The organism is Acidobacteriota bacterium, assembly GCA_034211275.1.
Taxonomy (GTDB): domain Bacteria; phylum Acidobacteriota; class Thermoanaerobaculia; order Multivoradales; family JAHZIX01; genus JAGQSE01.
The window spans coordinates 1-57,671 of the sequence record JAXHTF010000010.1; the positions used below are offsets into that span (position 1 = coordinate 1).

At 67.3% G+C, this 57,671-nt stretch carries 41 protein-coding genes (1 of these 41 running past the window's edge); 20 read left to right on the forward strand and 21 right to left on the reverse strand.

Translation table 11 applies throughout. The features are described from left to right. Positions 1-233: hypothetical protein (locus SX243_03460; GenBank protein ID MDY7092007.1), on the reverse strand; the 233-nt coding region annotated here is incomplete at its 3' end. A gap of 370 nt (positions 234-603) precedes the next feature. Between SX243_03460 and SX243_03465 the strand changes: the two genes are divergently transcribed. After that, positions 604-1,671 (forward strand): Calx-beta domain-containing protein, encoded by a 1,068-nt coding sequence (locus SX243_03465; GenBank protein MDY7092008.1) that lies wholly within the window; start codon positions 604-606, stop codon positions 1,669-1,671. Between the two features lie 132 nt (positions 1,672-1,803). On the opposite strand, the gene SX243_03470 is transcribed toward SX243_03465, so the two are convergent. The 3 genes from SX243_03470 to SX243_03480 are packed head-to-tail and all read right to left on the reverse strand — an operon-like array spanning position 1,804 to position 5,347. After that, entirely contained in the window at positions 1,804-2,055 is a 252-nt protein-coding gene (locus tag SX243_03470; protein ID MDY7092009.1) for a ferredoxin, read from the reverse strand. 21 nt (positions 2,056-2,076) lie between these two features. Further along, positions 2,077-4,158: a TRAP transporter fused permease subunit gene (locus SX243_03475; GenBank protein ID MDY7092010.1), complete on the reverse strand. Its 2,082-nt coding sequence runs from the start codon at positions 4,156-4,158 to the stop codon at positions 2,077-2,079. Between the two features lie 37 nt (positions 4,159-4,195). Continuing rightward, on the reverse strand, positions 4,196-5,347 hold the full coding sequence (locus SX243_03480) for a TAXI family TRAP transporter solute-binding subunit (protein MDY7092011.1): 1,152 nt from the start codon (positions 5,345-5,347) through the stop codon (positions 4,196-4,198). Between the two features lie 233 nt (positions 5,348-5,580). On the opposite strand from SX243_03480, the gene SX243_03485 reads away from it, so the two are divergent. The 6 genes from SX243_03485 (at position 5,581) to SX243_03510 (ending at position 11,840) form a co-directional block, all read left to right on the forward strand. Beyond that, positions 5,581-6,726: a Re/Si-specific NAD(P)(+) transhydrogenase subunit alpha gene (locus SX243_03485; GenBank protein ID MDY7092012.1), complete on the forward strand. Its 1,146-nt coding sequence runs from the start codon at positions 5,581-5,583 to the stop codon at positions 6,724-6,726. Next, positions 6,723-7,016, forward strand: coding sequence for an NAD(P) transhydrogenase subunit alpha (locus tag SX243_03490; protein MDY7092013.1), 294 nt, complete (start codon positions 6,723-6,725; stop codon positions 7,014-7,016). The genes SX243_03485 and SX243_03490 overlap by 4 nt, the downstream gene beginning before the upstream one ends. Then, positions 7,013-8,464 carry an NAD(P)(+) transhydrogenase (Re/Si-specific) subunit beta gene (locus SX243_03495; protein ID MDY7092014.1) on the forward strand — a complete coding sequence of 484 codons (1,452 nt, stop codon included), beginning with the start codon at positions 7,013-7,015 and terminating at the stop codon, positions 8,462-8,464. The genes SX243_03490 and SX243_03495 overlap by 4 nt, the downstream gene beginning before the upstream one ends. Positions 8,465-8,601: 137 nt before the next feature. Next, positions 8,602-10,512 carry a glutamate-cysteine ligase family protein gene (locus SX243_03500; GenBank protein ID MDY7092015.1) on the forward strand — a complete coding sequence of 637 codons (1,911 nt, stop codon included), beginning with the start codon at positions 8,602-8,604 and terminating at the stop codon, positions 10,510-10,512. Continuing rightward, entirely contained in the window at positions 10,509-11,303 is a 795-nt protein-coding gene (locus SX243_03505; protein MDY7092016.1) for a hypothetical protein, read from the forward strand. The genes SX243_03500 and SX243_03505 overlap by 4 nt, the downstream gene beginning before the upstream one ends. Before the next feature lie 18 nt (positions 11,304-11,321). Then, the gene (locus SX243_03510; GenBank protein ID MDY7092017.1) at positions 11,322-11,840 is read left to right on the forward strand and encodes an FxsA family protein; all 519 of its coding nucleotides are present in this window, start codon (positions 11,322-11,324) and stop codon (positions 11,838-11,840) included. Here the strand turns inward: SX243_03510 and SX243_03515 are convergent. The 5 genes from SX243_03515 to SX243_03535 form a co-directional block, all read right to left on the reverse strand. Next, on the reverse strand, positions 11,735-14,242 hold the full coding sequence (locus SX243_03515; protein MDY7092018.1) for a hypothetical protein: 2,508 nt from the start codon (positions 14,240-14,242) through the stop codon (positions 11,735-11,737). The two genes, SX243_03510 and SX243_03515, sit on opposite strands and share 106 nt — an antisense overlap. Before the next feature lie 194 nt (positions 14,243-14,436). Continuing rightward, positions 14,437-16,017 carry a S8/S53 family peptidase gene (locus SX243_03520; GenBank protein MDY7092019.1) on the reverse strand — a complete coding sequence of 527 codons (1,581 nt, stop codon included), beginning with the start codon at positions 16,015-16,017 and terminating at the stop codon, positions 14,437-14,439. A 52-nt stretch (positions 16,018-16,069) separates the two neighbouring features. Further along, on the reverse strand, positions 16,070-16,894 hold the full coding sequence (locus tag SX243_03525; GenBank protein MDY7092020.1) for a hypothetical protein: 825 nt from the start codon (positions 16,892-16,894) through the stop codon (positions 16,070-16,072). 61 nt (positions 16,895-16,955) lie between these two features. Next, positions 16,956-19,877 carry a CHAT domain-containing protein gene (locus SX243_03530; protein MDY7092021.1) on the reverse strand — a complete coding sequence of 974 codons (2,922 nt, stop codon included), beginning with the start codon at positions 19,875-19,877 and terminating at the stop codon, positions 16,956-16,958. Then, positions 19,874-20,479 (reverse strand): hypothetical protein, encoded by a 606-nt coding sequence (locus SX243_03535; GenBank protein MDY7092022.1) that lies wholly within the window; start codon positions 20,477-20,479, stop codon positions 19,874-19,876. The genes SX243_03530 and SX243_03535 overlap by 4 nt, the downstream gene beginning before the upstream one ends. Before the next feature lie 442 nt (positions 20,480-20,921). Between SX243_03535 and SX243_03540 the strand changes: the two genes are divergently transcribed. The 4 genes from SX243_03540 to ggt all read left to right on the forward strand — a co-directional run bounded on the left by SX243_03540 (position 20,922) and on the right by ggt (position 26,008). Beyond that, positions 20,922-21,092, forward strand: coding sequence for a hypothetical protein (locus SX243_03540; protein ID MDY7092023.1), 171 nt, complete (start codon positions 20,922-20,924; stop codon positions 21,090-21,092). A gap of 348 nt (positions 21,093-21,440) precedes the next feature. Next, complete coding sequence (locus SX243_03545; protein MDY7092024.1) at positions 21,441-22,793, forward strand: tetratricopeptide repeat protein; 1,353 nt, start codon at positions 21,441-21,443, stop codon at positions 22,791-22,793. A 70-nt stretch (positions 22,794-22,863) separates the two neighbouring features. Beyond that, a complete protein-coding gene (locus tag SX243_03550) occupies positions 22,864-24,180 on the forward strand; it encodes a hypothetical protein (GenBank protein ID MDY7092025.1) in 1,317 nt (438 codons plus the stop codon). A 10-nt stretch (positions 24,181-24,190) separates the two neighbouring features. Continuing rightward, positions 24,191-26,008 (forward strand): gamma-glutamyltransferase, encoded by a 1,818-nt coding sequence (gene ggt, locus SX243_03555; GenBank protein MDY7092026.1) that lies wholly within the window; start codon positions 24,191-24,193, stop codon positions 26,006-26,008. Here the strand turns inward: ggt and SX243_03560 are convergent. From SX243_03560 to pilB, 5 genes are read right to left on the reverse strand one after another with little or no spacing between them, the layout of a single operon-like run. Continuing rightward, positions 26,005-27,756 (reverse strand): glycosyltransferase family 39 protein, encoded by a 1,752-nt coding sequence (locus SX243_03560; protein ID MDY7092027.1) that lies wholly within the window; start codon positions 27,754-27,756, stop codon positions 26,005-26,007. The genes ggt and SX243_03560 overlap by 4 nt on opposite strands. After that, positions 27,753-29,126, reverse strand: a complete 1,374-nt coding sequence (locus SX243_03565; protein ID MDY7092028.1) for an arylsulfotransferase family protein — start codon at positions 29,124-29,126, stop codon at positions 27,753-27,755. The genes SX243_03560 and SX243_03565 overlap by 4 nt, the downstream gene beginning before the upstream one ends. Then, entirely contained in the window at positions 29,123-31,006 is a 1,884-nt protein-coding gene (locus SX243_03570) for a CehA/McbA family metallohydrolase (GenBank protein ID MDY7092029.1), read from the reverse strand. The genes SX243_03565 and SX243_03570 overlap by 4 nt, the downstream gene beginning before the upstream one ends. Then, on the reverse strand, positions 31,003-32,424 hold the full coding sequence (locus tag SX243_03575) for a glycosyltransferase family 39 protein (protein ID MDY7092030.1): 1,422 nt from the start codon (positions 32,422-32,424) through the stop codon (positions 31,003-31,005). Before SX243_03575 ends, SX243_03570 begins: the two co-directional genes overlap by 4 nt. A 31-nt stretch (positions 32,425-32,455) precedes the next feature. Next, positions 32,456-34,177 (reverse strand): type IV-A pilus assembly ATPase PilB, encoded by a 1,722-nt coding sequence (gene pilB / locus SX243_03580; GenBank protein ID MDY7092031.1) that lies wholly within the window; start codon positions 34,175-34,177, stop codon positions 32,456-32,458. 384 nt (positions 34,178-34,561) lie between these two features. Here pilB and SX243_03585 point away from each other — a divergent pair, with 384 nt between their 5' ends. After that, positions 34,562-37,318, forward strand: coding sequence for an Ig-like domain-containing protein (locus SX243_03585; GenBank protein MDY7092032.1), 2,757 nt, complete (start codon positions 34,562-34,564; stop codon positions 37,316-37,318). A gap of 55 nt (positions 37,319-37,373) precedes the next feature. Further along, entirely contained in the window at positions 37,374-42,536 is a 5,163-nt protein-coding gene (locus SX243_03590; protein MDY7092033.1) for an RHS repeat-associated core domain-containing protein, read from the forward strand. Positions 42,537-42,644: 108 nt separating this feature from the next. On the opposite strand, the gene SX243_03595 is transcribed toward SX243_03590, so the two are convergent. From SX243_03595 to SX243_03605, 3 genes are read right to left on the reverse strand one after another with little or no spacing between them, the layout of a single operon-like run. Further along, the gene (locus SX243_03595) at positions 42,645-43,712 is read right to left on the reverse strand and encodes a glycosyltransferase family 9 protein (protein ID MDY7092034.1); all 1,068 of its coding nucleotides are present in this window, start codon (positions 43,710-43,712) and stop codon (positions 42,645-42,647) included. A 27-nt stretch (positions 43,713-43,739) separates the two neighbouring features. Continuing rightward, positions 43,740-44,219, reverse strand: coding sequence for an adenylyltransferase/cytidyltransferase family protein (locus SX243_03600; GenBank protein MDY7092035.1), 480 nt, complete (start codon positions 44,217-44,219; stop codon positions 43,740-43,742). Between the two features lie 54 nt (positions 44,220-44,273). Further along, entirely contained in the window at positions 44,274-45,356 is a 1,083-nt protein-coding gene (locus SX243_03605; GenBank protein ID MDY7092036.1) for a PfkB family carbohydrate kinase, read from the reverse strand. Positions 45,357-45,628: 272 nt separating this feature from the next. On the opposite strand from SX243_03605, the gene SX243_03610 reads away from it, so the two are divergent. The 4 genes from SX243_03610 to SX243_03625 all read left to right on the forward strand — a co-directional run bounded on the left by SX243_03610 (position 45,629) and on the right by SX243_03625 (position 50,170). Beyond that, complete coding sequence (locus SX243_03610) at positions 45,629-46,264, forward strand: sigma-70 family RNA polymerase sigma factor (GenBank protein ID MDY7092037.1); 636 nt, start codon at positions 45,629-45,631, stop codon at positions 46,262-46,264. Between the two features lie 715 nt (positions 46,265-46,979). After that, complete coding sequence (locus SX243_03615; GenBank protein ID MDY7092038.1) at positions 46,980-47,480, forward strand: TlpA disulfide reductase family protein; 501 nt, start codon at positions 46,980-46,982, stop codon at positions 47,478-47,480. 256 nt (positions 47,481-47,736) lie between these two features. Further along, complete coding sequence (locus SX243_03620) at positions 47,737-49,137, forward strand: peptidoglycan DD-metalloendopeptidase family protein (GenBank protein MDY7092039.1); 1,401 nt, start codon at positions 47,737-47,739, stop codon at positions 49,135-49,137. A gap of 16 nt (positions 49,138-49,153) precedes the next feature. Further along, positions 49,154-50,170: a hypothetical protein gene (locus SX243_03625; protein MDY7092040.1), complete on the forward strand. Its 1,017-nt coding sequence runs from the start codon at positions 49,154-49,156 to the stop codon at positions 50,168-50,170. A 137-nt stretch (positions 50,171-50,307) separates the two neighbouring features. On the opposite strand, the gene SX243_03630 is transcribed toward SX243_03625, so the two are convergent. The 3 genes from SX243_03630 to SX243_03640 are packed head-to-tail and all read right to left on the reverse strand — an operon-like array spanning position 50,308 to position 53,112. After that, positions 50,308-51,705 (reverse strand): hypothetical protein, encoded by a 1,398-nt coding sequence (locus SX243_03630; GenBank protein MDY7092041.1) that lies wholly within the window; start codon positions 51,703-51,705, stop codon positions 50,308-50,310. Between the two features lie 4 nt (positions 51,706-51,709). Further along, complete coding sequence (locus SX243_03635; GenBank protein MDY7092042.1) at positions 51,710-52,720, reverse strand: hypothetical protein; 1,011 nt, start codon at positions 52,718-52,720, stop codon at positions 51,710-51,712. After that, positions 52,717-53,112 (reverse strand): helix-turn-helix transcriptional regulator, encoded by a 396-nt coding sequence (locus SX243_03640; GenBank protein ID MDY7092043.1) that lies wholly within the window; start codon positions 53,110-53,112, stop codon positions 52,717-52,719. The genes SX243_03635 and SX243_03640 overlap by 4 nt, the downstream gene beginning before the upstream one ends. 531 nt (positions 53,113-53,643) lie before the next feature. Here SX243_03640 and SX243_03645 point away from each other — a divergent pair. The 3 genes from SX243_03645 to SX243_03655 all read left to right on the forward strand — a co-directional run bounded on the left by SX243_03645 (position 53,644) and on the right by SX243_03655 (position 57,006). Further along, positions 53,644-54,624 (forward strand): hypothetical protein, encoded by a 981-nt coding sequence (locus SX243_03645; protein ID MDY7092044.1) that lies wholly within the window; start codon positions 53,644-53,646, stop codon positions 54,622-54,624. Next, positions 54,621-56,033 carry a hypothetical protein gene (locus tag SX243_03650; GenBank protein ID MDY7092045.1) on the forward strand — a complete coding sequence of 471 codons (1,413 nt, stop codon included), beginning with the start codon at positions 54,621-54,623 and terminating at the stop codon, positions 56,031-56,033. Before SX243_03645 ends, SX243_03650 begins: the two co-directional genes overlap by 4 nt. A 202-nt stretch (positions 56,034-56,235) precedes the next feature. Next, complete coding sequence (locus tag SX243_03655; GenBank protein ID MDY7092046.1) at positions 56,236-57,006, forward strand: ABC transporter permease; 771 nt, start codon at positions 56,236-56,238, stop codon at positions 57,004-57,006. A gap of 84 nt (positions 57,007-57,090) precedes the next feature. On the opposite strand, the gene SX243_03660 is transcribed toward SX243_03655, so the two are convergent. Beyond that, positions 57,091-57,671, reverse strand: the end of a protein-coding gene (locus SX243_03660) for a hypothetical protein (GenBank protein MDY7092047.1). Its footprint extends 2,185 nt past the window's final position; the window shows 581 of its 2,766 coding nt (coding positions 2,186-2,766); the start codon falls outside the window, past its right edge; it ends in the stop codon at positions 57,091-57,093.

Consider the following 57,671-nt stretch of genomic DNA (forward strand, 5'->3'; position numbering starts at 1 on the left):
AGCTCCTCCGGGATCTCCTTGACCCCCAAAATGATGCGGCAATCGCTGAGGTCTTCCTGCACCAGCGCTCCGGCACGGCGATATTCCTCGTCGCTGTAGATGCGCCGCGGCGCCGGCTGTACCGCTACCGTCAGTCCGCGCTCGCGCACCAGCTCTTCGACGTGTAGGGGGCCGAGGGGCGTGCGCCGTTCCCACTCGTTCTTGTCCTCGCGGCGAATTCCTAGATCGATCACTGCATTCTTCTCCGTGCTGATTCAGGCCGCTGGCTCCGGGCATTGGATCCGGGCATTGGCTCGGCCGCTGTCCGTAAGCCGTCGGGGTCTGGCGAATGGTAGCGCGATGCGGGGAGGAAGGCTCCGGGCGGGCGAGGCGAGAGTGTACCATCGGCGGCTTGCAGTTTTGCCCCGGGAGAATTGTAAAAGCTGCCTCTCCGCGGCCCCATGGGGAATCTGTCGATCGGCTGGAGGTGCTGAAACAAGGGACTTGGCCATGTGGAACAGGGCTTGCTCCTAGTTCGGCAGGCTGCGCCCGAGAGTCTCGGGACGCCCCCGGCTCCGGCATCGTAAGACGGCGTCGGCAGACCGTAACGACTAGGAGAATCCCATGCGTTTTGACCCGAGATCGATTGGTTCCAGACTATTGTGCAGCTTTGCGCTGCTGTTCAGCTCGCTTCTCGTCGCCGCCGACGCCCAGGCCGCGGATGTAGAGATCAACGTTTCCAGCAATCTGTTCAATCCGCCCATGGTGGTGATCAATCCCGGCGACACCGTCACCTGGACCAACGTCCAGGGGACTCACAATGTCAACGCCGACGACGGTAGCTTCCGCAGCGGTGATCCCTCACCGGCGCCCTGGACTTTTTCCTTCACCTTCAACACGCCCGGTTCCTTTCCCTACCATTGCGAGGTCCACGGTGGCCCCGGCGGGGAAGGGATGAGCGGCTTGGTGGTGGTCGAGGACGAGGACGCCATGGGCAGTATCGCCTTCACCTCGACGTCCTACAACGTGGTGGAGAGCTCCCAGCAGGCGATGATCACCCTCACCCGTAGCGGTGGCTCGGACGGTGACGTCTCCATCGACTACGCCACCGCCGACGGTACCGCTCTGGAGGGGGCCGACTACGACCAGACCAGCGGTACCCTCACCTGGCTCGACGGGGAGGACGGTCCCAAGAGCTTTGGCGTGCCGATGATCGACGACGTGCTGGGCGAGGGCAACGAATCGTTCACCGTCTCCTTGAGCAATCCCATCGGCGGTGCCACCGTCGGCGAACCGTCGACCGCCACCGTCCAGATTCTCGACGACGACTCCGACGGTCAGCCTTGCGACGCCAATGCCACCGACCTGTGTCTCAACGAGGGCCGCTTCCGGGTGCGCACCACCTGGCGCACTCCCGACGGTGAGAGCGGTGCCGGGCGCGCCATTCCGCTGACCGACGACACCGGCTATTTCTGGTTCTTCGTCGCGTCCAACGTCGAGGTCGTGGTGAAGGTCCTGGACGGCTGCCCGGTCAATGACTTCTACTGGGTCTTCGCCGGTGGCCTGACCAACGTCGAGGTCACTCTGACGGTGGAAGACACCGTCACCGGCCAGGTGATGGTCTACCAGAATCCGGTGCGCACGGCGTTCCAGCCGATCCAGGACACCCGCGCCTTCGCCACCTGCCCATAAAAGTCTCGAAGCTCGGCGGCCAGCGCTCCCGCGCCGGTCGCTGAGCCCAACAGTTGATCAGCACCTCCCGCCCTGGAGAACCTTTTCTCGACGGGGAATCCGGAGCGGGGGTGCTGATCGTTTTTTATTGGATCAGGGGACCAACTGATCGCCGGATTCGTCGAGCACGGTGAGGGCGTCCACCGGGCAGACTTGGCAGGCCTCGACGATCTGGTCGCGCTCGACTTCCTGATCCTCCAAGTCCTCGGTGAAGGCGACGACATCCTCGTCGTCCAGCTCCAGCACCTCCGGAGCGACCCGCACACAGGCTCCGGATCCGATGCAGCTCTCCCGGTCGATGACGACGGTGAGTCCGGCGACTTCCTCTTCTACGGTATTGGCCATTTCCTCGATCCTCTTGCAGTTCTATCCACGATCATAGCTTCCGTCACTCTGAGTTTGGCGCCAATTCCAGGTTGTCACAACGATCAGCAGAACGAGCCCCAGGATCGCCAGCGTCGGCACCGCGATGCCCGCCAGGACGAACTCCGGGCCGGGGATCAGCAGCAGAGCGCTGGCGACGAGCAAAAGCCCGCGCTGGACGGCGCTCAGGCGATGCAGGAAGTAGCCGGCGATGCCCGCGGCGAAGGGCAGAATACCGAGCACGGCGAGGAGCACCGCCGGAGCGATGGTCCACACCGAGGCGGGCTCGCCGCTGGATTCGAGCATCAGCAGCTGGGGGCGCAACACGAACATATAGGGCAGGGTGAAGCCCACCAGGGCGAAGCGGAAAGCGGCGAAGGAGGTGCGCAAGATGCCCGAGCCGGCGATGGATGCGGCGGTGTAGCCGGCGAGGGCCACCGGCGGCGTCACCATGGACATCATGCCGAAATAGAAAATGAATAGATGCGCCGCCAGGGGCACCACCCCCAACCGCCCCAGCACCGGCCCGATGAGAGTGGCCAGCAGCAGATAGCACACCGCCGACGGCAGCCCCATGCCGAGGACGATGGAGGAGATCATGATCGCCCCCAGGGCCAGTAGCAGGCTCTCTTGAGCCAGGGGCAGGATGGCGGCGGGCAGGCGGGTGCCGACGCCGGTGAGGGTGACCACCCCGAGGATGATGCCGACGCAGGCGGCGGCGGCGATGAGGGGCAACATGTCCTTGGCCGTCTTGCCCAGGGCCGCCACCAGATCCCCGGGCCGCAGGCGGGTGCTGGCGTGGCAGAGGGCCAGGACGACGATGGCCACCAGCGCCAGGGTGACGGCGCGGAAGGGCGTGTAGCCCAGCAGCAGAAAGGCGATGAGGGCCAGGAAGGCGCCGCCGAAGACCACGCCGCCGAAAGCCGGAGCGGACGGCAGGCTGACCTCCGAATCCGCCCTCTCCCCGACTCGCCGGGAGCGGAAGTGAACGATGAGGAAGAGGCTCAGATAGTAGAGCACCGCCGGAATCAGCGCCGCTCGGATGATCTCCAGGTAGGTCACCGGCGGGGTGACGATCTCCAGCATCATGTAGGCGCCGGCACCCATCACCGGAGGCACCAGAGCACCGCCGGAGCTCGCCGCCGCCTCGACGCCGCCGGCAACGTGGGGCTTGAGGCCCGAGCTGCGCATCATGGGGATGGTGAAAGTGCCGGTGGTGGCGGTATTGGCCACGGCGCTGCCGGAGAGGGACCCCATCAGCCCGCTGGAGAGCACCGCCACCTTGGCGGCGCCGCCGGGGCTGCGGCGGAAGACTCGCCGGGCGAAGCGCAGAATGAAGGCGGTAGCGCCGGTGACCTCGAGCAGAGCTCCGAAGAGCACGAAGAGAAAGACGTAGGTGAACATCACCCGCAGGGCGGTGCCGAAGACCCCCTGGCTGTGGAGGAAGGTCTGGGCGACGATGCGCCCCGGCTCGTAGCCGCGGTGGGGGAAGAGCCACGAGGGCAGATCCGGACCGAGAACGGCGTAGGCGAGGAAGAGCAGCGCCAGGATGGGCAGCGCCATGCCGATGGTGCGGCGGGTGGCCTCGAGCACCAGCACCAGGCCCGCGGCACCCACGGCGTAGTCGAGACCGGTCTCCAGTCCGGCCCGGTTGCCCAGGTCGATGCCGCCGGACCACAGGCTGCGGAACAGGGGCTCGCTTTGCACCACCACGTAGCCGCACACCACCGCCGAGGCCGCTGCCAGGAAGCGGTCGAGCCAGCGCAGCAGCCGGGCGGCGGAGCTGCCTTCTTGGGCCAGCTTCTTCGATGCGGGCACCCGCAGGAAGCAGAGCACCAGCCCGATGCCGGTGAAGATGGCCAGCTGGCCGTGGGGAGTCAGGTGCGGGTAGTTGACCTCGGCGACGGTGAAGACGCAGAGCACCACCGAGAGCGCCAGGATCAGCCGCTGGCCGAAGGCCGCCCATGAGCCGCCACCGCCGGCTTTTGGAGTCCGAGCCTCTGGAGTCTGGGGCTTGGAAGGCTCGGGATGAGGATCGTGGGGCTGAGAAGCCCCCTCGTCCGCCGCTGGGCTCGATGTGGTCATGGCTTGGCGTGGAGCTCGACGGCGGTCCGGGGAGCGATCAGGAGGAGCCTTCCTGCGAGCCGCTTTCTCGCGGATTCCCAGTCTGAGAGCTATCAGCTTCGGGGCTTTCAGCTTCGCCCATCCCCTCCTCGGCTCCCTCGTCGGTCGGCCACAGCCCCGCTTCGCGATAGTAGCGCTCGGCGCCGGGGTGGAAGGGGGTGCCGGTGTCCCGCACCGCGTTGTTGGGGTTGATGGCGCGGCCGGCGGGATGGCGCTCCGCCACCTCTGCCCGCTGGTCGTAGAGGGTGCGGGTGACCTGGTAGACCCATTCTTCGGGAGCGGATTCAGCGACGATGACGTGCATGGAGCCCACGTCCAGCCCCTGGTAATCCTCGTCCAAGCCGGCGTAGGTACCCGCCGGGATCACCGCCGGCCGGAAGAAGGGATAGTCGGCGATGAGCTGCTCCCGTACCGCCGGATCTAAGGGCACGAAGGTGATGTCCTGGGTGGTGGTGGCCTGCTCGATGGACGGTGTCGGCACCGCGCCGCCGAGGAAGGCCGCCGCCGCGGAGCCGTCGGCGAGCATGTCCACCGCCGCCGACTGCGGCGCGTTCAAGGGGGTGAAGTCGTCGTAGGTGACGCCGTGGGCCTCCAGCAGCGGCCGGATGAAATACTCAAAGCCGGCGCCGGCGGGGCCCACCACCACGCGCTTGCCCCGCAGATCCTGAATGCTCCGGACGCCGGAGCCCTCCGGAGCGATGAAGAGGGCGACGTTGGGTGCCAGGGTGACCACCGAGCGCATGGGATAGGCGCGATCCCAGCCGCCCTCGCCGCGGACGGCGAAGTAGGTGATGGCGGCGTTGGAGAGGGCCAGGTCGAGCTGCCCCTGGGCCAGGCGGCGAATATTCTCCTGGGAGCCCTTGGTGGCCTCCGCCGTCACCCGCCAGCCGTCCTCCCGGTGGTGGCGATCGAGAACCTCCGCCAGGGCGCTACCGACGACGAAGAAGGCGCCTCCCGGAGGCGCCGTGCCGAGGCTCAGGAAGCGGGTTTCCGGCGCCGCCTCCGCGCCGTCCTCTCCACCCTCCGGCGTCCCGCCACAGGCCGCCGCGAGCAAGAGCAACAGAGCCAGAGCCAGGATCGGCAGCGCTGCCCAAATCTTGGCGGCGGAGCGGATGGAATCGGAACGCTGGGTCATGGAGCGTGGGGTCATGAGGCCTCCTCGGCAATCGTCACCGGCAGTCGTCACTGGCGGGTGGGGAAAATCTGCGAGCTCAGTCTAACCTACCCCTTCGCATTGTCGCCGGGCTGCATTCTGAACGGATCACAGCGTCCAGGGTTGCAGTCGCCTTGCATCCCATTCCGAGGCTGGATAGGATGCCTGCGACTTCCAAAGCTCTGAATCGTCTGCTTCTTTCCATCACCGAACGGACGGATCCAAATCCCATGGTCAAAGTCTTCGTACCAAAGGAGAGGCGCGCCGGGGAGACCCGCGTGGCCGCCACCCCCGAAACGGTGAAGCATCTCGTCGGCGACGGGCTGGAGATTACCGTCGAAGCCGGAGCCGGCACGGCGGCCAGCTTTTCCGATGAGGCTTACGGCACCGCCGGTGCCCTTATCGCCACCGACCCGGCAGCGGCCTGGGCGGAGGCGGATCTGGTGCTCAAAGTGCAATGCCCCGACGCCGAGGAAATCGGCCGGCTGCGCGAAGGAGCGCTGCTCATCGGGCTGCTTTCACCCTTCGACAATCTCGACGCCGTCCGCCAGCTGGCCGCGGGCAAGGTCACTTCCTTGTCCATGGAGCTGGTGCCGCGCATCAGCCGGGCCCAGAGCATGGACGCGCTGTCCTCCCAGGCGAGCATCGCCGGTTATAAAGCGGTGCTGCTGGCGGCCTATCGGCTGCCCCAATACTTCCCGCTGCTGATGACCGCCGCCGGCACCATTCCGCCGGCCCGGGTGGTGGTGATGGGCGCCGGCGTCGCCGGCCTCCAGGCCATCGCCACCGCCAAGCGCCTGGGCGCGACGGTGGAGGTCTCGGACATTCGGCCGGCGGTGAAGGAGCAGGTGGAATCCCTGGGGGCCAAGTTCATCGAGCTGCCCATGGAAGAGACCGGCGAAGGCGAGGGCGGGTACGCCAAGCAAATGACCGAGGATTTTCTGACCAAGCAGCGGGAGATCGTCAAGCGTCGCCTGGCGGAAGCGGACGTGGCGGTGACCACCGCCCTGGTGCCGGGCAAGAAGGCCCCCATGCTGATCAGCGAGGACATGGTGCGGGGGATGAAGGCGGGAGCGGTAATCGTCGATCTGGCGGTGGCCCAGGGCGGCAACTGCGCGCTGTCCAAGCAGGATGAGGAGGTGATGGAGAACGGGGTGCTGATCCTCGGTCCCTCGAACCTCCCGGCCCAGACCATGCCCCAGGACGCCAGCACCCTCTACGCGCGCAACCTGCAGGCGCTGATCCGCCTGATGATCGAGGAGGGCAAGCTCAACCTCGACCTGGAGGACGAGGTCCTCGCCGGCTCGTTGCTCACCCACGAGGGCAAGGTCACCAACGGGCCGGTGGCGGCCCAGCTGGAGGGAGAATCATCATGATGGGAGCACTGCTCGTCGGTGTTTATGTCTTCGTGCTGGCCATGTTCGTCGGCTTCGAGATCATCACTAAGATCCCGCCCACTCTGCACACTCCGCTGATGTCCGGCGCCAACGCCGTGTCCGGTGTCACGGTCGTGGGCGCGCTGATCGCGGCTCGGGAGGGCAACTCGGACATCAGCAGCCTGCTGGGCCTGGCGGCGATCATCTTTGCCACCATGAACGTGGTGGGTGGCTTCCTGGTCACCGACCGTATGTTGAAAATGTTCAGCCAGAAGAAGAAAGCCAAATGAGCGGCCATCTGACCTCCTCCGTGGTGCCGATCCTGTACCTGGTATCGGCGGTTCTTTTCATCCTCGGCCTCAAGGGGCTGACGCGGGTGCGCACCGCCCGCCGGGGCAACCTCTTGTCGTCGACGGCGATGCTCATCGCCATCCTGGCGACCCTCATCGACATCGACATCATCCACCCGCTGTGGCTCATCGTCGGCTTGGTGATCGGTGGAGTCCTGGGCGCCATCGCGGCGTTGCGGGTGGCCATGACCTCCATGCCCGAGATGGTGGCCCTGCTCAACGGCAGCGGCGGCGGCGCCTCGGCGCTGGTGGCCCTGTCGGTGGTCTGGTTGATGGTCTTCGAGCGCGAGGGCGGCACCGGCGGCCAGACCGTTTCCGGCTTGATGCAGGCACCTACCGCCTACACCACGGTGCTCTCGGTGCTCATCGGCTCCCTCACCTTCAGTGGCAGTCTGGTGGCCTATCTCAAGCTCAAGGGGCGCATCTCCGGCCAGCCCATCCTGCTGCCCGGGCGCCACGTGGTCAACGGTCTCCTGGTGCTGGGCTCCTTGGGCGCCGGCGTGTACTTCGCCTCCGTGGTCACCGATCCGGCCCTGATGGCGACGATCATCCTCGGCATCACCGCCGCTTGCCTGGTACTCGGCGTCCTGCTGGTGATTCCCATTGGCGGTGCGGACATGCCGGTGGTCATCTCTCTGCTCAACTCCTACTCCGGTTTGGCGGCCTGCGCTACCGGCTTCGTGCTGCAGAACAACGTGCTGATCATCAGTGGCGCGTTGGTGGGCGCTTCGGGCCTGATCCTCACCCAGATCATGTGCGCCGCCATGAACCGCTCGCTGGCCAACGTCCTCTTCGGTGGCTTCGGCGCCGAGGACAGCACCGGCGGCAGCGCCGGCGCTTCGGAGTACACCAACGTCAAGTCGTGCTCCGCCGAAGAGGCGGCAATGGTGCTGGAGGCGGCGTCCTCGGTGATCATCGTTCCCGGCTACGGCCTGGCGGTGGCGCAGGCGCAGCACACCGTGCGCGAGATGGCGGATCTGCTGGCGGCCCAGGGCTGTGACGTCAAATACGCCATCCACCCGGTGGCGGGCCGCATGCCCGGGCACATGAATGTGCTGCTGGCGGAGGCCGACGTGCCCTACGAGCAGCTCTATGAGATGGAGCGCATCAACTCCGAATTCCGCAACACCGACGTGGTGATGGTGGTGGGGGCCAACGACGTGGTCAACCCCGCTGCCACCGAGGACAGCGCGAGCCCGATCTACGGCATGCCGATCCTCGAGGTGCACCACGCCGGCACGGTGATGGTGATCAAACGCTCGCTGAGCCCCGGCTTCGCCGGCATCAAGAACGAGCTCTTCGAATACGACAACAACCTGATGCTCTTCGGCGACGCCAAGCAGATGCTTCAGGATCTGGTGTCGGAGCTCAAGGAAGCCGCCCGCTGACCCGTTCCCGGTCTCCCCGCGGCGGCCTTCAGCCCTGCCGCGGAGGACCCGCTTCGGATATCCTCACGGCGGACGAGAAGAAGAGTCCGCCGTGGCGGTGAGCCCGGCGTTCAGGGTGTCGAGGTCAGGAGAGGGCCATGGGTGAGCAAGAGGTTCGCAAGGACACCGACAACGAGCAGCAGCGGCGATTCATGCGTCGTCTTCTGGACGACGTGCGGGCTCTGGAGCAGATGCTCGACCAGGGCGTCATCGAGTCCGGCAAGAGCCGCATCGGGGCGGAGCAGGAGCTCTTCCTCGTCGATCACACCAGCCGACCGGTGCCCAAGGCCCTGGAAGTGCTGGAGACCATCGACGACCCCCACTTCACCACCGAGCTGGCGTTGTTCAATCTCGAATTCAACGCCGATCCCATCGACCTCCAGGGGCGTTGCCTGAGCCAGCTGGAGGAGCAGCTCAACACGCTGCTGGCGAAGGCCCGGGAGGGCGCCGCGGCCCACGGTGCCGAGGTCTTGCTCACCGGCATCCTGCCGACCCTGGTGAAGCCGGACATGGCGATGGAGAACATGACGCCGGTGCCCCGCTACCACGCTTTGGCGCGGGCGATCCAAAGCCTGCGGGGGAGTGAGTTCGAGTTCAACATCGAGGGCGTGGACGAGCTCACGCTGACCCACGACAGCGTCATGCTGGAATCCTGCAACACCAGCTTCCAGGTGCACTTTCAGGTCGATCCGGATCACTTCGCTCACCTCTACAACATCTCCCAGGCGGTGGCCGCGCCGGTGCTGGCGACGGCCACCAACTCGCCCATGCTCTTCGGCAAGCGATTGTGGCGGGAGACCCGCATCGCTCTTTTCCAGCAGTCGGTGGACACTCGCAGCGCCAAATCCCATTTGCGCCAGGTGCAGCCGCGGGTGAGCTTCGGGGACCGCTGGCTGGACAACTCGGTGCTGGAAATCTTCCGCGCCGACATCGCCCGCTTCCGGGTGCTGCTGAGCACCGAGGTGCAGGAGGATCCGTTCGCCGAGCTGGCCGCCGGCCGGCCGCCCAAGCTTCCCGCCCTGCGGCTGCACAACGGTACGGTTTACCGCTGGAACCGCCCGTGCTACGGCATCAGCAACGGTCACCCCCACTTGCGCATCGAGAACCGGATTTTGCCCTCGGGTCCGACGGTGCTCGACGAGGTGGCCAACGCCGCCTATTGGTTCGGCCTCATCCGTGGTCTCTCCGACGAGATGAAGGACATTTCCCGTCATATGGACTTCGACGTCGCCAAGGAGAACTTCATCGCCGCCGCCCGCCAGGGCTTGGACGCCCACCTGGAGTGGCCCGGGCGCCGGCCGACGCCGGTGCCGGTGCTCGCCCGGGAGGTGCTGCTGCCCCTGGCCCACGACGGCCTGCGGGCGCTGGGCATCGACAGCGACGAAGCGGACCGCTTCCTCGGCGTGGTGGAGGAGCGGGTCGACAAGGCCCAGACCGGAGCCCGCTGGGCCCTCACCTCGCTGGCGGCGATGAAGCAGCAGGGCACCCCCGGAGAGCGTATGGCCTCTCTCACCCAGGCCACCCTGTCGCGGCAGAAGGAAGGCCTGCCGGTGGCGCGGTGGCAGCCGGCGCGGCTGGAAGAGGCCAACGTCTGGAAGGAGCACTACACCCAGGTCCACCACCTGATGAGCACCGATCTGTTCACCGTCAACGCCGACGAGGTCATCGATTTGGTGGCGTCGATGATGGACTGGCAGCACATCCGCTACGTGCCGGTGGAGGACGATCAGCACCGGCTGGTGGGCCTGATGACCCACCGCATCCTGCTGCGGCTGCTGGCCCAGGGCCATGACCCGCGGACGACGCCGACGGCGGTGCGGGACGTGATGCAGAAGGAGGTCATCACCGTCGGCCCCGAGGCCAGCAGCCTCGACGCCATCGAGCTGATGAAACAACACAAGATCGGCTGCCTGCCGGTGGTGGATCACGGCCGGCTGGTGGGCATCATCACCGAGCGCGACTTCCTCAAGATCGCTGGCAAGCTGCTGGAGGAGTTCCTCACCCGGTGAAGCGTCTCAAGGCCTTCTTCGTCCGTCCCTTCCTCGACGCCTTCCACGGTCTCGACCACTGCCTCGGCGGCGGTATGCCGGCGCTGCTGAAGGTGGCTGTGGGGCTGGCGGCGGGGTGGTGGATCTATGTGCCCCTCCATGAGCTACTCCACGCCCTGGCTTGCCTGGCCGCCGGCGGCACGGTGCAGGAGCTGGAGGTCTCGCCGCTCTACGGCGGCGGGCTGCTGGCGGCCTGGATTCCCTGGGTCACCGCCGGTGGTGAGTATGCTGGGCGGCTCTCGGGCTTCGACACCGGCGGTAGCGACCTGGTCTATCTGGCGACGGATTTCGGCCCCTTCCTGCTCACCCTGCTCCCCGGGGTGTGGTGGCTGCGCCGAGCCGCCCGAGCCGCGTCGCCGCTGGCTTTCGGAGCCTCCGTGCCCTTTGCTCTGGCGCCCTTCACCTCCATCACCGGCGACGCCTACGAGATCGGTTCGATCCTCACCACCAGCATGCCGCCCTGGTCCGAGGCTTCCCGCAGCGCTCTGCTGCGCGGCGACGACGTGCTGCTCAAGCTTGAGGAGCTGAGCGCCGCCGGGGCCGGCGGGGCGCTGTGGAGCGGCCTGGTGCTGGCGGTGCTGGTGGGGCTGCTGTGGGCCTTCGCCACCTATGCCCTCGGCGGTGGGATCGCCCGACTCTTGGGGCAAGAGCCGCTGGAGCCTGTGGTGGTCGCATCCGCGGCACCCTCATCCGAGGCAGCCCCATCCGAGGGAACACCGTCTGCTCCGGCGGCGGAAGCTTCCAGGGACTAGAAGGGAGCGAGCCGCGCCGTGTTCCTGCGTCTGCTGGGGCTGTTCATCGTCGTACCCGCCGTCGAGCTGGTGCTGCTGATCGAGATCGGCCGCCGCATTGGTCCGTTGCCTACCGTCGCGCTGATCATTTTCACCGGTTTCTTGGGCGCCGCCCTGGCGCGCCACCAGGGTTTGGGAGTGCTGCGCACCATCCAGAAGGAGATGGCCGCCGGGCAGTTGCCGGCGGGGTCGCTGGTGGATGGCGTGGTGTTGCTGCTGGCGGCGGCGGTGTTGATGACCCCCGGGGTGCTCACCGACGCCCTGGGCTTCCTATGCCTGGTTCCGGCGACCCGGCGGGTGATCAAGGCCTGGCTGTGGCGGCGGCTGGAGCGAGCGGTGCGGCGGGGCTCGGTACGGGTGACCATGGACGGTGGGGGATTCCGCCCGCGGTCTCAGGACCGGTCGTCCCCCGAGGTTTGGGATGTCACCGCCACCCCGGTGGAGGAGGATTCGGAGGAGGACTCCGGCGATCCGCCCCCGGCGTTGCCGCCGGGCTGAGGGGGCTCCACCCCTGCCCCAGATTCCCCAGAAGACAACCCAGCGAAGCCGATGTCGTCCAACAGCACCACGCCGCTAGGGCTGCGGTCGAAAACCCATCGCAGTGCCGCCAGGTTCTGTGCTGAGAGATCCGCTCCGAGAAGCTGCTGGAGGGGCACCTCGTAGGTCTGCAGCATGGTGTGGTGGTCGGCGCCGTAGGCGTGCATCTCGTCGGGGAGCTTGGTCACCTTGACCGGCAGCACCGGCGACAGCGGCCGGATCTCGCTGAGGGCCAGGCGCCGAAGCGCGCCGCTCGCATCCTCCCACTCCAGCGTCAGGTCGAGAGGCTCTTGTTGCTCCTCGTCGGCCGTGTCGGGAGATGCCTCTGGCGAGTCCTTCGGCGGTTCTTCGTCGAGGGCCGCGATGGAGAAAACCCACCGGGAGTCCGTTGCCAGCTGGCCGGTCAGGGGGTGACCGGGCCCGAGGCGGAGCTCGAAGGCGGCGGGGGAGCCTTCCTCCGAGCGCCGCCAGCCCAGCACCACGCCGTGATCCCGGCGGTTGCCGCGGCGGCGGAATCCCTGGTCCTCCTCCCGCCACACCGCCAGACCAGAGCCCGCCAGGCGCACGCCGTTGACGCTGCCGGTGGTCACATCCAGATCTTCTTCGAAAGTCGCCAGGGGGCGGAAGGAGGCGTCCTGGTAGCGGGTGAGGAAGTGATCCCGGGGCAGCCACTCGCCGGCCCAGCGATGATCGCGGAAGAGCTGCCGGTAACGCCGGTCGCCGTGCAGGGTGTCTTCGAGGAAAGCGGAGATGTAGAGGCGGGCGATCTGCCGTTGCTCTTCCGGCGCCAGCAACGAGCGCCGGTCGAGGAGCAGGTTGCTGGGCCAGCCGACGTCGTCGGCACCCCAGACGCTGTTGAACTGGCCATGGTTGGCACGGTAGGCGAGGGCGGCGGCCTTGAAGCGGTCCTCGCCGCCGGTGCCGAGCTCCAGCCGGTGGAAGAATCGCAGGCCGGCGAAGCTCGAAACGTCGGCGTCGTGACCGCCGTGGAGGACCAGCAGGCTCAGGTCCCGGAGCGGCACCGGGTGGCCGGCGGGCCGGTATTGCCCATCCACCGGGGCGATGGCCACCAGGCTGCGGATGGAGAAACCGTAGTCGAAGGCGACGGTGGCGTCGTCGGGATAGAAGGGAAGCCGGTTGAACGCCGCCGCCACCGCCACCGCCTCGCCGCCCCGGGAGTGGCCCACCAACGCGACGTTCTCCAGATCCACTCGACCGTGGAACGGATTGCCGGGCTCCCGATGGAAGCGCCGCCATTGGCGCAGGTGCTCCAGCAGCAGCCAGCCGCGGGCGTCGTTCTCTTCGTCCAGATTGCCGAGCCAGGACCCGTTGAGGAAGTTCTGATCGATGGACACGGCGATGAAGCCGCGGCTGGCCAGCAGCTCTCCCAGGTAGGCGTAGCCGGGGTCCGAGAGATCGAGCATGAAGTGGTTGCCGTGGACCATCAGCACCAGCGGTGCCTTTGTGTCTCCGGTGGGATACCAGACCCGGCCCGCCAGCGGCACGTGGGCCAGGTCGAAGCCCCAGATGGCTTCCCGTACCCGCCCACGCCAGCCCTTCGGGAGACGGGCGAAGGGGGTGGCGTCGACGGTGGGGGTGAGCAGCGTTGCTTCCGGGCCGAGCTCCGGGCGCCGGGTGTCGAGGCCACTGCCATAGGTCAGCGTACGGACCTCCCGGTCGCCGGGGCGGGAAGGGTCGGGGACCTGCGGTGCCGGTCCCTGGTGCGCCGTTCCCTGGGCCGGCGGTGCTGCCGCAAGATGATCACCACTTCCGGGCCAGCGCAGCCAGGCCACCAGCGCCAGGTTCGCCGCCAGGGTGAGGACCACCACCACGGCGGCGGAGATGCGCCGGCGGTCGAAGGGGCGGCCACGGGTGTGCAGCAAATAGCCCAGCGCTGCGGCGAGGGAGCCTTCCACCAGCGCTACCGCCACCAGCAGGAGGATCCGCTGCTGCAGGGTCAGCGGCAACAAGCTGACGATCACCGCCAGCGGCGTCACGGCGCCCAGCCCCAGCAGCGAGAACCAGCGGGGCAGCGCCAGGACGAGGTAGAGGGTCAGCTGTCCCAGGCGGGCCAGCAGCCAGCCCGCCAGCGCTCCCACCAGCAGGCCGGCGAGGTGGTCGCCGAAGGAGCCCCCGGTGCCGAGGTCGATGCCGATGAGCGCACCGCAGACCGTCGCCGTGACGGCGAGACCCCATCCCGCCCAGCGGGCCAGCTCCGGTGTCGGCACCAGCCTGCGGCCGAGACGCTCCAGAGGGCCTTGCCACCGGACCTCGGGATCCGCCGGCCGCGAGCTGGTGGTCTCGGTTCCGGCCTGGGTGTCGGGTTCGGTCTCAGGCTCGGAGCTGTGTGCAGGATGGTCCATCGGCCTCTTCCACGGGCTGGCCTACTGATGGGTCGCTACCGTGTAGCAGGCCGCGGTCTCCGAGCGCAGAGAATCAGGGATCGGAATGGAGTTAGAGAGAGTTTACCAGTCCGAGCCCCGTCTGCGCTGTCCCGGGGTTGCCTTGCCGAGATGGAGCGCCCCGCGCTGGGTGAGCCATCGCTGCGATGGATCGGCTAGTTGTGCATATGAACCGGGGTGGAATCCCAGAAAGAGCCGTAGGAGGTCAGACTCAGCTCGTAGACCAGCTCGACGCTGGTGCCGGTGGAGATTGAGCCGACACCGGTGAGCAGCAGCTCGTCGATGAGGCCGTCCTCGAAGTCCGAGATCACCGAAGTATCCGTGATCTCGTAATAGCTGCTGCCGACCCGCAGGAGCAGAGCTGCGAGGGTTTGGCCCGAGGGGAAGCCCTCGGACTCGGGCAGCTTGATGCGCAGCCCCGGGGTGTCCTGGTAGCCGTGACACGGCACGCAGGGCCGGGTGTTGGGGAGGGGCAGGTTGTTGCTGCCGGCGAGATCCGCGGAGGAGCTGGTGGGCAGGCTCGGAGTGACGCTGGACACCGAGGTGGTCACCGTCGTCAAGGTGGAGGCGTTGCACACCGAAGAGACGTGCTCCAGCACCGGAGCCGCCACTTCGGCAGCACCGGGTAGATCGGAGCCCGACAGAGTCTGACTGTCGAGGACCAGCAGATAGTCGGTGGAAACCTTCACCGGCTCGAGGGTCGAGCTCGGGGTCAGCGAGATATTGGACGGCCGCAGGCTTTGATCCGCCATGAAGCCGCCGAGCCAGCCGCTGGCGAAGGCGCTGGCATAGGACGACCCGGGAGGCACGGGCCAGTAGGTACTGGCAGTGCCTTCCTTGAGGTAGAGACCGTAGGCGGGGAGCAACGCCTGGGCTGCGGTGGGGGCCTGCAGGGCCTTGCTCACCGTGCCGGCGTCGACATATTCCTCGATATCCATTCCGCCCACCGCCATCACATAGGAATCGGAAGCCGGGAAGAGCAGGCGCCCGTGGTTGCCGGCGGCGGCGACCAGGTGGATCCCCAGCTGGCTTTGAAGGTGCCCGAGCACCGTGTGGATCTCGTCCTGCAGCGCGACCTGACCTCGGGACTGGAAGAGCGAACTGATCCCGGAGTCGTAAAGACGGCCGAAGCTCATATTGACTACTAGCGGTGGGTCGCTGGGGTTCTGATGGACATACTCGGCCACCGCGCAGAGCTGGACCAGGACGTCGAGGTCGCTGGCTCCCTTCGTGTCGAAGGTAGAGCCTCCGGCGTCCAAGGGGTAGAGCATCAGGTCCAGACCGCTGCCGGCGACGGCGCTGAGGGTTCCGGCGACGCTCCAGCCGTGTCCTTGATTCCAATCGATGACCGCTGCCCAGGGTTGGCTGCGGCGGCCGAAGCAATTGCCTTGACGGCACGGAAACCATTCGCCGGCGCTGGGCATGAAGCGCGGGTTGTGTTGCGCCAGATAGAGCGCCGGAGCTTCCTCACCATGGACCTGATGCAGGCAGGCGCTGGTGTAGGAGAGGCCTTGGTCTCCGACATAGTAGACCCCCAGAGATCCGCAGGCGAAGGTCTCCGGCGTCTGCTGCTGGCTGGAGAAGGCGCTGGTTGAAGGGTCACAGCCGTCGAATCGGTACCAGCGCACGACATCCGTGGCCATGGCCGGGCCGGCGAGGGCCAGGAGACCGAGGAGTACCGCGAAAACGATGGCGAGACGCGAGGACTGACGGGGAACACGAACAACAGAAATCATGAAGAACATAATCCTCCCTCCAAAGGTGAACGGAGGAAGAGCAGGGCAATGGCTATCGAGGATGAGAGACCAAGTGAATGCGCTGGGCGTAGGCCAGGTGTAGCCCGTTGTCGGAGAGCACCTCCAGGGGCTGCTGGCCCTCTTCCAGCCGTTGGGGCTCCGGCAACTCACCGGGGCGGGCGACCGCTATGAAGATGCGATGCTCTCCCGGTTCGATACCCACCAGATCGCCGGCCCGGCCTTCGAACACCGCGCTTCCGCGCCGCACCTCGAGCCGGAGCTGTGCGCCGGTGGTCAAGCGGAGGAGCCGATCCTCATCGAGCCGATACAGGCCGAACTCCACATCTTGCTCCGCCAGCTCCCGAGGGGTGACGACCAAGCGGATGGTGGTCTCGGGCAGGGCCTCGATCACCGACTCTGCCTCCGGTCGAGAGCGTTCTTGAGCCAGTCCATAAGCCTCTACCTGGTAATCCAGGCTGGGAGGCAGTGGCTCGGGGCCGTTGACCACCAGGAAAACCGCCAGCAGCAGGCTGGCGGCGAGGGCCACGGAAGCGGCCCAGCGATGCCGGAACCACGGTGCCGGGGAAACCCTGCGCACCACCGGCGGTTGCCGGCCCACGCCTTCGTCGAAGGCTGATAGTACCCGCTCACGAACCTTCGGTGAAGGTCCCCGTTCGAGTACGCCGGCCAGCTGCGCTAGTTTTTGGCGCCCTTCACGATCCTGGCTCAGCCGGGCTTCCAGGGCGCGCATCTCATCCTCTCCGAGACGCCCTAAACGGTAGGCGCTCAGCATCTCGTCGGGCAGCAACTGACCGGTACCTCGCTCTTCCAGCTGTCCCAACTCATGAAGTAGCCAATCCAAATCCTTCTCACTCATCGTTCTACCGTCCACTCCCTTGCTGCCGTTATGCTCCCGTCTCCCTCCACTGTTATAGGAGTCATGACGAGGGCCGGTTTGCCCCCGAGCTATTGGCGTCGCCGAGCAGCAGCAGGCCGGCCCAGCTCACCGCCGGGAACCTGGATTGCACGGAGGCCAAAGCCCGACGGTGGGCCAGAGGGATCGCATCCCCTGCCGCCAGACGCTGATAGAAGCTGCGATTGAAGCCCTCCGCCACCGCATCCTCCAGGTCCCAACGGCTGCCGATGACCCAGGTCACCCCGAGCCGGCTGAGCAAGCCGGCGACGCCGTATCGGCCGCTGTCGGCGGTGGTGGGCCAGCGTCCGGTTTGGCAGCCGCTGAGATTGGCGAAGCGGAATCCCGTGGGTAGCTCCGCCAGCTCCACCAGCGGCAGCGGCCGGTCCGCCAGCTGGATTGCCGAGAGCTCCGGAAATGCCGAGTCATAGAGCCCGTGGGCGTCCACGTGCAGCCAGGCCGCCGCCGGCAGGGCGGCTCGGAAGGCCTCGGCGGTGGCCTCGCGCCCGGCCAGCACCCGGGCCTCCGGGAAGAGTTGACGATAGGTGGCCAGCAGGCCGCCGGCGCCCGCCAGGTCGCCGCGGGGATCGACCACGAAGACCGGCCGCGGAGCGCCCTCGGGCAGCGGCCGATCATCCTGGGCTGGACGCGCCGGGCTCGATGGTCGGGTGCCCGCCGGTCGCAGCACCACGGTGGTCGTGCTCGCGAACCAGCGAGGCCCGTCTTCGGTCCCGCCGTCGTCGGCGCTCGTGCCGGCATCGAGCACCGGCAACGCCCCCAGGGGCACGGTCTGGAGCAGCCCATGGAGGGCGAAGGTGAGGGGCTCGCCGGAGCTTTCCCGGTCGGCTGCTCCCCGGGGTAGAAGGGCTCTTGCCAAGGGGGTCACCAGCTGCCGCCACGCACCATCGTCCAGGTCCCGGCGGGAGAGTGCTTGCTCGATGCGTCCGGTGATCTGTACCAGGTGCTCGCGGGGTAAATCCGTTCGTTTTTCCACCTTTACCGAGCCGTCGTGGAGGCGGTGGAGCAAGAGGATCTCATCCTCGAGGGCCACTGCGCGGAAATCGAGGCCGTTCTCCTGACGGTCCGGGGCTCGCCGGCACCCGGGCCACTGGCGCCACAGTTGACTCAAACGCTCCTGGAGCTGGCGCCGAATGGACTCCGCCTGCTCCCGCCGCTGTCCTGCCGCCGGCGTGGCCAGCTCCACCAGCTGCTGCATCAACAGGCGGGATTCGGTCTCGATCTCGTCCCAGCGCCGGAGGATCTCCGGGTCCTCTGCCTGCTCTCGACAGCGGCGTCGTTCGCTCTCGTCGGCGCTCAGCAGGTCGAGGCGGGCCAGCAGCTCCCAGGCGGCCTCGGGAGAGCCGCGTTCGACTTCCAGTCGCGCTGCCCGGGCAAAGTCGTCGGCGCGCTGGCCGGGGGCCAGGGAGAGCTGCTGATCGATGTCCTCGGGCTGACCGAACTCATGGCGCAGCAGGGCTTGATCGAACGCCCAGGCGGCGCGCTCCAGGTCGCCGGCTCGGCGATGAGCGCGGCCCAAGCAGCTCAGCGCCCAGGCCGAGAGCTGCGGATCGTTGCCGCCGGCGAGCTCGCCGCACAGGGCCACGGCGCGCTCCAGAACGCCGTTGTCCAGGGCGGCGACCCCCCGCACCAGCCCGGCCCAGTCGAGCAGCCGGCCCACGCCTTCGCCCCGCAGGTCTTCTCCGTCGAGATCCCCGTCGTCGTGCTGCTCGCCATCTGGATGCTGTTGCCCCAGCAGACCTTCGGCCCGCTGCAGCTCCGCTGCCGGAGAGTGCCCCTGACGCACCCGCAGATAGGCGAGGTTGATCCATTGGTTGGCTACCTCCAGCGGGTAGCGGGATTCGTCCAGAACGTCGAGGCCGGCGAGGAGATTGGTCTCCGCCTTCTGCAGCTCCCTTTCCAAGGCGTAGGGATCGAGGAGGATCAGCCAGGCCAGCTCACCCCGGGCGTGAGCCAGCAGATCCTCGTCGCAGGGCATGGTGGCGCAATCGGAGATGGCCATGGACAGACGTTGGACCGCTTCCCCCCGGGAGCCGACCTGGGTCAGGATCGCCGCCTGCTGCACGGTGACCAGGAAGCGATTCGGGTCGGCGATGCGCCGGTACCGCTGCTCCGCCTGCAAGAGGAAAGTCCAGGCATCCCCCAGCCGCTGTTCGGCGTCGAGGGCGAAGAGAGCTCTCTGATACGCCGCCTGGGCGCCGCGGGCGCTGGTCTCCGGCGTCGCCAGCCACGGGGGCAAGGCGTCGAGCCGGCGCCGGGCCTCGTCCAGAGCTCGGGGACTGCCGTCGAGGGTCAGAAAGTGCACCAGGATCAGGTCGAGGCGTACCTCCAGCAGCGGCCATCCGGCCTCTTGGGCACGCTTCGACAGCCCGTCCAGCTGCTCCGCCAGCCGGAAGACATCGGTCCGATAGGAAGCAGCGAGGACTTCGTCTAACTCCTCGACCAGGCGTCGGTGCTGCGGACCGTCACCGGAGAAGAGCAAGGACCTGCAGGGGAGACGGAAACGGCGGTCGTCGAAGCGGTCCACCAGCTCGCCGCACAGCTCGACCCGGCCGGAGGCCGCTGCTTCCGGCGGTGGCAGGGCATCGAAGCAGAGGGTGCGCCCCATGCGGGCGGTGGCGGGCTGGAAGCCGTCCGGAGACGGTCGCCGGCCGAAGTCGAGCCGTGCCTCCCAGCGCGAGGTGTCGGTGGCCGGATCCACCTCGAGACAGAGCCCCAAGGGCTGCTCGGCATTCAACGCCACCGGCATTGCCTGCCCATCGTCGAGGAGCCGTACTTCCTCGTGGCCTCGGAGTACCGTCGGCAGCTGGAGCGGCTCACCGTCACCGCAGCCCAAGAGCAGGGCCGTCAGACCGAGACAGCCGGCGGCGAGCAGCCCCGGGCGGCCAACGGTGGGGCGCGGAGAGCCGGTTTGCGGACCATCCTTCATCGATCGATACCCAGCAGGTCGGCGCAATGCTCGACGGCTTCGTTGAGGGCCTGCTTGAGTTTGTACGTGGCCTTGCGAGACCAGCCGGTGGTGTCGGCGACCTCCTGCGGGGCCAGGCCGTCTCGATAGCGCAGCTTGTAGTAGAGGTACACTCGCCGGTTGCCGCCACGCAGGCATTCGTCCAGGCGCAGCAGCGCGTCGCGGTCGATGGATTGGCGTTCGGCGTTGGGGCGTGGGGAGGTGGTGCGCACCTCGTCGATGGGCTCGACGGTGCGCAGCGCGGCGGACCGGCGCCGATTGCTGGCGATGCCGCAGGCTAGATCCCAGAGATGGCGCAGCAGAGCCGCCCGGGTCTGGGCGTCCGGCGGGGTGCGCTCGAGGAAATCCCGGAGCACCTTGGCCTCACGCTGGAAGTAGAAGAGGAAGGCATCCTGCAGCAGGTCGTCGGGGTCCAGGCCGCCCGGATAGCCGTAGCGGTGGCGTAGACGGACGAAGAGATCCTCCGAAAAGGTGTCGAAGAGCCAGGCGGCGGCGGAGCGATCCCCGTCCGTGATGCCCGTCAGCTGTCGATGAACTTCCATCGTTTCGTCGTCCTGGCTCATTGCTCCTTTCCGATGCCCGATACGCCGGTTCTGGTTGCGTGCAGGAGGGCCGCAAGGAGCTCCTCCATGCCATCCGTTCGCTGCATGGAAGTCGTTACTCTACACAGGAAACTTGCCGGCGGCGGCGCGCTGCATTTCCGCCACCGCGCAGTCCATCCCCGATCCAGAGGATATGCCATCCCCGCGGGCGATGAAGCCCCCGGTCTTTCCTGACCCTCCACCGGCCTGACCGTTGCCGTCAGCCGTCTTCGTTCGGCCGTTTGCCGTCTTCATCGGAGGCCGTCGGTAAGCCTTGCAATCGTTCTGTAGAGTTTTCGCGTAGCCTTTCATAGATACTTATGCTAAAATACACATTGTTGGCTATGTATCTAGAGCTAACTATCCTCGGGCTATTCGGGCTCTTGGGTAGCACTACCGCTCAGATTGAGAAAGGAGATGGATTGTGTACGAGCTCTGGAAGACCACTCTTGCCCTGACAGCCTTCGGTTGTTGCTCGCTGGCCTTGGCGGCTCCCGCCTTGGATTCGGTGCCGACGCCGCATGCCGTCGAGGCCACCGACAGTGTTCGGTGCGCCGGAGGGCACTATGGTGCCGGCGTCGATCCTGACGGCTAGTCGTCGTTAGGGTCGGGCTCAGGGCGTTCCGGGCAGGGCCCACCGGAAGCCTGCCCTGAGCCCATGCCGGAATGACCGTCAGCATGGGGTAAACTCCCTGAAAACGTAGAAGCTAGAATCGTTCAGTCAGCGCCCGCTCGCGGCACTCAGCTGCGGCAGGGGAAAACGGGGGGAGGAACTTTCTTGAAGGGTCAGCAGCATAGGCATCTCAGCCTCGCAACCTGGGAACGCCTCGCTTCATATCTGGAGCGTCATGTCACGCCCTCGACTGCAGCCCCCCTGCTGCATCTAGTGCAGCGATGCGAAGTCTGTGCCACTCTGCTCGAAACACGGCCCCCGGCTCTCGCCGTGGGAGCCGCCGATGGAGACCACTTTGACGACGACTCCATGGCGGATTTGATCTGGAAGCTCTTGCAGGAGGCCGATCCTGAGGCCGCGGCGGCGGTGCGCGATCTCTGTGGGTTGTGCGAGCGTTGCGACAGCCTTCTCGGCCGCTTCTTCTTCCGCAGCCCGGTGAACCGGCCCGAGCCCAATCGCAAAGCGTTGCAGCACCGCGTGCAACGCCTGGTGCGCAACTGGCTCACCGACAACCAGCAGGAACGGGAAGTGGCGATGCGTTTGACCCGCGAGCTGGTCAGCCATCCGCCGGCCCGGCGTCAGCTCTTGGTGCGCAACAGCGAGACCTACCGCACCTGGGCGGTGTGCGGCGAGCTGTGCGAGATCAGCCGCCGGCTGGCCCCCCAGAGTCCCCGGGATTCGGTGGAAGCGGCGGAGCTGGCGGTGCAGGTGGCAGAGCTCATCGATCCCGTCGCCTACGGACCGGACATCCTGGAGGACATCCGCGCCACCGCCCAGGCGTTTCGGGGCAACTCCTTGCGGGTGCTGGGAGATCTGCGCTCCGCCGACGGCGCTTTCATCGCTGCCCGCCGCCACCTCGCCGCCGGCAGTGGTGCCGGGGTGGCCCGCATCCAGGTGGCGGAGTTGGAGTCGAGCCTGCGGGCGGCTCAAGGGCGCACGGAGGCAGCGTTGGCGCTGCTCGACGAAGTGCTGACGCTCTGCCGGCGCTATGGCGACTCCCACCGCCAGGGCCGCAACCTGATCAAACGGGCGGAGATTTGCCGCATGGCCGGCCGGGTGGTGGAGGCGGTGGAGATGCTGGAAGCCTCCCGGGACGTCATCGATTCCTCCCTCGAGCCCCGTCTGGAGTTCATCATCGAGCACACCCTGTGCTTTTGCCTCATCGAACTCGGCCGATTCGACGAGGCCGCCCGGCTCTTGCCCGACGCGCGGCGTTTGGCGGCGTCGGTGGGGAAGTACCTCGATGGCGTCAAGGTGGAGTGGTTGGGGGCGAAGATCGACGCTGCCCGCGGCCGAGCGGCGGCGGCGGCCATGAGCCTGCGGGAAGTGCGCGATGCGTTTTTGGCCGCCGGCGTCGGCTTCGATGCAGCTCTGGCATCCCTCGAGCTCTCGGTGCTGTACCTGGAACGGGGGATGACCGAGCAGGTGAAGAAGTTGGCTCGGGAGATGCTGCCGCTCTTCGACAGCAGCGACCTGCATCGGGAAGCCATGGCGGCCCTCATCGTCTTCCAGAAGGCTGCGCTCATGGACCAAGCCAGCGTCGGCATCGCCCTGGAGGTGCAGGAATTCCTCAGCCGGGCTCGGCGGGACCGCTGCCTGTCCTTCCGCGGCGAGAGCTCTTAAGGGCGCTGAGCTCTCGGTCGCGTTCCACGTCGCTGCGCCCGGGCCGGCGATCGATGGCAAAATAGGCTCCATGAGAGCTGAAAAAGATTCCGATCCAGGCCTTCCGGGGCGCTTCCGGCGTCGCTGGGACGCGCTTTCCCCGGTAGGTTCTTGGAGCATCGCGGTCTGGGGCGCCGCGGCGCTCCTCGCCGTCCTCCTCGCCGCCCTCTTCCCGGCGGGCTCGATGTTCGCGGCGGAAGCCGGGGCTACCTGGCACCTCGACCTCGCCGAGACCGAGCTGCCGGAGGCGCCGGGCATCACTCACACCCATTGGACGCTGCAGCGGCCGCCCGGCGGCGACTACGACCGCATCGGCGTCCATCGCTACCGCGCGGCCGAGACCTCCGAGCCGAGCGATGCGTCCCCGGATAGCGGACAGGTTCTCTTCTACCTTCCCGGCACCTTCATGCACGGAGCGCCCAGCGGGCTGAGCGAGAGCTACGACCCGTGGCTCTTCCTGGCCCGCCGTGGGGTGGAGGTCTTCACCCTCGACTATCGGACCCACGCGGTGCCGGTGGCGGCGGAGGATCTGAGCCCCCTGGCGGCCTGGGGCGTCGACCTCTTCGCCGAGGACGTGCACTCGGGGGTGCGCTGGGCTCTGGAGCAGAGTGGTGTCTCGTCCCTCTTCGTCGCCGGCTTCAGCCGCGGTGCCGGCTTCGCCTACGGTCAGGCCGCCGCCCATCCGGAGACGGTGGCGGGCATCGTGGCCCTCGACGGCTATTTCAAGAGCTGCGCTGGGCCGGCCAGCAGCGAAGACGGAGAGCTCGAACAACGGCTGGAGGCCTGGCGCGCCACCGGCGATTGGGCCTCCGACGTTGCCGGCTCCCGCGGTTGGGAAGCTCGCGCCGCACTCATGGCCCGGGCTTTGGAGGCGTCGGACGGTGCCCGGGAAGCCTCGGCGCAGGAAAAGCACAGCCAAGTGCTCGCCCAGGTGCTGTTCAAAGCCTGGGGGCCCGGAGTCTTGGCCCACCCCCGGGAGGTTTCTCCCCGGGGGGTGTCCCGGGCGCCGGTGCTGGCGGAGCTGATGGACGACTACGATCGCTATTACCCGAAGGTCCAGGATCTCGAAGCCCGCGCCGCCGCGGCGGTGATGGATCATCCGGCCCTCGCCGTGGACGACGGTTGGTCCGAGCTGCGCAAGCCGGTGATCTTCTTCGGCTCTACCGGGATGGGTTCCGAGTTCCTCCTCGGCGGTGTGCACTCTGCCGCCCACGTTGGCGGTCCGCGGGCGCAAATCCACGTGCTGGAAGGCTATGGTCACCTCGATGTGCTGGTGGCCGAGGAGGCTCGCCAGGAAGTTTTCGAACCGCTGTTGGAATGGCTCCAGGGGCAGTCCACCCAACGATGAATCACCCGTGATGAACCCCGAGGAGCTCACCATGACTCTAGGAGCCCGGTCGTTCCTTTTCCGCCCCCGCTGGGGGCTCTCCCGGGCCCCGGAGCGGGCGCGGTGCGCCGTGCTCACCCTGCTGTTGGCCGCTCACCTGGGAGTGACGGTGGCGGCGGTGCCGCCGCCGGTGCATGGCCATGGCGGCGCGGTGGCGGCGGAGCACCCCTTGGCGACGGAGGTGGGCCTGGACGTCCTGCGCGCCGGTGGCAACGCCGCAGACGCCGCGGTGGCTGCGGCCCTGGCGCTGGCGGTGGTCTTTCCCGAGGCGGGCAATCTGGGGGGTGGCGGCTTCGCCGTGGTGCGCTTCGGCGAGCGGGTGACCAGCCTCGACTTTCGCGAGACGGCTCCCGCCGCCGCCACCGCCGACATGTACCTCGACGAGAGCGGCGAGCCGGTGCGGGAGCGTTCGTTGGTCGGTCCGCTGGCGGCGGGAGTGCCCGGATCCCCGGCGGGGCTCTTCGAGCTTCACCGCGAGCTCGGCGCCCTGCCCTGGGCGGTGGTGGTGGAACCGGCACGGCGGCTGGCCCTCCAAGGGTTCGAGGTGGACGAGCACCTGCACCGGGTGCTGGCGAGTCATCGGGCTTTGCTGGAGCGCTTCCCGGAGAGCGCGGCGGTCTGGCTGCCCGCTGGTGAGCCCCCTCCGGTGGGCTCACGGCTCCGCCTGCCGGATCTTGCCGACACCCTCAAGGGCTATGCCGAGCACGGTCCCGAGGCCATCCTCAGCGGCCCGGTGGCGAAGGCCGTGGAGGAGGTTTCCCGCCGTCACGGGGGCATCCTCACCGCCGCCGACCTCGAAGCCTACCGCCCCCATTGGCGTGAGCCGGTGCACTTCCAGGCCTTCGGTTGGGACGTCGCCTCCATGTCCTTGCCGTCCTCCGGTGGCATCATCCTGGGGCAGGTCAGCCAGGCCCTCGAGGATTTGGGCTGGTCGGAGATGCCGCGCTTCGGTGCGCAGCGTGCTCACCTGATGACGGAGATGCTGCGCCGCGCCTACGCTGACCGCTATCTGTTGGGCGATCCCGATACCACCGAGGCGCAGCCCGCGGAGTTACTGGCGCCAGAGCACCTGGCGGCGTGGGGCCGATCCTTCGATGCCGGCCAGGCCACCGCCTCCCGCCAGGTGCGTTCCCCGGCCGCCGAGCCGGTGGAAGGCAGCGCCGACACCACCCATCTGTCGGTGATCGACGCCGACGGCAACCTGGTGGCCCTCACCACTACCATCAATGGGCTTTTCGGCTGCGGCCTCTATGTGCCGGGGGCGGGCTTCTTCCTCAACAACGAGATGGACGACTTCGCCGCCGCTCCGGGGCGGCCCAACCTTTTCGGGCTGGTCCAAGGTGAGGCCAACAAAGTGCGCGCCGGCCGGCGCATGCTCTCCTCCATGAGCCCGACGGTGGCGTGGAACGGCGAGGGTGCGGCGGTGGCCTTGGGGGCCCGCGGCGGCTCGCGCATTCCCACCAACACGCTGCAGGTGCTGCTCCACCTCATCGTTGACGGCGATGACCTGCAAGAGGCCCAGGCGCGGCCGCGGCTGCATCATCAATGGTTACCGGACCACCTGGAAGCGGAGCCCGACGCCCTGGCGCCGGAGACCCGGGGCGTGCTCGAAACCTACGGTCACGCTCTCCAGATCAGCGCTCGTACCGCCAAGGTGGTGGCGGTGTGGCGGGGCGAGGAGGGGGAGCTGGCGGCGGCCACCGACCCCCGCGGCACCGGTGCCGGCGGGGTGCTCGAAGAGCCGCCCGCCGAGGTTGTGGCTGAGGACGACGACTCGGGAGATAGCTAGTCTCGAATCTGCTCCCGGACGCGATCCAGGTCCCACACCTGGATCGTCTCGTCCGCCACGTCCGGCGGTCCCCACAGCTGGTTGAGCCGCTGGCCCATGGCGGTCCCCTCGCGGTCCATCCAATCCCATTCCCGGCCCCGCAGCTTCCATCCCCGCCGGGGAGAGCGGTGGTCGCCGTCCACCCGGTCCTCCAGCGCTCCCCGATCCGCGAAGACCACCAGCCAGCGGGCGGGGCTGCGCAGGAAGTCCCGGGGTCGGCCGGGGATCATCTTGTGGATCTGGATGCGCGGATCCCAGAGCATGCGCTGCATGGGGGCCAGATAGACCGGCCGACGGTGGATGCGCTGCAGGATGTAGGGCGTGCGGGCGAGCCGCCAGCTGGTATGCCAGGGATACTCCAGCACCGCCTCCTCCTGGGCCTCGGAGCCCTGCTCGGTACCGTTCTCGGCGGCCCTATTTTCGGCGGCCCTGTTCTCGGCGGCTAGACGGAGGTAGAACTTCGGCACATCCTCCTCGGCCAGCTGCCCCCGAGGGCCGTAGAAGCCCAGGAAATCCTTGTGGTGGGTGAACTCGCTGGTGCGGAAGTCGGTCTGGAGCAGGGGGCTGGTGAGCACCAGCGCGGCCAACAGTCCGGCGCAAGCGGTCCAACGCAGGCCCTGCTCGGTGCGGGAGGGGCCTCTTCCGCCGCGCCACCACGGCAGCGTCACCGCCGCCGCCACCCACAGCAGGAGAATGGGGATCAGCACCAGGTTGTAGCGGGTGAATTGGGGTGGCAAGTGCAGGTTGAGGGGTCGCAAGACCACCATGCCCACGGCATGGCCCAGCACCAGGGTCAGGGTGTAGAGCCCCAGCCGGCGCCGGTGGCGCAGCAGGAGCCAGAGTCCGGCGACGGCCACGGCGTAGAAGAGCCCTGCCAGCAGGTTCGAGGTGGAGCCGGATTGCAGGTGGATCACGCCGGCGACGGTGTCGGCGTTGGGCAGCACCAGCTGACGCTTCTCGCCGATCATCGGTCCGAGGCTGAACCAGCCCGGGATCAGGAAGAGGGCCATGATGCCCAGCACGCCTCCGGCCAGGGCCGCCAAGGGCTGCAGCCGGGTCTTCAGCGCCGCGATGGTGAAGCCCTCGCGCCGGACGGTGGCCAGCCGCTCGAGGCCGGCGAAAGCCACCGGTGCGAGGACGAAGGCGGTGACCACCAGATGGAAGTAAATGGCTAGTCCCGCCAGCAGCACATAGACCACTGCCAGCCGGCGGGTGGGAGCCTCCAGCCAGCGATAGAAGACCGCCACGGCGGCGAAGGAGATGAGCACCACCGGGGCGTAAGAGCGGACGATGCGTCCATAGAGCACGAAGATCGGCGAGATCGCCAGCAGGAAGGCGAAGACCGCGGCGGTGGAGCGGGGGATGGATCGGCGCAGCAGCCACGGCCCGCCGACCACCAGGGCCAGGGACGACAGCAGAATGGGCAGCCGCAGCGCCATCTCGCTGAAGGGCACCGGCGAGACCAGCAGCAGACGATAGAGGGACGAGAGGGGAAGGCAGGCGTCCTGGGGCCGGTAGGTGACGAGGATCTCCGGGAAGGAGAGCTCGAGCACGGCGCGCACGGCGTGGAGCTCGTCGCCACCGAGGATCTGGCCCGGCAGCCCCCAGAAGCGCACGAAAGCTCCCAAGCCCAGGATGGGCAGTAGGGTCAGCAGCAGCCTCCGGCCGCCGCTCTCGCCCTCGGTGTGCACTGACGGATTTTGCTTCAAGAGCGACTTCCCCGGGGCAGCTGGGCGACCCGATCCGGTGCCAGCCGGCGGATCTTGGGGAGGATGGCCCGCTGGCCGTCGTCGTCGACGTGGGGGCTGTAGTACTCCCACACCACTTCACCGTCGGGGGTCACCTCCAGCGCTCGGCCGTCCTCCGATTCGGCGAGGAGGGTGTTGCCGTTGGGCAGCCGCTGGCTGGAGCCCCGGGCGATGGTGTAGAGCTCCGGCGCCCGGTACTCCCAGACGATCTCGTCGGTGCGGGGGTCGATCTCCACCACCCGCGACCACCCTCGCCCCAGACCGTTGTCGAAGAGCAGGACGTGGCCGTTGTCCAGTAGCGTGGCGTCGTGGGGTCCGGAGATCTCTCCCTGCCCCCAGGCCCACAGGAGCTCGCGCCGGGGCCAGTCGATGATCGCCACGACGTCCTGGTGGCGGCAGGTGAGGAGCAGGTTGTCCGGGCTGTAGAGGGCATCTTCGGCGGCGAGCTCCGGCGACGGTGTCAGCCATTCGAGGCCGTTGCAGTGCAGCAGCCCGATGCTCTCGACGCCGTCCTCCTTCTCCCGCGCCTCCACCTTCTGGAGCTGAAAGCGCTCCGGCTGGCTGCGCAGCAGGTCGAGGATGGAAGCACTCTCAAGCTTCTCGCCGTCGGCGCTCAAGAGCTGGATGCGGTTGTCGTGGATGCGGGCGGTGGGGTGGATGCTCTCGTCCCAGCGGCGCCGGGAGGTGAGCACGGCGATCCTTCCGTCGGGGAGCACGTCCATCTCGTGATGGGCCCGCAGCTGCCGCTTCCACAGCACCCCGCCGTCCCAATTCAGCTTCATCAATACGCGGCTCTTGCGGCCAGTGGCCGAGCTCCCGGGGGTGGATTCGGCCTCTTCCGCGTCCTCGTCGTCGACCTCGTCCTCGTCCGACTTCGCTGCGGCGGAGCGGGCTCTCTCGGTGGTGACCTTGCCCTCGGTTGCGATGACCAGCAGGGTGTTGTCCTCCAGCAGCTCCGCGTGGCCCCAATGAGCGCAGGGGGACTTCTCCCAGCGGTGCACGACCTTGCCTCGGGGGCTTATGAGCTCGGCGGCGCAGTCCTCTTCAATCACCACCAGGTTGTAGCCGGGGAAAGAGCGCTGCGGGTCGAAGACGGTCACCTTCTGGAGATTCGGATCGGCGGCGCCGGCACCGCCAGCGTAGGGCAGGGCGCGTAGAGCATCCAGGTCCTGGGGGTCGACGGCTCCGGGGCTCGCCGCGGCGCTGTCCGGTTCCGTCGGCGGAGTGTCTTGCGGAGCTCCGGAGGGAGCGGGACCGCAGGCGAAGAGCACGCCCGCGAGGAGGAGCATCGAGACGGACGGCAGCGAGATCTGGCGCAAAGTCGGCATCATCTTTGGGTTCGACAGGAGGGCAGTGGATTCGATGGGTCGGAGGACGCGGGGGCCGAAGCCGGGCTTTGGAAATAGAGCGGGTTGGTGAAGGCCAGGCCGCGGCCTCCCTGCCAGACCTCCACCCGGATGAATCCCGGATCCCCCACCGTGGTCAACAGCTCGGAACGATAGATCCTTGGGCTCCCGTCGCCGGGCCCGTTGCTGGTTGGACCACCGGCGTCCTGCCCGGCCGCCGAGGTCTCTTCCTGAGCCACTCGCCCGTCGACGATCCAGCGGATACGGCTGTTGGTGGGCAAGCCCGTGGCTTCCAGTACCAGCTCTTGGGACGCGCCGTTGGGCTCGATGACCTGGCCCATGGGGCGTCCGTCGGCGGTGGTCAGCTCCAGGGTGCCGCGGAAGCGGGCCGGATCGGCGAAGAAGGCGCGGCCGCACCGCAATCCCTCGATGAGCCCCGGGCGGCTGGTGTCCTTCGCCCACACCCAGGTCAGGAAATTGTTGCCTCCTCGCCAGCCCTCGTCTTGGTCGTGGGAGTCGCTGGTGCCGATCCCCGTGACCACGGTGCCGGCGGCGCTCAGCCGGTCCCACACCGCCAGGTGCTGGGACAGCGGCAGCACTCGTTGCGGATACCCCACCTCCAGCAGGTCGGCGCCGTAGAGGCGTTCCCGGACGGCGAGCTCACCGCGCTGGGCGAGCTCTTCCTGAACCTCTTCCTCCGGCTCGTCGCCGGCGCCGAAGATGTGATTGTAGCTCACCACCCCGCCCCGTTCGTGCACCCAGTCGACGGTTGCCTGGGGCTCCATGCCGTGGGGGAACGTGTCGAAATCCGGTAGCTCCACCCGTGGCAGAAAGGCGTTGAAGTGGACTCCGTAGCTGATTTCCAGGCCCACGTGCTGGACGATGCCCGACGCCGCCTCCAGCTCTTGCGCCCTCTCCTCTTCCAAGGCGAGGACCGCCGTGCCGTCCCGCAGGGTTTGGAGGCGCAAGTCGTCCACCAGGACCCGCGCCTCGGCGCCTCGGCGCACCCAGAGTCGCACGTCGACCCGCCGCAGGCTGTTGTCCCCGTCGCCCAGGTCCAGCTCCTGGGCATCCTGGGACACCGGCAGGGTCAGGCGGGTCCACTGCTCCGGGGGCGCTGCCACCGGTACCACGCCCACCACCTTGCCGCCTTGGGTTCGCCGCCGCCGGGGGCCGGTCTCGCCGACCCGGTACACCAGCTCCGCCAGTCCTTCTTCCTGCCGCGACAGGGCCAGGCGGATCTCCAGCTGAGCGTTCTCCCCCAGCGCCGTCTCCGGCCGCACCGCCAGCTCGACGGTGACCTCGGAGCTCAGCGGGCGGGTGTAGCGGCCGCCGCTGGCGTCCACCTCGCCGCCGGTCCAGCCCCAGGAGAGCTCGCCGGGGCGGGCGCGGGCGGTCAGTTCCAGCGCGCCGTCGCCCTGGAGTGCCTCACGGCTGATCTCCTGCTCCGCCACCGCCAGCGCCTCGCCGCCGTCCCGGCGATGCCAGGCGGTGAGGATCTTGCGCGGGCGCTTGCTCCAGGGGGCGCCGCGATGGGGGATGGGGACGCGCCGGCGCAGCTGATCGAAGTCGAAGCTGTCGACGAAGGTGTGGCGGGCGATGCGCCAGTCGTGATCGGTCCACCACAGGACGTCGACACCGCCCAGCTCCTGGGCCGCGCGGGTCTGTCCGGCCATGGTGCCGACACCTTCGCTGAGGCTGCCGTGAAGGTGCAGCTGCACCGAGTAATAGCGGCCGGATGACGCCGTCGACTCCGGCTCGGGGGCTCCGCAGGCGGCGAGGAGGACCATCCCCGTCAGCAGGCTCCCCAACAACAGGCCCTTCGACCATAGACCCGCGTCGATCCATCGGGAAGCGGCGGTCATAACTTCTCCAGAGCTTTGAAGGCGGGCTCCATGCTGCGCTGCCAGCCCGCCGCTACGAGGAGCAGGAAGAGTCCCACGGTAGCGGCTGCACCGGCCCAGCGCCATCGCTGAGCCCTGCTCAACAAGCCAACGGAGCCGGAAAGGGCACCCAGTAGAGCACCCGCGTAGAGCATCAGCAGGGGCAATATCGGTACGTGGAAGCGGGGGATGGCGTTGGCCAGCACGTGCACCCCGATGGTGAGCAGCAGCGCCGCCAGCATCAGCGGTTTGAAATGAGGATCCGGCACCAGCCACAGGCCGGCTAAGGCGGCCACCATCAACAGCAGGTAGAGGCCCACTTCGGTGCTCAGCAGGACCACGGCGGTGGAGCGGGAGAGGCCGGGGATCCACTCATTCTCCACGAAGCGCACTGTCTGGCTGTGCACCGACCACAGGCGCACATTGTTGCGCGCCAGCTTCTTGAACAGCCAAGCGGGCTGCTCGGCGCCGATGGACTCCAGCGCGATCTGCCGCCAATAGGCTTCCGCCTCCAGCTCGCTCATACCCTCCGGTGCCGCCTTGCGCAGAGGACCGCCCAGACCGTCCCCTAGCAGCCAGTCGTCTTCCGGCAGCAGATTGCCCACGGCGATGGGCATCCAGCGGCAGGTGGAGATCACCACCGGCGCGCCGTGGACCGCGGTGTTGCGCACCGTCCATGGCAGCACCACCGCCGCGGCGGCGGCGCAGAAGAGGAGGGCCGGCTTCCAGCCTTGGCGCAGGCCCGCTCGTAGCGTTTGGGGGATCTGGCGGAACGAGAGCCGGTCGCTCCCCGGGGCGAGCTGCCAGACGACCCACAGCGCGCCCACGGCGGTGAAGAAGAGCCAGACCTCCTTGGTCAGGGCGGTGAGGCCGAGGGCGGCGCCGGCGGCGAGGAGGAAGCCCCGCTGCCGGCTCGTACGCCAGCGCTCCAGCAGCCACAGGGTGAGTACCAGCAGCGCTGCCGCCAGTCCCTCCGACCATAGGAAGTGGCTGTAGTGCACCAGCGCCGGCTGCAGCGCGCAGGCCAGACCAGCGGCGAGGCCTGCCGCTGGGCCGAAGCGGCGCCGGGCGAGGTCGTAGACTCCCGCCACCAGCGCCGTGGAGAGCAGAATCTGCACCAGCCGTATAGCGTCGAGGCCGCCGCCAAGGCGCAGCACGACGGCCATCAGGGTCGGATAGAGGGGGGGGCGGAAGGAGCCTGGGTGGCCCTCGCCGGCGGCGATGGACTCGGCCATGCGCACATAGTAGGACTCGTCGCCGCGCAGATCCTCCACTGGCGCGAAGGGTAGCCAGGCCAGGAGACGGACGGCGAAGGCGAAGAGCAACAGCCCACCGACCCACCAGCGGTACCGGTGGGTCGGTGAGGATGAAGAAAGCTGATCTGGAGCTGATGCGGACATGAAGGGGCCGCCACCGGCGGCCGGAGGGCAGCTAGGCTACCGTCTCGCGCACCACCTCTTCGATGGTGGTGACGCCGTCGCGGATCTTCTGCAAACCACTCTGGCGCAGGGTGAGCATGCCCAGCTCGATGGCGCGCTGGCGCAGCTCGTAGGAGCTGGCGCCGGAGAGGATCATCTCGCGCATGTCGTCGCCCACGCCCATCACCTCGTAGAGGCCGACGCGGCCCTTGTAGCCGGTACCGTTGCAGCGGTCGCAGCCGCGGCCCCGGAAGAGCTTCAGCCCCTTGGCCTCGCGCTCGTTGAAGCCGACGTTGACCAGCGCCGCCGGCGGTGCCTCCGAAGGCTCCTTGCAGTAGCTGCACACGCGCCGCACCAGACGCTGGGCCACCACCATATGCACCGAGGTGGCCACCAGGAAGGGTTCGATACCCATGTTCATCATGCGGCTGATGGACGACGGAGCGTCGTTGGTGTGTAGGGTGGAGAGCACCAAGTGACCGGTCATGGCGGCCTTGATGGCGACCTCGGCGGTTTCGAAGTCGCGGATCTCACCCACCAGGATGATGTTCGGGTCCTGGCGCAGGAAGGAGCGCAGGGTCGAGGCGAAGTTGAGGCCGATCTGCTCCTTCATCTGCACCTGGTTGATGCCCGGCAGGTTGAACTCCACCGGATCCTCGGCGGTCATGATGTTGACCTCCGGGGTGTTGATGCGGGAGAGGGCGGAGTACAGCGTGTTGGTCTTGCCCGAACCCGTGGGGCCGGTGACCAGAACCATGCCGTAGGGCTTCAAAATGGCTTGCTCGAAGGAGCGCAGGGAGTCCGGCTCGAACCCCAACTTGGTGAGGTCGAGCATCAGGTTGTCCTGGTCCAGCAGCCGCATGACGATCTTCTCGCCGAAGAGCGTCGGCAGCACCGAGACTCGGTAGTCCAGGGACTTGATCTTGCCGGAGATGCGGGTGCGGATCTTGATGCGGCCGTCCTGGGGAAGCCGCTTCTCGGCGATGTCCAGCTTGGCCATGATCTTGGCGCGGCTGGTGATCGCCTCGCGCAGCTTGAGGGGCGGCCGCATCACTTCGTAGAGAATGCCGTCGATGCGGTAGCGGACGCGGAATTCCTTCTCGTAGGGCTCGACGTGGATGTCCGAGGCGCCGCGCTTGATGGCGTCGGTGAGCACCAGGTTCACCAGCTTGACCACCGGCGCCGTCTCCGACTCCTCCTCGAGGCTGGAGAGATCCAGATCCTCGTCTTCCTCCAGCACCTCCAGGTCCGACTCGTCTTCCTCCGTCAGGTCGTCCATGACCTTCTTGAGCTCGACGGCGTGGGTGCTGCCGTAGTAGCTGTCGATGGCGGTGCGGATGGCGTTGTCCGAAGCCAGCACCGGCTGCACCTGGTAGCCGGTCATGAACTTGATGTCGTCCATGGCGAAGACGTTGCTGGGATCGCTCATCGCCAGCGTCACCTTCGCTCCCGCCTTGGAGACCGGCAGGACCGTGTACTTGCGCGCAATGTCGGCGGGGATGATGCCGATCACCGACTCGTCGACTTCCATGTTGGTGAGATCTACCGCCGGAACACCGAAGTGCTTGGAGAGGAACTCGGTGAGCTCGGCTTCGGTGAGCAGGCCCAGGCTGACCAGCGCGGCGCCCAGGCGCCCGCCGTGCTCCTTCTGATGCTGCAGGGCCTGCTTCAGCTGGCTCTTGTCGATCTTGCCGGCGCTGAGCAGCGCCTCGCCGAATCTTTCTTGTATTGCCATGTACCTACCAGACGGATCCTGCGTCAGCGCTTCCTGAAGAATTCCCGAAGGGAGTATTCAGCCTGACGGTTGTTTGGGTGACCCGGCCGCGAAGCGACGCTCCGGTGTTCCACCTTGGCGCGCCGAGCCTCCTGCCGGAGATTCCCTGTAGCCCCACAAACCGCACGACTACCTCTGCGCCCGAGAAAGGAGCAGTCTAGCAACCGGTGCGGAGAAGGGTCAACGCGCGGCGGTTTGGCGTGGCAGGCCACCCTTAGCGTTTCTTTAGCCAAACCTCGGCCAATCCTCGGGATCCGAAGGCGGTGACTGGCCCATGCTCGCGAGTGCCCGCTATGGCGAGGCGACCCATGGGCCTATGGACCAACCGCCAAGGAGATCCGAAGCATGCGACCACGATTCTTATTCTCAGCCTTGATCCTCGGCCTCGTCACCCTCGGGTGGCCTGGGCTGGCTTTCGCGGCCTCGGTGCCCGACGCCCGGGACGATCAAGTATCCGGCAGCCCAGGGCAGAGCTTCCTCATCGATGTTCTAGCCAACGACACCGACGCCGACGGCAAGGCTTTGTATGTCGTCGACGTGACCACCGGCTGCGCCGGCACGGTGACCAACCTCGGGGACGGCACTCTGCTCTATGAATCGGTGGCGGGGGAGAGCTCCTGCCAGATCACCTACTCCGTGACCGACACTCCCAATGCCACCGGCGTGGACGATACGGCGGTGGTGGTAGTGGATTTTCCCTTCAGCGACCCCGTCTTCCTGGTCAACGACACCCTGACGGTGCCGGCGGGGACCTCTTCCTTCGACATCGCGGACCTGACCTTGTTGGCCAATGATCAGCCGGAGGGGGATCTGCGCATCATCTCTTTCACCCCCACCGCCGAAGGCTCCCTCGCCCGCAACGGCGCCGACGACGGCTTCGTCTACCAGCCGGCGGCCTCTTTTTGGACCGTCGGGCAGGACGGCTTCACCTACACCGCGGAGCTGATCAGCGACCCCTCCCAGACCGGCACTGGCAGCGTCACGCTGATCGCCGGGACGGCGGGCGATCCTCCGGACGCGGTGGACGACGGGCCGCTGGAGGTGAGTCCCGACGATCTGCCCTTCTACATGCCCAACGATCTGCTGCTGGACAACGATTCTCCCGCCGGGGATATCGAGATCATCAGCGCCGGCTTGGAACAGCCGCCGGTTCACGGCAACCTTTCGGCCCACCTTCTCGGCTGGACCTACTCGCCGACGGAGAGCTTCTGGACCGCCGGCGGTGATTCTTTCAGCTACACCATCCGCAAGCTCAGCGATCCGGAGGCCACCGACACTGCCACCGTGACCCTGGTGGCGCTGCCGGATCCGCCGGAGGCCTTCCCCGACAGCGCCGTCACCACCCGCGACCAGAGCGTGGAGATCGATCTGCTGGCCAACGATACGGGCACGGCCATCGTGATCCACGACTTGCCCCAGTCGCCGGGCTTCGGCGCGGTGGAGAACCTGGGGGCCGGGGTGGTGCGCTACACCCCCGGCGCTGGCGAGACCGGCACCGACGGCTTCACCTACCGGATTCGCGATGCCGTCAACCAGATCTCGCCGGCCGCGGCGGTGGATGTGACGGTCCTGCCTTTCGCGGCTTTCGACGATGCCCTGGAAGTGCCCCAGGGGTTGGAGGGGCGGCTGATTCCCGCCTTCGAGCTGCTCACCAACGACCTGCTGATCAGCGGTTCGCAGATCGTCGCCGTCACCGCTCCTACCCACGGCTCGTTGGTTCCGGCGGGGCTCGACCTGCCGGGGGCCTACGTCTACCAGCCGGCGGCGTCCTTCTGGACCGCCGGCAGCGACAGCTTCGTCTACACCCTGGAATCCCCGAGCTATCCCGGAGTGACGGTGTCGGCGACGGTCACCCTCGACGCCGGCGCTCAGGCCGCGGTCTTCGAGGCGGATCACGAAGAGGGGGATCTCTCCGATTGGGACACTCTCGAAGGCGGCACCGCCGCCGACGCGGCGGCGAGCCTGGTGGGGAACACCGGCTTGGGCATCACCCTCAACGGCCATTTCCGCGACAGCTGGGCGGCGGCCACGCTGCCTCAGATGCAGAACCATCTGCACGGCCAGTGGGTCATGGACCTGGCGGCGATCAGCGGTCAGGAGGGACGCCACGGTCTCTTCGAGCTCGCCCACGGCGCCTCGCCGGTGCTCACCCTGCAGCTGGTGCCCCAATCCGTCGGCCATGGCCTGCGGCTGGTGGCCCAGGAAGACGCTGGTGAGCACACGGGACTGATGACGGTGGTCCCCGGTGGACCGCGCATCGTCGCGGTGGAGTGGTGGGCCGCTGCCGAGCCGGGAGCCGACGACGGTGGCTACCGGCTGTGGGTGGACGGCTCGCTGATCGAAGAGGTCACCAACCTGGACAACGACGAGCAGGTGGTCGACCGGGTTCGTTCCGGCGGCCTGCGAGGCTCGGAGGGGTACCTCCTGGGCGCCCTGCGCTTCGACCACGTGCAGCTGTGGCGGGGGAGCGGGAGCTTTGTTCCTCTCTTCGCCGACGGGGCGGAGAGCGGTGATCTGGCGGCCTGGAGCTCCACCGCCGCTCCCGGCAAGACCTCCATCGGAGCGACCGCCGCGGCGGCCCTGGACGGAGTCTTCGGCATCGCCACCACCTTCGAGGGCACGACCCACCGGGCTTACGTCGAGGACGACTCGCCCTCCAATGCTCAGGTGCTCTCCGCCTTCCTGCGCCTCGACCCCAATTCCATCGGCCTCGCCGCCGGCACCGGTCACGTGATTCTGCAATGCGGCCGGGACGCCACCGACCAGGCGCTGCAGGTCAAGCTCTACGCCAACGCCGGTGGGTACCTCCTGCGGTTCCAGGCGCGGCTGGACGACGGCAGCTGGGCTCTGCTGCCCTCCGGGGGCTGGGTCTCGCTCTCCGATGCACCCCACACGGTGCGTCTGGACTGGCGTGCCAGCTTCTTCGGAGGAGCGGACAACGGCGAAGCCCAGCTGTGGGTGGACGGTGTCTCCCAGGGCGCCGTCACCGGCCTGGCCAACGCCAGCCGTGCCGTCGACAGCTGCCGCCTAGGTGCGGTAGTGGGCGTCGATGCGAGCACTTCCGGAACCCTCTACCTGGACGACTACCGTGCGTGGCGCTGAGCTGCGGCGAGCCAAGAAACGGGCCATGAAAGTCATACAGACAGGAGTCAAGGATATGCATTGGAAGCAACCCCTCCCCGATCCCTCGCGACTGGCTCGCCGGGCCACGCTACTGCTGAGCCTTTTGCTCTGGGCCTTGCCCGTGCTGTGGACGCTGCCTGCGGCGGCGGAATTCCCCAGCCAGGAGTCGGGCTACTCGCAGAACGCCACCTTCGCCCTCTCCGGGGTGGACGACGTCAACCTATTCAACGGCAATCTCCTGCTCAACCTGCCTCTGGGCCAGGCCTATCCCGCCGGTGGCGGCCTGAGCTACGGCTTCTCGCTGCGCTACAACTCCAATCGCGCCTGGGAGCCTCGGGAGTCGCCCCACATCTGCATTCGGGAGTTCATGGGCGACGACGTGGATGTTCCCATCGACATCTTCGATCCCCAGCCCACCAACGCGGGGCCGGGTTGGGAGGTGGCTTTCGGGGAGCTGGAGGGTCCCTCCGGGGCGCCCTCGCCGGGGGTACGGTGGAAGTACCTCAGCCCCGACGGCGCCGAGCGGGAGTTCTTTCCCAACCTGCATCCGCCGGCCACCGCCTACGGCAACGCCCACTACACCGTCGACGGCACCTTCCTGCGCCTGCAAAGCGAGCCCGCTGGCTGCCTCAACTTGGCCGCCGGGCAGCGCACCGGCTGCACCATGCTCCTGGAGATGCCCGACGGCACGGTGCACCGCTTCGAGGACGCCGACGGAGGGGGCGAGACGTGGCGCATCACCCGCATCGAATCGCCCTCGCCGTTGATCAACGCCGTCGACTTCACCTATCTGCCCGATGAATGGCAGATCTCCGACGGCTGGCGCACCCACAAGGTCTTCTTCACCGACGGACGCATCTCGTCCATCGAGGTCGCCGTGTTCAACGGTCTGCGGGAGACCTATGACTTCGAATACACCAACCACACCGTTCGCCGCCATCGCTTCGATTTCGACTGGTACCAGGCTCGCTGCATCGACGGCACGGCGCCGGACGATCCCGAGTATCTGACCGTTCCCTTGCTCACCCGGGTGGTGCAGCCGGACGACAGCTACTACGAGATGGACTATTACACCGAGGATCTCTTCCACGGCGGCGACGGCATGGCCGCGGGCATCCAGACCCTGCGCCTGTGGACCGGTCTGCACTACGAGTGGAAATACGCCATCACCAACTTCCGCTACCAGCAGGGGCCGGCCCATCTACAGCCGCGGGCCGCCAGCCTGGCCTACGGTGTGACCAGCAAGGAAGTCTACGGCTTCACCCCCAGCGGCGGTCCGCGGGTGGACTACGGCACCTGGCAATATTTGCTGGATCGGGCGTCGGTGCAGGCTCCCGGCGATCTCCAGCCGCCCAATAACACCAGCCTCGAGCCGTGCTACCACCAGGCGACGGTGATCGATCCCCTGGGCAACTATCAGGTGCACTACCTGCTCACCGCGGATCTCGGCTTCGAATACCAGCAGAACCGGCCCTACACCGTCTGCGATCCTCAGACCGGAGCCTTCCAGGGGGATCCCAACACCGGCGAGCCGGGACCGGGCCCCTTCCTCTCTCAAGAGATCTTCGACGCCTCCGGCACCAAGCTGCGGGAGGTGTGGGTCGACTACGAGAGTGACGGTGTCGGGAGTGGCTCGCCCTTCCACCACGAGCAGCGCATGACCTATCGGGCGACGGTGTTCCTGGACGATGGTGGCCGGGTCCAGGAGGTGGCCTACTCCGACTTCGACGGCTTGGGCAACGCCCGGCTGAAGGTGGAGGATGGCGACTTTCCTTTGGGTCGCAACCGCCGGGAGACCTTCACCAGCTTCAATTCCGGCCGTGCTTACGCCGACCCGCCGCCGCCGGCCTCAGCTCCCTGGGTCCTCGGCCTCTACGACCAGATGGAGGTCATCGAGGGGGACGGCTCGGAGGGCCACTCCGCGCGCACCCTCTTCTGCTTCGAGGATGCCACCGGTTTTCTGCAGGGCACTCGTAGCCTGAAGGCGAATGCTCCAGGGACCGGGGACGTGGTGCGGCGCTACCAGCGGGACAGCCGCGGCCAGACCACCTCGGAGACGGTCTACGGCGGCGACGGTCAGAGCCTGGCGGACGCCACCTGCGCCGCCGGTGCGGTGGCCGGGCGCAATCCCGTCTACGAAACTCGCCACAGTTACCAATATGGCTCGCTGAAGAAGAGCGAGGTGATGGACGGCTCGGCGGTTGTGCTGGTGCAGCAGGATCAGGACATCGATCAGAACACCGGCCTGCCGAGTCATCGCCGCGACGCCTCGGGAGTGGAGACGACGCTGCACTTCGATCCCGTAGGCCGCCTCAGCCGCGAGCTGCGGCAGGGCTCCTTCGCCACCCAGCATCGCTACTTCTACCCGCAGGTGGGGCAGGACCCCAACGCTTCTCTGCAGCACGAGGTGCGCCAATGCGCCGAAGGGGAGCAGACCTGCCCCGGCGCGCCGGAGCAGCTCACCCGCAGGTTGCAGCGTTACGACCGCCTGGGCCGCCTGAGCTACGAGGAACGGCGGGTGCCGGAGTCCTCCGGCCTCACTACCCGCAGCCGCCAGTGGGTCTACAACGACCTCGGCTGGTTGCTCAAGTCGACGGTGTGGGGCGATGCGTCCCAATTCATCGAGTACCGGCTCCACGACGCCTTCGGCCGCCCCGGCGAGGTGGTGCAGCCCGACGGCAGCACCCGGACCCTCGGCTACACCGGTGAGCGGGTGCGCAGCGAGGCGGTGCAAGTGGCGAGCGAGACCGGCTTGGTGACCCGCACCGTCACCCAGCACTTCGACGCCCGCGGCCGCCTGGTGAAGGTGGTGGAGCCCTCCGGCCCCAGCGGCGGCGATGTCGCCACCACCTACGAATACGACGAGGGGAATCGCCTGATCCGTGCCTGCGTCGACGACGGGGACGGCACGCCGGGGAACGGCTGCTCCGGCCAGGAGCGCCTCTTCGACTACGACGACCGGGGCTTCCTGGTCCAGGAGCGCAATCCGGAGATCGGCTGCGCCGGCAACGGCACCCTCGACTACACCTACGACCCGCGGGGCAACGCCCTATCCCGAACCTACTCCATGGCCGGTTGTGCGGCGGGGGCGGCGGATCTGAGCGCCACCTTCCGCTATGACCCCGCCGGCCGCCTGACCCAGATGCGGGACGCCCAGGGGCAGTTGCTCAAGGAGCTCTTCTACGCCCGCCACAACGTCGGCGCCGACCTGCGCAAGGGCAAGCTGGTGCAGACCAAGCGCCACAACGTGGTGCCGGTCTTCGCCGTCGATCCGTGGCTCGATCCGGAGGACATCGTGATCACCGAGACCTACGCCTACGCCGGGCGCGGTGGCCGGGTCTCCAGCTACTCGGTGCGCGGCAGCCGCGGCAACCAGGACCCGAGCTTCACGCTGGAGATCACTGGGTATGACGATCTGGGCAATGTCACCGGCCTGCGGTATCCAGACTGCCAGCACTCTCCCTGCGCCGGAGAGGGCGGTAGGACGCTGAGCTTCGGCTACGCCGAGGACTATCTGACCTCCATCTCCGGCTATCTCAGCTCGGTGAACTACCATCCCACCGGGTTGTTGGACACCCTGACCCACGCCAACGGCGTAGCCGACGAGCACGATCTGGATCCCGCCGACGGTGCCCGTCTGGGCAGTCTCGCCATCACCGGCGTCGCCGACGGCGAGGATTGGAGCAGCGGCACCTTCGCCTACGACCCGGCGGGCAACATCACCGCCCTGGGTAGCGAGAGCTTCGCCTACGACCGGGGACTGCGTCTGACCCGCGGCACCTTCTGGGCGGACCGGGGCAAGACTGATTCCCGTACCCAGGAGCTCTCCTACGACGTCTTCGGCAACCTTACCGAGATGGAGACCACCGACGACGGCGTGCGGCCCATCGGGGTGAGCTCCACCACCAACCGCATCACCTCCCACAGCGCCAGCTACGACGTGGCGGGCAACGCGGCGACCCTGTGGGGCGGCTACGCTTACACCTTCGACGCCGCCGGTCGGATGCTCTTCCTGGACGGTGGCCCGGGCCTACGCCGTTCCTATCTCTACACCGCCGGCGATGAGCGGGTGGCGGTGCTGGACCTCAACGCCAGCACTCAGAGCTGGACCGTGCGGGGAGTGAGCAGCCAGGTACTGAGCCGCTTCGAAGGCCCCTTCGGCGCTCTCGCCGATCCCATCGAATGGCAGAAAGACTATGTGCGCGCCGGCTCCCGGGCGGTAGCACGGGTCACCGACCAAGGCACCGAGCATCTGCACCTGGATCATCTGGGGAGCACCCGCATGATCACCGGCGGTGCCGGGGGCAACGAGCTGGTGGCCTTCCTCAGCTACTACCCCTTCGGCCAGAACACCGCCGATCCGGTGCCCGGGGACGAGAGCTTCCAATTCACCGGCCACGAGCGGGACGACAACGGTGGTGGCCTGGTGGGCGATCTCGACTACATGCACGCCCGCTACTACCACCCGATGTTCGGGAAGTTCTTGAGCATCGATCCCGTCGATGCGGATCCGCGCCGCCCCCAGAGCTGGAATGCCTACCGCTATGCGAGCAATCGGCCCTTGACCCGGGTCGATCCAGACGGCAAGGACGACTTGGACTGGAAATACTACATGTCCGAGGAGGAGATTCAGGCGACCTATCGGGCGCAGCAAGAGACCATGGCTCGTTTGAGGATCGAAGACCCAGAGCGCTACCGACAGATTCGACGTCTCGAAAAGACCATCGGCGCAGGGTTGATTGTCAGTCTTACCTTGCCGGCTTCTGTAGCTATCGGCGGAGCTGTCGGTGGAACTGCCGGTGCAGCTACGCTGCTCGAGGCAGCAGCTGTGGGCTTGGTCAGCGGCGGGATCCTCGGGGCTATCAAGGGAGATGACGGTGATCATTTCGTCGGTGCTGTGCAAGGTGCTGCTGCGGGATCAGCTTCCGGCCTCATCCCTGGGAAAAATCCATTCATGGACCTCTTGCGGAGCGTCACAGCTGGGTTGTTCGGATTCCTGATCAATGATCCGCCGGAACAGATAACCGCCGAGATCAGGGCCGTTGGTAATGACATCTACCGAATTACCGGCTCCGACGGCTCCGCAATCATCGTCCAGGGGGCTGAGCTTCGGGAAGAGATTCGCAAAGCAGAGGAGGCCCGCAACGCCGCGCAGGATGGTGGAGATGATGATCCCTACGAGCCCGACGACCACTGATGGGATATAGCGGCTGAGACCGGGCTCGAATCGTCGAGCGGAACGGAATCAGCCAGAACCTTGGACCGGCGGCCGGCGGAGCCCAGCGCTTCGCCGGTCGTCGGTTTTTCAGTTGGAGGAGTCGCCTCCGCCGGAGCCGTCTTCCAGCAGCTCCACCGCCCGCGCCGCCACCTCCGCCGGGGAGAGCACCCACAGGCAGGCCTTGGTCTCGCCGAAGCGCTTGTGGCAGAAGCTGCAGGGCAGGCGGCGGGCGAGGGCGCGGTGGGGGGCGGCGTAGGGGCCGTGGGTGGAGGGGTCGGTGGGACCCATGAGCTCGAGCACCGGGGCGCCGACGGCGTGGGCCAGGTGGGTGGGGCCGGTGTCGCCGCCGAGGACCAGGCGGGAACGCCGGCAGAGAGCGGCGAGGGTGGGCAGGTCCACCAGGCCGAGGGCGCGGGCGGCGCCGTCGCTGGCGTCGGCGACGCTTTGGGCCAGGGGCTCTTCTCCAGGCCCCGCCGGTACCCAGGGGGTCAGACCGACGGAATCTCGGAGCAGGCGGGCCACCTCGCCCCAGCGCTCCGCCGGATAGGTCTTGTTGCCCCAGGCGGTGCCGGGGAGGATCACGGCCAGGTTGTCGGGAGCCTCGGAAAGGAGACGAGCTGCCTCCGGCGGGGGCTCCGGCAAGAGCAACTCACCGCGGAAATCCACCGCTTCCGAGCCTTCCAGGGCCTGCTCGAAGGTTGAGTCCAGGCCAGCGAGCACCGACAGCGCCCGGTCCACCGCGTGGACACCCCGGGCCGGCACCGGGTGGTTGATCCACAGGGCGCTGGAGGGCTCTCGGCGGTCTTCTTTCCGCAGGCCGATGCGCCGGCGGCAGCCGGAGAAGCGGGCGAGGACGCCGGATTTGTGGGTCCCCATGAGGTCCAGCACTGCGTCGGCCCGGAACTCCCGCAGCCGGCGACGGGTGGCGAGGATCTCCCCCACGCTCTGCCCCAGCCGGCCCCGCTTGCGCCATTGCTTGGTGGCCACGGGCAGGATCTCGTCGATCAGTGCGTGATCTTCGAGCAGCGGGATCCAGGTGCGCTCCAGCACCCAGCCGATATGCGCCTGGGGGGCGTGACGGCGCAGAGCGCTGAGCACCGGCAGGCAGTGGACGATATCCCCCAGGGCGCTGGTGCGCAGGATGAGCAATCGCATCGAGAGGTGGGGCTCCGAGGAGTGGGCTCAGTCCGGCAGCGAGCGTACCGCGGCGATGAGGTCGCTGGTGTTGTGGTCCTTGGGGTCGCCGACCAATCGGGTCTCCCCGCCGTAGGCGTGCACCACCGGGTATTCGGGCACCTGCTCCGGGCTGCCGTAGTCCGGTCCTTTGCAGTGGACTTCCGGCCGCAGCTGGGAGATCAGTGGCGCCGGGCTGTCGCCGTCAAAGATGACCACGAAATCCACCGGCTCCAGGGCCGCCAGCAGCTCCGCCCGCTCCGCCGCCGGCACGATGGGGCGGCCGGCTCCCTTGAGGCGGGCCACCGAGTCGTCGTCGTTGATCGCCACCACCAGCCGGTCGGCCTGTGCCCGGGCCGCCTGCAGGTAGCGCAGATGCCCCACGTGGAGCAGGTCGAAGTGGCCGTTGGCGAAGGCCAGTCGCAAGCCTTGCCGGCGCAGCTCCTCCGCCCGCTGCAGCAGCTCGGGGACGGTCATCACCTCACCCATGGCTCAATCTCCTCATGGTTCGTTCTCCCGCAGTCTCGCCTGCCGAGGTCAGCCTCATTCGGTCCAGCGCAGCGCTTCCAGCGGTTCCGGATCCGCCAGCACCGCCTGCCGCAGCTCTTCCGGGCCGAGGGTGGCGGTGCCCATCTTCATCACCACGATGCCGCCGGCGTAGTTGGCTAGCGCCGCCGCTTCCAGGGGCGTGGCGCCGGCTGCCACCGCCAGGGCGAAGGTGCCGATGACCGTGTCGCCGGCGCCGGTGACGTCCGCCACCTGATCTGTGCCGTGCACCGGCATCTGCCAGACCCCCCGTGGGTCGAAGAGGGCCATGCCCCGGCTGCCCCGCGTGATCAGCAGAAAGCGTGCGGAGAGGCGTTCCACCAGCCGCCGGCCGGCTTCCGCCAGGGCGTCGTCGGTCTCCGACAGCGGTCCGCCCAGGAGGTTCTCCGCCTCCTCCTCGTTGGGGGTGGCGCCGTCCATGGCGACGAAATCCGCCAGGCGATAGCGGCTATCGCACAGGATGGTGCCGCGGCCGCCGCCCTGGCTCTCGAACTCCCGGCGCAGCCCATCGGCGAAGACGGGCTCGGCGGTACCGTAGCCGTAGTCGCTGAGTACGGCGACGGAGGCACCGGCGGCGGCGGTGCGCAGGCGGCGGCGGAGCTCCTCGGCACGGGCCGGGTCCGGCGGCAGGGATTGCTCGATGTCGTAGCGCACCACCTGCTGCTTGATGGCATGACGGCCGCCGGCGAGGATGCGGGTCTTGGTGGGGGTGCGGTAGCCGGAGAGGCGCAGGATGCCGTCGGTGGCGATGCCTCGCTCGGCGAAGACCTGCAGCAGGCGTTGGCCGCTGGCGTCGTCGCCCACCACCCCCACCGGCCGCGGTTCCCCTCCCAGGGCGCGGACGTTGGCGACGGCGTTGGCGCCGCCGCCGGGAATCACGCTCTCGCTCTCGTAGCTGAGGATCAGCACCGGAGCCTCGCGGCTGATGCGTTTGGGAGCTCCGGTGATGAAGTGATCCGCCACCAGGTCCACCAGCATCACTACCGGCTGGCCGGCGAGGGCGTCGATGAGCTCCAGCAGCCGTTCCTGAGACGGCGGAGCTCCGAGGGTCGAGCTGGTGGGGGGATGGGCTGAGGTCATGACAGCGATGGCGGAGGAGGCCCCGAACTTGGAGCAAGAGTCCCGGTCGATTGCAAATTTCGCCGCTCAGCATATCTCACCGTCGCTGAGACGGGTCTCTCCGAGAGCCGTCTCGATAGCTTGCCGGCAGCTTCTCGGGCGTCCTCCGGTGAGGACGAGAAGCGGCTGCCGGCGACCTCTGGAGCGGACGATCAAGGGTTTTGCGCCGCCGTAACGAGACGAGCAAAACTGCTGGCACCGGTTGTGCGTATACTGAGGACGGGAGCTTTTGTATGACCTCAGCCGAAAAGATCGAATACCAGGACAACCAGCCGCGAGCCTGGAATTTCGAGGACGCGACAATGCCGTACCTCGACGCGCTGTACAACACCGCCTACCGGATGACGCGCAATTCCGAGGACGCCGAGGATCTGATCCAGGAGACCTACCTCAAGGCCTACAAGTACTACGACAAGTTCCAGGAAGGCACCAATCTCAAGGCCTGGCTGTTCAAAATTATGAAGAACACCTTCATAAATGCGTATCGCAAGCGCCAGCAAGTGCCGCCGGAAACGGATTTCGGTGAGATCGAGGGGTCTTTCGAGAGCCTGGTCAGCGAAGAGGTCATCCGCAGCATCAAGGACCCGGAGGAAGAGCTGGTCGCCGGGGTTCTGGACGAAGACATCCAGAGCGCCCTGGAAGAGCTTCCGGAGGACTTTCGCATGGTCGTGCTGCTGGCGGACCTGGAAGGCTTCAGCTACAAAGAGATCGCGGGCATCCTCGACGTTCCGGTGGGGACGGTGATGAGTCGCCTCTACCGTGGTCGTCGTCTGCTGGAGGCCGCGATGCTCGAATATGCTCGGGAGCATGGATATTTGCGCGACGGCGAGCCGCCGGCGAAGATGCGCAGCCGCAACGGCGATACCTGAGCCGCTTTCGTCACCAGCCCCGGCGGGTCCGTCGGGCACCCTCCTTTTCTCGATCCTCACGCCGAGCCGATGCCGATTTGGCAAAGCGAGGCGCGTCTCGGTCACAGATCGGCATGGGGCGCCCCGGGGAGGCCTCCGGCGCCGGGTGGGATGGCCAGCCTTCTCGGAGGATTCCAACAAGAGCGGAATATCCCGCCCCCAAGCCATCGTTTAGAGTAGAGAATCGGGTCAACAAGCCGGCGCCCTCGCAGCATCGGATAGACGACCCCTGGAAGAATCTGAAGCAACCGAGTCATAGATCACTGAGTTTTAGATCACCGAGTCTTAGGTCATCGATAGAGAGCTCGAAGCCTGCGAACGACGCGAGCAGAGGATTGGGTATGGAGTGTAAGCGGATCATCGACGCGACTTTCCTGTGCTTGGACAACGAGATGGACGCTGGGGCGCGGCAGGAATATGAAGCGCACCTTCGAGTCTGCGCCGCTTGCAGTCAGCGTCGCGCCATCATCGTCGCCTGTGTAGAGGCGATTCGGCGAAGCCCCGGGTGCCGTTGTCAGGCGCCCCGTGCTCTGGAGGACCGCATCCGAAAGTGCCTCAAAGATCGGGGCCTCAAGGATCGGGGCCTCAAAGATCGGGGCCTCAAGGGCCGGGGGCCCGACGAGCGTAGCGGAGGCGAGCGCAGCCTTTCGGACACCCACCCAGCGATTCCAAACCCTTGATCTCCCGGCTCCAGCGCAAGCTCCCCTCCCGCAGCTCGTGGCTTTCGGCGTGGGCGCTGGTGGTCCTGGTGCTGACCTTGCTGCCGGTCCACCCGGCGCAGGGGCAGACCGGCTTGGTGCTCCCGGGGGCCGATGGAGGGGAACTCGCCACAGGCCGTCTGAGCGCTGGCGATGCGGTGGTGGTGGTCTGGGCCTCCTGGTCCCCCCGGTGCCGCGACATCGACCGCTCGATCAATCAGATCGCGGACCGCTGGGGCGGTCGGGCGCGGGTGGTCTCCATCAGCTTCCAGGAAGATCGAGCCGCGGTGCGGGAGTTTCTGGCCCGCCGCTCCATCTCGGTTCCCACCTATCTCGATGCCGAGGGCACCTTTTCCAAGCGTCACGGCGTGACCACCCTTCCCAGCCTTTTGGTGTTGCGCCAGGGCTCGGTGGCTTACCGTGGCGGTCTGCCAGCGGACTTCCACCGGACCATCGGTGACGCCCTCGGCGGGTCCTGATTCTCCCAGTTCGCCAAGATTTACACAGTCTGAGTATTTGCTGAGCGCTCGCAAATTGCCTGAAATAGGGGCTTTGTGGCGCCTTTGACCAAATTCTTGTGCTACCATTTCCCGGTTCGGCAAGCCGGTTCTTTTCTTTCCCGAAGATGTAGAGGCTCGTGAAGAGCTCGTCCTAAGAGCTCGAGGAACCAGCCCAGGGGAAGAGCCCGCCCAAGCAGCCCATTGGAGGAGGCCGTTGGAGGAAATGGTGAAGACGATGGCACGACACCGGAAGAATGTCCTGCACCCTAAGAATCTTCTGCGCTTCGGGGTTGCTCTCGCACTTTTGATCACCGGTTTGTGGCTGCACTCCAGCACGACACGGCTCCAAGCCGAGACCGAGGCCTTGAGCCCGCTGGCTCAGGCCCCCCGATTTGACGCCACCCTCGCCCGCCATCTTCCCCATCCCCAGGACTCCGCAAGCTTCGACACTTCCCGCGTTCCCCTGATCCAGACCTTTGCCCCCGGCGAGACTCTGGGCACGGTGCTAGCGCGCTTCGGCGTCGAGGGGGCGCCGGCTCGGGAGCTGGGAGCCACTCTCGCCGATCACGTGGACCTGCGGCGCCTGCGCGCCGGGGACCCCTACTCCGTCTTCTTCGACGAGCAGGGTCAGCTGGAGGCCTTTCAGGTCGCCGTCGCCAACCGCGGCCGCATTCGCATCGAACGAGCCGTCGGCGACAGCGGCTGGCGGGATGTTTGGCATCCCTTCGAGCGTCGGGTGCACCTGCAGGTGATTTCCGGCGAGCTTGAGGGTTCGCTAGAGGGTTCCATCCAGCTCGCCGGGGGCCCGGCGACCCTCGCGTATCGCATGGCCGATGCCCTGCAGTGGGATCTGGACTTCACCCGCGACCTGCGGCTGGGAGATCGCTTCCAGGCTCTCTACGAGCACGTCTACCTGGACGGCCAGGATCGCGGACCGGGTAAGCTCCTGGCGCTGCGCTACGAGACCCGCGGCAGCGTGCTGGAGGCCTTTGCCTTTGGCGAGGACGGCGGCTACTACGACGGTGAGGGCCGGCCGCTGCGCAAGATGTTCTTGCGCTCCCCCATGCGTTACTCGCGAGTGACCTCTCAGTTCACCCACCGCCGCTTCCATCCGGTGCTCAAGGTCTACCGCCCCCACTATGGCGTCGACTACGGAGCCCCGCGGGGTACGCCGGTGCGGGTCACCGCCAGCGGCACCGTTTCCTTCGCCGGCTGGAATCGCGGTGGCGGTCGCACCATCAAGGTGCGCCACCCCAACGACTACGAGACCGCTTATCTGCACCTGTCCAAATTCGCCGACGGCATTCGCCCCGGCCGCCGGGTCACCCAGGGGCAGGTCATCGGCTTCGTCGGTTCCACCGGTCTGTCCACCGCCCCGCATCTCGACTACCGGGTCAAGCACCACGGTCGCTACCTCAATCCGCTAAACATCAAGAGCGTTCCGGCGCGGCCCATCGCACAAAAAGATCTGCCGGAGTACATCGACTGGCGGGACGTGCTGCGGCGGAGCCTCGAGTCGGGGACCGTCACGCCGCTGGAGACCGCCGGCGCGACACAGCTGGCGAGTCTGCGCTCCACTCCGGAGGCGGAATCGGCCACCACCGCATCTTCTTCTCAAGCCTCCACAGCTCGCTGAGCCAACCTTCGCCGGCATGACCACCACCGCCCGCGCCTGGTGCCGCGTGGATCTCGCCGGCGGCACCCTGGATATCTGGCCCCTGGGACTGCTGCATCCCGGCGCGGCCACCGTCAACCTTTCCATCGATCTACCGGCGACGGTGGAGCTACGCCGGGTGGAGCGAGGCTGGGTGGTGCTCCAAGGGGACGAGAAGCATCGATGCGAGCATCGGCGGGAGCTGCTGGAGCGGCCGGAGACCTCGTTGGTGGGGGTCGTGGCGGAGGCTTTGGACCTGCCTCCGATGGAGATTCGCCTCGCCAGCGCGTCACCCCGGGGCGGCGGTCTAGGAGCCAGCTCGGCGTTGGTGGTCGCGCTACTGGCAGCGGTGGATGCAGCGCTGGGCAAGCCCACCGCCTCGCCCTATGAGCGTGCCGCCGTCGCGCGGGATCTGGAGGCTCAGCTGATGTCCCTGCCCACCGGCACCCAGGATCACTTCGGGGCGCAGCTGGGCGGCGTTCTGGAGATCCGCTATCCCCCCGGCGGCATCGTCGTCCGGCGCCTGGAGGGAGTCGATTTGCCGGCTCTGGGGCGCAGCCTGGTAGTGGCCTACACCGGCCAAAGCCATTTCTCCGCCGGCAGCAACTGGCAGGTCGTGCGTCGGCGGCTGGACGGGGAGGCGGAGGTCCTGCGGCATTTCGAAGGTATCGCCGCTGCCGCCAGCCGCGTGGCGGAGGCGCTCGAGGCGGGGGATCTACCGGCGGTGGGGCGGGCGGTGAGCGACGAGTGGAGTCATCGGCGGCAGCTGGCGGAGGGTGTCTCGACCGCGCAGATCGAGGACATGCTGAGCGCCGCTGCCAGCGCCGGTGCCTGGGGTGGCAAGGCCTGTGGAGCCGGTGGTGGAGGCTGCCTGGCGGTACTCTGCCCGCCTTCCGCCCGTCCGGCGGTGGAGGCTGCGTTGGCACGCCACGGTGGGCGCCTCATCGCCGTTCAGCCCATCGCCGAGCCTCTGGCCGTCGATGGCCGGCCGGTGATCGATCCGGCACAGCTCTGAGATCAGCGTCCGCCTCTGACGCCTGCGAGAATCTTCAACTCAGAACGGGCCCCAAAAAGCGACGAGCCCGCGATCGATCGCGGGCTCGGTAGCGCGGCCAGGTAAGGGGCTAGCCGACGGCGGAAGGTCCGCTGGATTCAGCGGGTGCTGGTGCGGGACTCGAGGATCCGGTAGCCGTCGCCCGCATCCATGTGGTCGCCCAGCGGCAGAGAGCGGACGGTGGTCCACTCCTCGCCGGCGCTTTCCACGTAGAGCAGCTCGTCCTCGCCCTCCCAGGCGATGAGCACGTTCTGGCCGGACTCGGAAACGAAGATGGCGGAAGCCGGGTCCGCGAGGGCGGGCAGCGGCCGGTCGGTCACCACGCGCATGCTCAGGATGTGGCTCAGAGCCTGGGGTGGCGCGGCGTCCGGCGTGGGCACCTCGGTGATGTGGAAGTCGTCGGCGTTGTACAGGCGAGTGACCTCACCGCCGAAGAGGTTGGAGCCGATGTCGATGATGTTGCCGCGGATGGTGCCGGCGAAGGACTCCAGGGCGCCGGTCCACTCGCGGCCGATGTCGATGATGTTGCCGCGAATGCCGCCGCCCAGGAAGGAGACGTTCTGCTGGTTGAGGTTGCGGCCGATGTCGATGATGTTGCCGCGGATGGTACCGGCGAAGGCTTCCAGATCCCCACTATCGAACTTGAAGCCGCTGTCGAGAATGGTCTGCTCGACGCCGTCCGCCAGCAGCCCCAGCTCCGCCGGCAGCACCGTGATCTCCAGGGAAAGGAAGCGGCCGCTGGAGGCGTCGGTGAAGCCGATCACCACGGAGCGATGCTCCAGGCCCGAGTGCAGGGTGGGCATGCGGGCGAAGTCTTCCGTCACCGCCGCCAAGGGGCCGCCGTCGTCAACCATGTGGAAGTCGTTGAGGCGGAAGATCAAAGGCTCGGTGTTGGGGTAGGAGCCGTTGTCCAGCACGATGGGGGAGTACAGGACCTCGGTCTCGTCGGCGCCTTCCTCCCACCACACCAGGTGCAGCACCGCCCGGTGCAGGGACTGCGGCTCGCCATCCACATCCACGGTGTAGTTGTCGTGGGTGATGGCCAGCCGCGGCGAGCCCTTGAGGGCGAAGAAGTTGCTCATGATGACCAGCGGCTCGGACCAGGTCTCACCGTCGAAGCTGATCAGGTTGAGCATCCGGTGGATGACGTTGCGCCGGCTCTCCCACACCAGGAAGACGGTGCCGGAGCGATCTTCGAAGACCAGCGAGGACGAGCCTTCGAGATCCCCGAACGCGTCGTCGGTACCGGGTACCAGGAGTCGGCGGGTCTCAGCGCCGGGCTGGGCGATCTCCAGGGCCAGAACCGAGGCTTCCGCGGCGGCGCCGCTGCTCTGCGGGAAGAGCTCGCCGTAGGTTCCGGAGAACACCGAATAGAGCTCGCCTTCGGAGCCCAGGGCAATCTGGCCGCGCTCCGCCGCCGGGGCGGCGGAGACGCCGGTAGCGCCGGCGAGGAGCAGGCCGATGAGAGCGAAAACGAAGAGGGAAGAAAAGCGCACTGGGTTAGGCCTTGATGTTGATCAGCGGGCGGATGTCCACCGCGAGCAGAAAATTGACGATCTCCGGCGAGTCCGGGTAGTACTCCCGTTGCAGCTCCAGGAGGTAGTCCCGGGCCGTTTCGGCGTCGCCGCTCAGATTAGCGGCTTCCCCGAGCAGGAAGAGGGCATATTTGATCGACTCGGAGTCGCTCACGCGATGGGCCAGGGCGAGAGCCCGGGTGCCATGGCGTAGGGCGTCGCGATGCCGACCGGCCTCGATGTGGGCGTAGCAGAGGCTGAGGTGCGGGTATGCCTGGAAGCCGCGGGCCTTCAGCCGGCGGAGCATGCGCAGGCCGCGGTAGAGCAGCTCGAAGCCCTCTTCCAGGCGGCCTTGGACGACTCGGCAGTAGCCAACGTTCTCCAGCAGAATGGCGCGCTGCACGCTGGGCATGGGCTCGAACAGGCGCAGAGCCACGTCGTACTCGGTGCAGGCTTCCTCGAAGTAGCTTTCCGCCATCAACAGGTTGCCGATGCGGTTGTGGCTGGAGGCGATCCAATCCGGCCGGCCCAGCAGCTCGGAGAGGTCCAGAGCGGTGCGGGCGTAGAACAGGCCCTTCTTGTACTGCTTGGTCCGCTCGTGGATGCGGGCGATGTTGTAGGCGGCCAGACGGCTGTTCTCCAGATCCTTCCGGGCGGTGAGAATGCAGCGCAACTGCTGGAGCGGCTCCTGGGGATCCATGATCTCGATGGCCACGGCAGCACGGTTGCAGAAAGCCCGGTCCTGGAGTGTGCTGTCGCCGAGGCGGCGAGCGGTCTCCAAGGCCTCGTCGAAGAGCCGATAAGCCTCGCCGAAGTGGCCGCCGTTGAGGGCGTCCAGGCCAGCTTCACGGAGGCTTTCATAAACCTCGCGAGTGTCGCCGGCAACCATCTCCGGATGCTCCAGCCCCGGCAGCTCGTCCGAGAGCAGGGGGTGTTGCGGTCGGCCCGAATTCGGGTGGACGGGCTCGTTGGCTTGCGGGAAGCTGACGACACTCATGCCTTTTGCTCCTTGCGGTCGGCCTCGCGGGGCGCCGCCGGCTCCGTGCCGTCGGTGAGGGCTTGGGCTCGCTTGAAGGCCACGAACTCACTCACTTCCCGCTGGGCATCCTGGGGCAGGGAGTTGAATTGGTTGACCAGGTTGACGTCTCGAACGGAGAAGCTGTCCTGGGCCATCTCGTCGAAGAATTCGCCGATGCCCATGCCGAACTGCGCCAGGATCTTGAACAGCGTGTCGAGGCTGACCCGATATTCGCCCTTCTCCATGCGGGAGAGGTCGGATTGCTGGATGCCGATTCGTCCGGCGAGCTCGGTCTGGGTCAGGCTGCGCTGTTTGCGCAGCTGACGAATCTTCTGACCGACGAGCTGTACCTGGCGGATTTTCTGGGTCATAGCGTTCTGCCTTCGCTCAAGACTTCCATGCTCGAAACGTTCGCGCTCAGTTCCGGTGCCCGGGGGCGTGGAGTTCACTGAGCGGATAGACTTAGAGAGTACGGAGTTTAAGGGCGCGCGGGCTATGTGTCAACCCCATAGCCCCGTCTTCCCGCCCACCGGCGCTCCGGTCGTGCTCAACGAAGCTTACTGCGCCTGATAAACTAGAGCTAGTCGGGAGGAGTTTGCGGAAGAATCGTTGACACTCTCCGAGATGCTGTCGTAGCATGAAGTGAGTCATCGAGTTTCGCAGCAATTGACAGCCTCGCGACGAGCGGGAGAGTATTGAGAGCTGCTGTGCTATGCGGCGCCGCAATGTTTCGGCCGGAGCTCGACAGGAATGGACGAGTCTCGCAGGCAGATTTTTTCGGCAGCCCATCGAGGATCCACTTTCTCGAGCAGCCTAAAAAGAGCGGAGAGATCCGTCTACGGGATTCCAAAAACCGGGAATTCCAAGAGCACAGCCCTCTCGGGTGAAGAAAGCTGAGGCCCATGCCCCAATCAACAGAGCCCCGATCGACCGAACGCCAGGATGCCGAGCTCCAAGCCAGTAAGCCCAGCATGCAGGCCAACGACGCCATGAGCCCGCCAAGCCACTACGAGGCGATCAAGGAGCAGGCTCTCGACTGCATGCGCGAAGGGCGCCTGCGCGAGGCCTTGAGCCTCTTCGACCGGGCATTGGCGCTGGCGGGGGAGCTCGGAGATTCCAATTTGGTGGATCGGGCCCTGTGCAACCGCTGTCGAGTCGCCATCGAGCTGGGCAGCAGCCGGCGAGAGCTCGGCGAGCTGGGCAAGGTGTTGTTGCGCAATCGGGACCCGGAGATTCGCTTCCTCGCCGCCTACAACCTGACCCGGGCTCATCTGCTGCGCAAAGACGCCGACAAGGCGTTGTTCTATGGCGGCGTCGCCCGGCAAGAGGGCGAGCGGGCTGGCAAGGCCGGATTGGTCTCGGCGGCACACAACGGCATTGGGCTGGCGTTGCTCGCCTCGAGCTACTTCGAGCAGGCGGAGGCGGAGTTCGAACAGGCTTTGGGGATGTTGCCGGAAGATCATCGCCGCCGGCGCGCAGTCATCCTCGACAACTACGGTTACTGCAAGATCATCCGCGGGTCGGTGCCGGAAGGCTTCCAGGCGCTCTTCGAGAGCCTGCGCACCCTCTGCCGCACCGGCGAGTTGTGGTTCGAGATGATCACCCGAGTCAGCCTTTGCTTCGCCTATCTGGAAGTGGACAAATATCGGGCGGCCTTGCGCCACGGGCGCCGGGCGCTGGAGATGGCGGAGCGCTTCGAGGACCGTTCGACCCAGAAGTCGGCCCTCTTCTTGCTGGGAGAGGCGGCCAAGCTCGCCGGCGATGACTTCGGAGCTCGCCGATACTTTTCCCGGCTTCAGGAGGTCTACTACCCTGACGCTGATTATCTGCCCGACATGCTGATGGTGGTGGACGCCCGCAGCATGGTGAATCTGAAGGCATGAAGATGTTCAAGCGCTACCCCCTTCTGACTACGCTTTTCGCCGTCGGCCTCGCCCTCGTGGTTTGCGGGACGGCTCTCGCCGCCGAGTCCACCGCGGTGCTCGACCACCAGGGGACTCTCTACACCCTGCTCAGCGGTCGCCGTGGCGATCTCTTCACCGGGGTCAAAGGTCCGGCGGCCAATGCGCCGGTGCTCGCCCTGGAGATTCGTCAGCCGGGAGAGACTCCCGAGGACACGGAAATTCGTCGGCTGCTGGTGGCGGACACCGGTGATGCCGCGCAGGAAGAATCCGCCAACCTGGTGCTGGAAGAGGCGGCCGGCACGGTCTATGTCGTCTGGTCCCGAATCCCTGCCGAAGGCCCGGTCGAGCTGCGGGTCTCCGGATTGGTAGAGGATCAGTGGTCCGAGCCGGTGAGCTTGGAGGCCATGGGCGACCTGACCGTAGCGCCGCAGCTCTTGGTCACCCGGGATCGTATGGCCAAGCCGGACCCCGACACTGGAGTGCTGCGGAGCACCGCCCGCACCGTTTTGCATTTGCTGTGGGCCGAGGATGCCGCCGAGGGGGAGCGAGTGCTGTACTCGCCGCTGGTGCTGGAAGACGGCGCCTACGTCGGCGAGGCGCCGCGGATGGTGCTCAACGACTTCGACCCCACCACGACGCCGGGGGACAAGGGCGCGACCTCCATCAGCGCTCCGACCCTCGCCGCCGGAGTCGACAATCAATCGGTGATCGCCGGCTTCGTCAACATGGCCACCGGTCGCCAGCTGAGCATCGAGCTGCGCATGCTGCCCTTTGCCCTGGGCACCTTGGCCCGCGACGTTCGCGACTTCATCCTCGACGAAGGGGTCGGCATCGTCGGTCCCGGAAGCGTTGAGTCCCTCGCCGGCGGCGTCGGCGGCATGATCATCGAGACGGGCCGTGAGTTCCATCCCGGCGTACGCTTCTACTTCGCCTCGGTGGCGCAGGAGGCGGTGCTCGAAGAGGCCCTGGCCAGTGACGGCCCCGGCGTCGGATTGCAGAGCTTGGCCGGGGGAGTCGGCGGCATGATCATCGAGGTCGGCTCGCGGTTCTTCGGCACCGATGGCCTGGACCGCAACTTCGTCGCCTCGCGCCTTAGCCTGGTGGAGATCGGCAGCGCCGTCGAGCTCGATCCGGACACTCTGGTCAATCACCTCTTGCGGGTCTACGTGGTCTCCGACCGCGAAGCTCCGGACGTCGGCGGCGACGCCGCTTTGTTGGTGTCGGAGGATGGCGAGGAGGGCATGGTGGCCTGGCCCGAGGGCGAGGAGCTGCGCTATCGCGAGACCAGCGGTGCGATTTGGTCGGACGTGCGGGCCGTGCCTCTGGACGAGGGCTTCGATCTCGAGCAGGCCCGCCAGCTGCTCCGGCAACGTCTCCAGCGGCGCTGAGCAACGCCCGCCCGGCTAGTCTCGTCCAGCTAGCTTGATCTGCTAGCCTCCCCTGACTCGCGCCTCGAGGGGGCGGTAGCGGTTGAACCATTCGTCCGAGCCAGCGGTTTTTTATCGGCCGCTGGCTCTTCTGCTTTCAGCCCGCGGCGCCCGGCGGTAGAGACTCCGGAGCGGCGGCGGTGTGCCTCGGGAGCCATCGGTCTTGACCCAACACCTCTTTCTTCTCCGCGAGCTCGTGCGTCGGGACTTCCGTGGCCGGTACGCTGGTAGCGTCCTGGGCTTTTTGTGGTCCTTCGTGCAGCCTCTCTGGCAGCTCCTCCTCTTCAGCTTCATCTTCGGTAGCCTGATGAAGATCTCGCCGCTGGGAGAACGCACCGACAATTTCGGCGTGTTTCTCTTCTGCGGGCTGCTGCCCTGGACGGCCTTCCACGAGGGCATTGTCCGCGCGTCCACGGCGATCACCGAGAACGCCAGCCTGGTCAAGAAGCTCAACTTCCCCTCCGAGCTGCTGATCCTGGCGGTGGCGTTGGGGGCTTTGCTCCACGAAGCCATCGCCGCGGCGATCTTCGTCGTGGTCCTGGTGCTGATGGGTGAGCTGGTGCTCACGGGCCTGCCGCTGCTGTTGGTGGCCCTGCCGCTGCAGCTGGCGCTGACCCTCGGCCTGGGGCTCCTCCTGTCGGCGGTCCACGTCTTTTTCCGCGACACCGCGCAGGTGGTCACCATGGTGTTCACCGGCTGGTTCTACTTCACCCCCATCGTCTATCCCATGAGCCTGGTGCCCGAGCGCTTCTTGCCCTGGATCGAGGCCAATCCCCTGACCGCCTTGGTGGCCCTGTATCGGGCTGCCTTCCTCGGCGGCCCGCCGGTGGACCCTTCGGGAGTGCTGCTGCTGGCGCTTTGGTCGGTGGCTTCGGCTGCTCTCGGCTTATTTCTCTTCTTGCGCTTGAAGCCCAGCTTCGCCGACGAAATCTAGCCGGTGCTCATCGCACGTTGAACACCGGCGAGGTGTCCGGTGCTCATCGCGCTCTCTCGCCGCGTTTCGCGCACGGCAGGCTGATCAGTTGTCGGTGACGCTGGTGGTCCAGCCGCCCAAGGTCCCTGCCTCGAAACCGTCGGTAAAGACCACCGTCGCGCTGCCGCTGACGTTCACCGTCAAGCTGTCGCTGGCGGCGCCGCAGGCGCTGTTGGAGACCTCAACGGTCTTGGCGCCGTTGGAGAACCAAGCCACCGTCAACTGCGAGGTGCTGGAGGATCCGACGCCTCCGGAGGTGGTCCAGGTCCAGCCGTCGGCGTTGGGGGTGCAGTTGGTGGTGGAGGCGTTGAAGGTCACCGCGTGCCCCCTGTCGGCGGTCGTGGGGCCGGTGACGGTCACCGACGGCTCCGGGGCTCCTCCGACGTTGATGATCGGATGGCCCTCGTAGATGTCCGAGGCGGAGTTGCGGCGGACCCGCAGCCGCGGGTGGAAGGTGCCGGTGGAGGTGTAGGTGAAGAGAGTCACCGGCGCGGGATTGTCTTCGTCCTCGAAGCTGCCGTCGCCGTCCCAGTCATAGTCCCAGAAATCCGGCTCGCCGATGCTCTCGTCGATGAAGGTGATGGGGACGTTGACGTCGGCGAAGCAAGTTCCGGCGGCGCAGAAGA

Bases quoted from the DNA above. Each gene is read 5' to 3' on its own strand.
- SX243_03465 (MDY7092008.1), top strand. From the start codon at position 604: ATGCGTTTTGACCCGAGATCGATTGGTTCCAGACTATTGTGCAGCTTT.
- SX243_03470 (MDY7092009.1), bottom strand. From the start codon at position 2,055: ATGGCCAATACCGTAGAAGAGGAAGTCGCCGGACTCACCGTCGTCATC.
- SX243_03475 (MDY7092010.1), bottom strand. From the start codon at position 4,158: ATGACCACATCGAGCCCAGCGGCGGACGAGGGGGCTTCTCAGCCCCAC.
- SX243_03480 (MDY7092011.1), bottom strand. From the start codon at position 5,347: ATGACCCCACGCTCCATGACCCAGCGTTCCGATTCCATCCGCTCCGCC.
- SX243_03485 (MDY7092012.1), top strand. From the start codon at position 5,581: ATGGTCAAAGTCTTCGTACCAAAGGAGAGGCGCGCCGGGGAGACCCGC.
- SX243_03490 (MDY7092013.1), top strand. From the start codon at position 6,723: ATGATGGGAGCACTGCTCGTCGGTGTTTATGTCTTCGTGCTGGCCATG.
- SX243_03495 (MDY7092014.1), top strand. From the start codon at position 7,013: ATGAGCGGCCATCTGACCTCCTCCGTGGTGCCGATCCTGTACCTGGTA.
- SX243_03500 (MDY7092015.1), top strand. From the start codon at position 8,602: ATGGGTGAGCAAGAGGTTCGCAAGGACACCGACAACGAGCAGCAGCGG.
- SX243_03515 (MDY7092018.1), bottom strand. From the start codon at position 14,242: ATGGACCATCCTGCACACAGCTCCGAGCCTGAGACCGAACCCGACACC.
- SX243_03520 (MDY7092019.1), bottom strand. From the start codon at position 16,017: ATGATTTCTGTTGTTCGTGTTCCCCGTCAGTCCTCGCGTCTCGCCATC.
- SX243_03525 (MDY7092020.1), bottom strand. From the start codon at position 16,894: ATGAGTGAGAAGGATTTGGATTGGCTACTTCATGAGTTGGGACAGCTG.
- SX243_03530 (MDY7092021.1), bottom strand. From the start codon at position 19,877: ATGAAGGATGGTCCGCAAACCGGCTCTCCGCGCCCCACCGTTGGCCGC.
- SX243_03535 (MDY7092022.1), bottom strand. From the start codon at position 20,479: ATGAGCCAGGACGACGAAACGATGGAAGTTCATCGACAGCTGACGGGC.
- SX243_03550 (MDY7092025.1), top strand. From the start codon at position 22,864: ATGAGAGCTGAAAAAGATTCCGATCCAGGCCTTCCGGGGCGCTTCCGG.
- ggt (MDY7092026.1), top strand. From the start codon at position 24,191: ATGAACCCCGAGGAGCTCACCATGACTCTAGGAGCCCGGTCGTTCCTT.
- SX243_03565 (MDY7092028.1), bottom strand. From the start codon at position 29,126: ATGATGCCGACTTTGCGCCAGATCTCGCTGCCGTCCGTCTCGATGCTC.
- SX243_03570 (MDY7092029.1), bottom strand. From the start codon at position 31,006: ATGACCGCCGCTTCCCGATGGATCGACGCGGGTCTATGGTCGAAGGGC.
- SX243_03575 (MDY7092030.1), bottom strand. From the start codon at position 32,424: ATGTCCGCATCAGCTCCAGATCAGCTTTCTTCATCCTCACCGACCCAC.
- pilB (MDY7092031.1), bottom strand. From the start codon at position 34,177: ATGGCAATACAAGAAAGATTCGGCGAGGCGCTGCTCAGCGCCGGCAAG.
- SX243_03585 (MDY7092032.1), top strand. From the start codon at position 34,562: ATGCGACCACGATTCTTATTCTCAGCCTTGATCCTCGGCCTCGTCACC.
- SX243_03590 (MDY7092033.1), top strand. From the start codon at position 37,374: ATGCATTGGAAGCAACCCCTCCCCGATCCCTCGCGACTGGCTCGCCGG.
- SX243_03595 (MDY7092034.1), bottom strand. From the start codon at position 43,712: ATGCGATTGCTCATCCTGCGCACCAGCGCCCTGGGGGATATCGTCCAC.
- SX243_03600 (MDY7092035.1), bottom strand. From the start codon at position 44,219: ATGGGTGAGGTGATGACCGTCCCCGAGCTGCTGCAGCGGGCGGAGGAG.
- SX243_03605 (MDY7092036.1), bottom strand. From the start codon at position 45,356: ATGACCTCAGCCCATCCCCCCACCAGCTCGACCCTCGGAGCTCCGCCG.
- SX243_03610 (MDY7092037.1), top strand. From the start codon at position 45,629: ATGACCTCAGCCGAAAAGATCGAATACCAGGACAACCAGCCGCGAGCC.
- SX243_03620 (MDY7092039.1), top strand. From the start codon at position 47,737: ATGGCACGACACCGGAAGAATGTCCTGCACCCTAAGAATCTTCTGCGC.
- SX243_03625 (MDY7092040.1), top strand. From the start codon at position 49,154: ATGACCACCACCGCCCGCGCCTGGTGCCGCGTGGATCTCGCCGGCGGC.
- SX243_03635 (MDY7092042.1), bottom strand. From the start codon at position 52,720: ATGAGTGTCGTCAGCTTCCCGCAAGCCAACGAGCCCGTCCACCCGAAT.
- SX243_03640 (MDY7092043.1), bottom strand. From the start codon at position 53,112: ATGACCCAGAAAATCCGCCAGGTACAGCTCGTCGGTCAGAAGATTCGT.
- SX243_03645 (MDY7092044.1), top strand. From the start codon at position 53,644: ATGCCCCAATCAACAGAGCCCCGATCGACCGAACGCCAGGATGCCGAG.
- SX243_03650 (MDY7092045.1), top strand. From the start codon at position 54,621: ATGAAGATGTTCAAGCGCTACCCCCTTCTGACTACGCTTTTCGCCGTC.